The following is a 57,072-nucleotide window of genomic DNA, read 5'->3' as shown; positions in this document are numbered from 1 at the left end:
TGCCGTTCGAGACGATCCTCGAGGCGAACATCAAGGGCGTCTTCCACCTGTACGAAGGCGCCCGCCGTCACGGCGTGCGGCGCGTGGTGTTCGCGAGTTCGCATCACGTCGTCGGCATGCACAGGCAAGGCGAGATGATCGGCACCGACTGCGTGAAGCGCCCGGACACCTACTATGGCCTGTCGAAGTCGTACGGCGAGGAGTTGTCGCGCCTTTACTTCGATCGCTACGGCATCGAAACGGCGTGCGTGCGCATCGGCTCGTCGTTTCCCGAGCCGCTGGAGCGCCGCATGCTCGTCACCTGGCTCAGCTACCGCGACCTGATCGAGCTCGTGCGCTGCTGCCTCTTCGCGCCGCGGCTCGGACACACGATCGTCTACGGCGTGTCGGCCAACCGCGACAAGTGGTGGGACAACACGCTGGCCGCGCACCTCGAGTTCCATCCGCAGGACAGCTCCGAACCGTTTCGGGCCCGGGTGGAAGCCGCGCAGCCGCCGCTCGACGACGACGATCCCGCCCGCATCCACCAAGGCGGCGCGTTCGTGAAGATGGGCCCTTTCGAATCGGACTGAAGCGCCGATGCCTGCTGCCCCGCGCCCGCCGCCCGCCGCCCGCCGCCGAATTCGTTCTCGATGCGCGCGGACTTGCGCAAGAATCCAACCCACGAGTGAGGAGATGAGATGAATTCCAAGCAGACCTTCGCCGCTTTCTGCGCGCTTGCAACGGCCGCGTTCGCCTTCGCGGCACGCGCCACCGAATTCCGTTCGGCGGACACGCACAACGCCGACGACTATCCGACGGTGCTCGCGGTCAAGTACATGAGCACGCTGCTCGAGCAAAAGAGCGGCGGCAAGCACCACATCAAGGTCTTCAACAAGCAGGCGCTCGGCAGCGAGAAGGAAACCATCGACCAGGTGAAGATCGGCGCGCTCGACTTCACGCGCGTGAACGTGGGGCCGATGAACAACATCTGCCCGCTCACGCAGGTGCCCACGATGCCGTTTCTCTTCAACTCCATCGCGCACATGCGCAAAGTGCTCGACGGCCCGGTGGGCGACGAAATCCTGAAAAGCTGCGAGTCGGCCGGCTTCATCGGGCTTGCGTTCTACGACAGCGGCGCGCGCAGCATCTATGCGAAAAAGCCGATCCGCACGGTGGCCGACGCGAAGGGCCTCAAGATTCGCGTGCAGCAGTCCGACCTGTGGGTGGCGCTCGTGGGTGCCATGGGCGCGAACGCGACGCCGATGCCGTACGGCGAGGTGTACACGGCGCTCAAGACGGGGTTGATCGACGCGGCGGAGAACAACATTCCTTCGTTCGACACCGCCAAGCACGTCGAGGCCGTGAAGATCTATTCGAAGACGGAGCACTCGATGGCGCCCGAGATCCTCGTGATGAGCAAGATCGTGTGGGACAAGCTGCCGCCCAATGAGCAGGCGATGATCCGCGCGGCCGCGAAGGAATCGGTGCCGTACGAGCGGCAGAAGTGGGACGAGCAGGAGGCGAAGTCGCTCGCGAGCGTGAAGGCGCAGGGCGCTGAGATCGTCGAGGTGGACAAGAAGTCGTTTCAGGCGGTGATGGGGCCGGTGTACGAGAAGTTCATGACGACGCCGGAGATGAAGCGGCTCGTGAAGGCCGTGCAGGACACGAAGTGACGCGAGGCGCGTCCCAAGCCCGTCGTTCTGGCGAAAGCGAGGGCGCGGCGCCCCAAGCCCGTCGTTCTGACGAAAGCGAGGACGCGGCACCCCAACCCCGTCGTCCCCGCGGAAGCGGGGACCCAGTGTCTTCCCCGGAAAGCCTCTGGATTCCCGCTTTCGCGGGAATGACGAAAGTCTGTGCCTTCGTATCGAAAGCGAGCCTCATGCTCGCCGTCGTCCTGCTGATCGCCGTGATCCTGTGCGTTCAGTGGCAGGTCTTCGGCCGCTACGTGATGAACGACACGCCCACCTGGGCCGAGGCCCTGGCGCTCCTGCTCGTGCTCTTCGTCACTGCGTTCGGCCTGGCGGTCGGTGTGCGCGACGCGGGCCACATCGGGCTCGAATCGATGGTGGCGCTGCTGCCCGAGGCCTGGCAGCGCCGGATCGAACTCGCGATCCATGCGCTCGTCGCCCTCTTCGGCGGCCTCATGGTGTGGGGCGGCTGGGTGTGGGCGAGCGCGAAGTGGAACGAGAAGAAACCCATGCTTCCCGTGCCCGACGGCATCGACTACGTGCCCGTGATCATCGCGGGCTTGCTGATCGTCCTTTTCTCCGCCGAACATTTCATCGCCATCCTGCGCGGAGTCGACGTGGAGCCCGCATGGAACTGACCGTCCTCACGGTGAGCTTCACGCTGCTGCTGCTGATGGGCGTGCCGGTGGCGTTTTCCATCGGCTTGTCGTCGGTGGCGACCATCGTCGCCGCGGGCCTGCCGGTGGCCGTGGTGTTCCAGAAGATGGTGGGCGGCATGCAGGTCTTCAGCTTCCTCGCGATTCCGTTTTTCATCTTCGCGGGCGAGCTCATGCTCCACGGCGGCATCGCCGAGCGCATCGTGCGCTTCGCCAACAGCCTGGTCGGCCACGTGCGCGGCGGCCTCGGCATGAGCAACGTGCTCGGCTGCACGCTCTTCGGCGGCATCGTGGGCTCGCCCGTGGCGGACGTGTCGGCAATGGGCAGCGTGATGATTCCGCTCATGAAGAAGGAAGGCTACGACGCGGACTACGCGGTGAACGTCACGACGCACGCGGCGCTGGTCGGCGCGCTCATGCCGACGTCGCACAACCTGATCCTTTTCACGCTCGCCACGTCGGGGATCGCCTCGGTGAGCGCCTTCGGATTGATCCTCGCGGGCGTGGTGCCCGCATTCATCCTCACGGCGTGCAACCTGCTGGCCGCATGGTGGGTGGCGCGCAAGCGCGGCTATGCGACGCACGGCGCCTTTCCGGGGTGGCGAGCCGTGGCCGTCGCCTTCGCGGCATCGGTGCCCGGGCTGCTCGTGGTCGTGATCATTCTTGCGGGCATTCTGTCGGGCGCGTTCACGGCGACCGAGTCGGCATCCATCGCGGTCGCGTGGGCGATGCTGATCACGGTGTTCGTCTACCGGTCGCTCAGTTGGAACAACTTCATGAAGGCGTGCGCCAAGGCGTGCAAGACCACCGGGGTCGTGCTGCTGCTGATCGGCATCTCGGCCGCGTTCGGCTATTTCCTTGCGCTGTACGAAGTCCCGCAGCGCACGGGCGAGCTCATGAAGTCGGTGAGCAGCGAGCCCTGGGTGATCTTTCTCATGATCAACGTGCTGCTCTTTCTGCTCGGCACGTTTCTGGACATGGCACCCACGATCCTCATCTGCACGCCGATCTTCCTGCCGATCGCGCAGCAGTTCGGCATGGACCCGCTGCAGTTCGGCGTGGTGATGCTCATCAACTGCGCGCTGGGGCTCAATACGCCGCCCGTGGGCACCGTGCAGTTCGTGGGCTGCGCGATCGGGGAAGTGTCGGTGGGACAGGTGATGAAGACGATCGGGCCGTTCTATGGGGCGCTGGGGTTGTGCCTGGTGCTCGTGACGTATGTGCCGGGGTTTTCGCTGTGGTTGCCGCGTTGGGTGATGGCGAGGTAGACGGAGCGTTCGCGCCGGCCACGCGCCGCGCTTCACTTCCGCACGGAAAGGAATGGGTTCAAGACCTTCACGCCGAAGTCCTTGAAGTCCGTCACGTTTCGGGTGACCACGGTGAACTTGTGCACCTTGGCCGTGGCGGCAATCATCGCGTCCTCGTAGAGCGTGTTCGAAGCGCGGTGCATGAACCGCGCCCAGACCCTGAACGCGGCCGCGTCCATCGCGACCACGTTGAAGGAACCGGCGACGAGTTCCAGCCAACGCTCGAGCTCGGCGGCCTTTGCCTCGTCGTGCTCGCGAGTGAGTTCGATCCCCGCCTGGATCTCGCCGATCGTCACAGCCGAGATGTGCAGTTCCGTGTCCGAGGCGTCCCGCATCCACTGCAGCACCCCTCCATGCGGTTTCGGCTTGCGAAGCTCCGAAACCACGTTCGTGTCGAGCAGGTACATGGCGCTTACCGAAACGCTCGAGGCTTGCGCCTGCGGGCGCGCCCCCGCGCGGGCACAGGAATGTCGGCTCTCGCCGAGTCCGACAACAGCAATTCCTTGAGCGTGGGCCGGGCCGACGCCTGCATCCGGCGCCACTCGTCCGCGGGAACCAGAACCGCCGTCTCGGCGCCGCGCTTCGTCACCATCTGCGGGCCCTCGGCGAGGCATCTTTCCAGAAACTCGCTGAATCGGGCTTTGGCATCCTGTACTGCCCAAGATTGCATGGGGTTCGCCTCAACTGACTAGAATTCAGACCAGTCTACCATGGGTCATGCATGTCCGGCCGTTCGACCCGCTCGCGGGCTCGAACGCGCACCCCGCTCGGCGGCCCCGGCACGCGATGTACAGAGGTCTGGCCGTCTTGCTGGAACCGTTCCTCGACGGTGGTTACTACTCTCACGGTGCCCTGCGAGGTTTCGTCCGCCGACCGACGCACCAAGGCATGCCCACGCGCGGATCAACCTCCTGAGGAGGCTCGAGAAATGCCCGGACCGACCCGCCCTATCCCCGAAGCTGCCGGATATCGATCGCTTGCCGATGCAGCGGCGAACACGCCGCCGACGCAAGGCCTGCTGCGCAGAGCGACCGCATGGGTCCGTTCGGCCTTGCGTCGTTCGGGCGAACCCCGGCGGGACGGCAGTGCGCAGAACATGGATTCGCCGAAGCAAGACCTCCTGCACAGAGCCGTCGAACGGGTGCGTTCGGCCTTTCGCCGCTCGCAGCCGGGCGAAGGCACGCCGCTCACGCATTTGGCGACGTATCAGCACTACGACGCGATGTCGGCCGGCTCATCCGCCACGGCCGCGGACACACCCGCCACTGAAGGCGACGTGAAGACGCCAGCGGAACACACGGCCAGCCAACCGGAGGCCACGGAAGTTCATCGTGATCCCGCGGCCAGACCGGCGTCTGACGATCTCGCCCACCAGGCAAGCCTTGCCGGCGCTCGTCTGGAGAAAGCTCGACACTATGCCCGCACCGTCGGAAAGCCGACCGATGAGCACGAGGTGATGACGATGCAACTCTTGTGGGTCGAGACGTTGCGGCAGTACGTCGAGACGTACGGAAACTACAAGCATGCACTGGAGCGTCTGAGGAACGAGGCCATGGCGAGACACGACGCGAGAGCTTCCTTCGAAGATGGCGAAATGGACAATTGGACCCGCGTCCTCCATGGCGACCTTTCCGCGCGAAAGAACGCGGCAACAGAGATCGAACCCCGCTTGCTGGTCCTCGAAGGTCACATGCAGGCAGACTGGATCGAGATGACGGCAACGGCGAATGCCCTCGGGAGAGCAGGAATGAAGCCACCGTCCGCCCCGGGCCGCGTTCATTGGATGGAGATCTTCAAGACGGTGTTCCCGGACCCGAACGACGCTGTGTCGCGCGTCGGCGAAGTCTCGTCATGAAGTAGCCACTGCATGGCGGTCGTGGCATGCTCCGCACGATGAAGCTCATCGCCACGACCCTGCTCGCGCTCGCGGCCATCGCGATGCCGGCACACGCGGCCGACACACTTCGCGTGGGTTCCAAGCGATTTACCGAGTCGTACATCCTCGCCGAAGTGATCGCGCAGCAAGCCGCGCCCGCGCTCCCCGCGCCAGCAGAGGTGAAGCAAGGCCTCGGCAACACCGCCATCGTCTACGAGGCCCTCCACTCCGGCAGCATCGACCTCTACCCCGAATACGCGGGCACGATTTCGCTCGAGATCCTGAAGAACGCGAAGCCGATGTCGCTTTCGGAGATGAACCGCGCGCTCGCGCCGCTCGGGCTCGGCGCGGCCGTGCCGCTCGGCTTCAACGACGGCTACGCGCTTGCCATGCGCGAAGACGAGGCGAAGCGCCTGGGCATCCGCACGGTCGGCGACCTGGCTCGGCATCCCGAGCTGAAACTCGGCCTCTCCAACGAATTCATCGGCCGCGCCGACGGCTGGCCCGGCCTCGCGCGCGCGTATTCGCTGCCGCAGCAGCCGCGCGGGCTCGATCACGGGCTTGCCTACGACGCGATTGCGGCGAAACAGATCGACGTGATGGACATCTACACCACCGACGCGAAGATCGAGCACCTGCATCTGCTCTCCCTCGCGGACGACAGGAACTACTTCCCGCGCTACGACGCGCTGCTGCTGTACCGGCTCGACCTGCCGCAACGCTTCCCGGCGGCCTGGGCCGCGCTGCAGAAGCTTGGCGGGCGCATCGACGAGAAAGCCATGATCGCGATGAACGCGAAGGCCGAACTCGGCGGGCAGAAGTTCGATCGCATCGCGCACGACTTTCTCGCGTCGACCACGGCGGCCACCCTCGCGGCGCGGCCGTCGCTGTGGCAAAGGCTCGCGGGTGACGACTTCTGGCGGCTCACCGCCCAGCATCTCGCACTCGTCGCCGCATCGGTGACGGTCGCTGCGCTGATCGCGATTCCGCTGGGCGTGTGGAGCTTTCCGCACCGGCGCGCGCGCGCTTTCCTGCTCGGGGCCGCGGGTCTGCTGCAGACCGTGCCTTCGCTCGCGCTGCTCGCGATCCTCATCTCGCTGCTCGGTGCGATCGGTGTCGGACCGGCCCTGGTGGCGCTCACGCTCTATGCGGTGCTGCCGATCATGCGCAACTGCGTGACGGGGCTCGCGGAAGTGCCCGAAGGCCTGCGGCAAGCCGCGACCGCGCTCGGCATGACCGATTCGCAGCGGCTGCGCACGGTCGAATTGCCGCTCGCACTGCCGACCCTGCTCGCCGGGATTCGCATCGCGACGAGCATCGCGATCGGCACGGCGACGATCGCGGCCTTCGTCGGCGCGGGCGGCTATGGCGAGCGGATCGTGACGGGGCTTGCGCTGAACGACAGCGATTTGCTGCTGGCAGGCGCCATACCGGCGGCGGGTCTGGCGCTCGCAAGCGAACTGCTCTTCGAATGGGCCGAGCGCGTGTTGAGACGCGGCACGGGGAGCTCCGCATGAATGTTCCCACGCCTTCGCTCGTGTTCTTCGCCGATGCGCAAATCGAAGTCGGTGCGCCGCAGGAAGCGGGCCGGGGTCCGCACGGCGTACGGCGCCTGATTCCGATCCTCGCGGGTGAATTCCGCGGCAACGGCTGGCGAGCGCGCGTGCTGCCCGGCGGGGCGGATTTCCAGCTGCTGGTGAGCGACACCCTCGCCGAGCTCGATGCACGCTACATGCTCGAGACCGATGCGGGCGAGCGCATTTACGTCGTGAACCGTGCGGTGCGCGCGGCCGACCCGCAGGTGATGGCGCAGCTCGTCCGGGGGGTCGCCGTCGATCCTTCGCTCGTGTATTTCCGCTGCGCTCCGAGCTTCGAGACGGCGTCGAAGTCGCTCGCGTGGATCAACGAGCGGCTCTTCGTGGGCAGCGGCGTGCGCACGCCGGACCGGGTGTTGCTGAAGCTGTGCGAGGTCGCCTGAAACGGGCGAGGCGCCCTCAGCCGAGATCGAGCAGCCTCATCGCATTGCCTTTCAATATCCCCGGCATCACTTCCTCGCGAAACCCGGCTTCCCTGAAATCGCTCATCCACCGCTCCGGCGTGATGAGCGGATAGTCGCTGCCGAACAGCACGCGATCCTTCAGCAGCGTGTTCGCGTACTGCACGAGCTGCTTCGGGAAGTACTTCGGGCTCCACCCCGACAGGTCGATCCACACGTTCGGCTTGTGCGTGGCAACGGAAAGCGCCTCGTCCTGCCACGGAAAACTCGGATGCGCCATCACGATGCGCATGTCGGGCCAGTCGATCGCCACGTCGTCCAGATGCATCGGGTTGCTGTACTCGAGCCTCAGGCCGCCGCCGCAGCGCATCCCCGAGCCGATGCCGCTGTGGCCCGTGTGGAAGATCACGGGCAGCTTGTGCGCATCGATCACTTCGTAGATCGGCCACGCCATCCGGTCGTACGGATGGAAGCCCTGTACCGTCGGGTGGAACTTGAAGCCCTTCACGCCCTCCTTCTCGATCAGGCGCTCGGCCTCGCGCGCGCCCATCTTCCCCTTGTGCGGGTCGATGCTCGCAAAGCAGATCATCATGTCAGAGTTCTCGCGCGCGGCCTGCGCGATCTCCTCGTTCGGGATGCGGCGCCGCCCGAGGTTCGATTCGCTGTCGACCGTGAACATCACGAGTCCCACCTTGATCTTGCGGTAGTACTCGATCGTCTCGGCGATCGTCGGTCGCCGGCTCGAGCGGAAATACTTGTCCGCGGCCCGGTCGTATTCCTCGCCGTAGTTGTCGAAAGGATTCCAGCAGCTCACTTCGGCATGCGTGTGCACATCGATGGCGATCAGGTCTGCGGTGTTCATGGTCGGGGCGCCGGTCTACGGGTTTTCACTAGGCGGCGGGTTCTTGAATTGGTTATTGAATATAACAATAATCGACCCCCGATGCAAAAGCTTCCATGACAGATCAAGACCTGCGACTCGAGATCGACGGCCACGTGGCCGTGATCCGGCTTGCCCGCGCGGCCAAGCGCAACGCCCTCTCCGACGGGCTCATCCTCAGGCTGCGCGACACGTTCCAGCAGCTGCCGGTCACGGTGCGCGCCGCGGTCATCGACGGCGAGGGCGACCACTTCTGCGCGGGCCTCGATCTTTCCGAATTGAAGGAGCGCGATGCGGGCGCGGGCATGCATCACTCCCGCATGTGGCACGCGGCGCTGGAAGAAGTGCAGTACGGTCCCGTGCCGGTGATCGCGGCGCTCCATGGCGCCGTGGTCGGCGGCGGGCTGGAACTCGCGGCCGCCTGCCACATCCGCGTGGCCGACGAGACCGCGTTCTACGCGCTGCCCGAAGGATCGCGCGGCATTTTCGTGGGCGGCGGCGGCGCGGTGCGCATCCCGCGCCTCATCGGCGTCGCGCGCATGACGGACATGATGCTCACCGGCCGCGTTTACGACGCCGCGGAAGGCGAGAAAGCGGGCTTCGCCCAATACCTGGTGCCGCGGGGCGAGGCGTCCGCGAAGGCGATGGAGCTCGCCCGACGCATCGCGCAGAATGCGCCGCTCACCAACTACGCGCTGATGCACGCCCTGCCGCGCATCGCGGAGCAGCCGGCCGACCAGGGCTACCTCACCGAAGCGCTCATGTCCGCCATCGCGCAAAGCGCCCCCGAAGCGAAGGAACGCGTTCGCGCCTTCCTCGAAGGCCGGGCGGCCAAAGTCGAGAAGGGCAGCCCGAAGTGAGCGTCGCGCCGCGCTATCGGCCCATGCGCTTCGGCGTGACGCGCGCGCGCTGGCGCAATGCGCCGGACGGCGCCATTTATCTGCGGGCCGAGCAGGAACTCGAGCCCTACGCGCAGCGCATGACCGACCGGCTCGTCCATTGGGCGACGACCGAACCCGCTCGCGTGTTCATGGCACGGCGGATGCACACGGCGGACGGCTCGATGGGCGACTGGCGCAAGGTGACCTACGCAGAAGCGCTGGACGTAGCACGGCGCATCGCGCAGGCGCTGCTGGATCGCGGACTTTCCACCGAGCGGCCGGTGGCGATTCTTTCGGAAAACAGCCTCGAGCATGCCCTGCTCGCGCTCGGCTGCCTCTACGCTGGCGTGCCGCACTGCGCCGTTTCGCCCGCCTACTCCACCGTGAGCCGCGACTACGCGAAGTTGCGGCACGTCGTGGAAACGCTCACGCCCGGCCTCGTGTTCGCGGCCGACGAGGCGCGCTACGGCCAGGCGATCGCGGCCGCCGTCTCCGATGACGTCGAAGTCGTGTTCGCGAAAGACTTCGAAAGGCTTTCGGCCACGGCGCCCACGAGCGCGGTCGAAGCCGCGATGCAGGCCACCGGCCCCGATACGATCGCGAAGTTCCTCTTCACGTCCGGCTCGACTCGCCTGCCGAAGGCGGTGATCAACACCCACCGCATGTGGTGCGCCAACCAGCAGCAGATGCGGCAGTCGATGCCCGTGCTGGCGCAGGAGCCTCCGATCCTCGTCGACTGGCTGCCCTGGAATCACACCTTCGGCGGCAACCACAACGTGGGCCTCGTCCTCTACAACGGCGGCACGCTCTACATCGACGACGGCAAGCCCACGCCCGCGCTCATCGGCGAGACGCTGCGCAATCTGCGCGAGATCGCGCCCACGGTGTACTTCAACGTGCCCACCGGCTTCGAAGCCATCGCGCAAGCGATGCGAACGGACGCCGTGCTGCGCGGCCGGCTGCTGTCGCGCGTGCGCATGTTCTTCTATGCGGGCGCCTCGCTCGCGCAGCCCGTGTGGGACCTGCTGCACGATCTGGCCGAGGCGGAGGTCGGCGAACGCATCGTGATGGGCACGGGCCTGGGCATGACGGAGTCGTCGCCGTTCGCGATCTTCATCACCCATCCCGAGGTGAAGTCCGGCTACCTGGGCCTGCCCACGCCGGGCGTCGAGCTGAAGCTCGTCCCCGCGGCCGGCAAGACCGAGGTGCGCTACAGGGGGCCGAACGTCACGCCCGGCTACTGGCGCGCGCCGAAGGAGACGGCCGAGCATTTCGACGAGGAAGGATTCTTCCGCACGGGCGACGCCGTGCTGTGGATCGATCCGGCCGACCGCCACCAGGGCTTGAAGTTCGACGGACGCATCGCGGAGGATTTCAAGCTCGCCACCGGCACGTTCGTGAGCGTCGGGCCGCTGCGCGCGAAGATCATCGCGGCGGGCGCGCCTTATGTGCAGGATGCGGTGGTCACCGGAATCGACCGGCACGAAGTGGGTGCGCTCATCTTCCCGACAGCGAAGCTGCGCGAGCTCGCGGACATGCCCGCGGACGCGCCTTTGCGGGCCGTGGTCGAATCGGCGGGCGTGCAGGCGCATTTCCAGCGCGTGGTGGACGAACTGGCGCGGTCCGCGACCGGCAGCGCGAGCCGCATCGCGCTCTTGCACGTCATGGCCGAGCCGCCCTCGATCGACAAGGGTGAAGTGACGGACAAGGGCTCCATCAACCAGCGCGCGGTGCTTACGCACCGTGACGCACTGGTGAAAGCGCTGCATGAAGGCGCGCTGCCGTTCACGTTGAGGCCTCGATGAACCCGTCCACCCCGCTGGCCCGTCACCCCCCGTACCGAACCCGTACTGAACCGATTCACCACGGAGACACACCATGAAACTCGCTCGCTCCCTCCTCGCTGCCGCCGTCTCGCTCGCGGCCGCCGCATCGGCCTTCGCCGACGTCAACGTCGGTGTCGTGCTCTCCCTCACCGGTCCCGGCTCCGGCCTGGGCATTCCGATGCAAAAGCAGCTCGCCCTCTTTCCGAAGGAAATCGCCGGCGAGAAGGTGAACCTCATCGTGCTCGACGACGCCTCCGACCCGGGCAAGGGCGTGAGCGACACGCGCCGCCTCATCACCGAGGACAAGGTCGACCTCATCCTCGGTTCGTGCCTCACGCCGGTGGCCGCGGCGATGGCGCCCGTCACCGCCGAGAGCAAGGTGCTGCAAATCGCGGCTTCGCCGGTGGGCGTGCCGCCGGGCCAGGACCGCTGGCTGTTCCGCCTGCCGCAAGGCAACGACGTCATGGCGCACGCCATGTTCCAGCACATGAAGGCGCACGGCGTGAAGACGATCGGCTTTCTCGGCTACACCGACGCGTACGGCGAACTCTGGCTGAAGGCCGCCACCGCCGAGGCCGAGAAGAACGGCATGAAGATCGTCGCGGCCGAGCGCTTCGCTCGCACGGACACGAGCGTCACGCCGCAGGCGCTGAAGCTCACGGCCGCCAATCCGGATGCGATGCTGATCGTGGCATCGGGCTCCGGCGCCGCGATGCCCGAGAAAGGCATCGTGGAGCGCGGCTACAAGGGCAAGATCTACCAGACGCACGCGGCGGCGACCCCCGATCTCGTGCGCATCGGCGGCAAGGACGTCGAGGGTACCTACGTGGTGTCCGGCCCCGCGGTGGTCGCCGAACAGCTGCCCGACTCCCATCCGTCGAAGAAAGCCTCGATCGATTTCGTGACGAACTACGAAAAGGCCAACGGCCCCGGCACGCGCAACCAGTTCGCGGGGCACTCGTACGACTTCGCGATCGTGATGCAGAAGATCGTGCCGATCGCGAAGGCGAAAGCCAAGCCCGGCACGCCGGAATTCCGCGCGGCGCTGCGAGATGCGATGGAGACGATGGGGCGGACGGTCTTCTCGCACGGCGTGATGAACTGGACCGCGGAGGATCACTGGGGCTACACGAACGAGACGGGCGTGATGCTGAAGGTGGTGGACGGGAAGTTCGTGGTGGAGAAGTAGCCGACAGCCCCGAGCGCCCATTCATCCGCCCGCCGTCATCCCCGCGAAAGCGGGGACCCAGTGACTTTCGTCCGGAAGACTCTGGATCCCCGCTTTCGCGGGGATGACGGTCGAAAGCGGGGATGACGGGCGCGCCCCGAACCATGGACCTCTCCATCGCCGCCATCCTCGCGCTCGACGGCCTCACCAACGGCGCGGTGTACGCCCTCCTCGCGCTCGCCACGGTGCTGCTCTTCGCCGTCACGCGCGTGATCTTCATCCCGCAAGGCGAGTTCGTCGCCTTCGGCGCGCTCACGCTCGCCCTCCTGCAGACGGGCAAAGTGCCGGGCACCGTGTGGTTCCTGCTCGCCCTCGCCCTCCTCGCGGCGTTCGCCGACATCGCGCACGGCATGAAGCACCGGCAACCCGCCATGCGCATCGCCAAGAACGCGGCGCGCACATTGGCGATCCCCGCCATCGCCTCGGCCCTCGCGATCTGGCTGGCCCCGCGCAACCCGCCGATCTGGGCACAGGCGCTTCTCACCCTGGCGCTCGTCACGCCCTTCGGCGGGCTCATCTCCCGGCTGGCGTACGAATCCCTGGCCGATGCGTCGGTGCTAGTGCTCCTCATCGTCTCGGTCGGCGTCCACTTCGCGCTCGTCGGCCTCGGGCTTTTCTTCTTCGGCGCGGAGGGCTTTCGCAATCCGAGCTTCTGGGACACGCGTTTTTCCGCGGGCCCGCTTGCGCTCAACGGCCAGGCGCTCATCATCTTCATCGCCTCGCTCGCGCTCATCGTGCTGCTTTGGCTCTTCTTCGAGCGCACGCTCGCGGGCAAGGCACTGCGCGCCACGGCCGTGAACCGCACCGGCGCCCGGCTCATGGGCATCTCCACGAGCGGCGCGGGCCGGCTCGCTTTCACGATGGCCGCGTTCGTCGGCGCGCTGTCGGGGCTTCTGATCGGGCCCACCACGACGATCTTCTACGACAGCGGCTTTCTGATCGGGCTGAAGGGCTTCGTCGCCGCCGTGTTCGCGGGACTTTCCAGCTATCCGCTCGCGCTCGCGGGCGCGCTCGGCGTCGGGCTGCTGGAAAGCTTCGGCTCGTACTGGGCCAGCGCGTTCAAGGAAGTGATCGTGTTTTCCTCCATCCTGCCGGTGCTGCTCTGGCGGTCCCTGCGCGACCCGCAAAGCGAAGAGCATTGATGCGGCGGCTTCGCTCCCTCGCCTTTCCCGCCTTCGCGGCCGCGATGCTCGCGCTGCCGGCGCTTCCGGTGCCGGACTTCTGGATCACGCAGGCGATCTACATCGGCCTGCATTCGCTCGTGACGCTCGGGCTCGTGCTGCTCACGGGCGTCGCGGGGCTCACATCGTTCGGTCAGGCGGCATTCGTCGGCATCGGCGCGTACACGGCCGCTTTCGTGACCGTGAAACTGGCGGCGTCGCCCTGGCTCGCCTTGCCGGCGGGCATCGCGCTCGCCGTCGCGGCGGCGCTCGTGCTCGGCGCGATCACGCTGCGCATGTCGGGCCACTACCTGCCGCTCGCCACCATCGCATGGGGGCTCGCCCTCAACTACACGATGGCCAACATGGAGTGGCTCGGCAAGTACGACGGCATCCTGGGGGTGCCCACGCTGCGGGTCTTCGGGCTGGACCTCGGCACCGGCCGCGGGCTGCACGTGCTCGTGTGGAGCATCGCGCTCGCGGCCGCGTGGGGTGCGATGAACCTGCTCGATTCGCGGCCGGGCCGCGCGATCCGCTCGCTCAGGAACGGCGCGACGATGGCCGAGGCGATGGGCATCTCCACCTTGCGCTACAAGGTCGTGGTGTTCGTGATGGCCGCGGTGCTCGCGGCGATCTCGGGCTGGCTCTTCGCGTTTTTCCAGCGCACCGTGAATCCCACGCCGTTTTCGCTCGGCAAGGGCATCGAATATCTCTTCATGGCCGTGCTGGGCGGCGTGGGTCATGTGTGGGGCGCCTTTCTCGGCGCGGGCGTCGTGAAGCTCGTGGAAGACCAGTTGCAGGTGCTGCTGCCGAAGCTGCTGGGCGCCGGCGGCAGCTTCGAGCCGATCGTGTTCGGCATCGTGCTCGTGGCCGTGCTGAAGTACGCGCCCGAAGGCCTGTGGACGTTCGCGGTTCACAAGCTTCCGCCGGTCGAGCGCAAGCGCGACTGGGGCGATGCGGCGCCCCTGGACAGTCGCTCGAAGCCGGCCCATGGCGAGCCGCTGCTGCAGGTGCAGGCCCTGCGCAAGACCTTCGGCGGCCTCGTCGCCGTGAACGACGTGAGCTTTTCGATCCATGCCGGCGACATCGTGGGCCTCATCGGCCCGAACGGCGCGGGCAAGTCCACGACGTTCAACCTCGTGACGGGCGTGCTTTCGCTCACCTCGGGCGAGGTGCGCTGGCGCGGCCGGGCGATCGGCGGGCTGCCGTCGCGGCACATCGCGCGCCTCGGCATCTCGCGCACTTTCCAGCACGTGAAGATGATCCCGGACATGACGGTGCTCGAGAACGTGGCTCTGGGCGGCTACCTGCGCGGCCGCGCGGGCTCCGTGCGCGCGATGCTGCGCCTGGACCGCGAGGAGGAAAAGCGCCTCTTCGCCGACGCCGAGCGGCAGCTCGAGCGCATCGGCATGGCCGGCCGGATGCATGAGCTCGCGGGCAACCTCGCGCTCGGCTCGCAGCGGCTGATGGAGATCGCGCGCGCGCTCGCCACCGACCCCGCGCTGCTGCTGCTCGATGAGCCAGCGGCGGGTCTGCGCCACAAGGAGAAGCAGGCGCTCGGCGATGTGCTGCGCCAGTTGAAACGCGAAGGCATGAGCCTGCTGCTCGTCGAGCACGACATGGAATTCGTGATGGGTCTTGCCGAGCGCATCGTGGTGATGGAGTTCGGCACGAAGCTGATGGAGGGCACGCCCGCGCAAGTGCAGGCAAGCCCGGCGGTGCGCGCGGCGTACCTGGGAACGGAGCATTGATGTGAACGCTCGTGCCGCAGCGAAAGAGAATCGAGCCTTGGCAATCCCCGCGAAGGCGGGGATCCGAGGCTTTTCCACGCCCTGGATTCCCGCCTTCGCGGGAATGACGGATTCGGGAATGACGGATTCGACTGCTGCCTTCGCCGCGATGACGGATTCGACTCCTGCCTTCGCCGCGATCACGGATTCGACTCCCGCCTTCGCAAGAATGACGGATTCGCTTCACTCGTCGCCCGGTTGCTGAAATGGCATTGCTGCAGGTCACCGATCTCCACGCCGGCTACGGCCGCGCGGAAGTGCTGACGGGCGTGAGCTTTCAGCTCGCGAAGGGCCAGGTCGTCACCGTGATCGGCCCCAACGGCGCGGGCAAATCCACCACGCTCAACGCGCTCGTGGGCGCACTGCCTTGCCGCGGACGCCTCGTCTTCGACGGCGCGGACCTCGCCGAAGCGACGCTCGAAGAACGCGTGATGCTCGGGCTCGCACTCGTGCCCGAGAAGCGCGAACTCTTCGGCACGATGCCGGTGGAGGACAACCTCGTGCTCGGCGGCTTCCGGCCCATGAAGCTGCGAATCCCGAAGTGGCGCGATGGCCTCGAGCGCGTCTACGAACTCTTCCCGCGCCTGAAGGAGCGTCGCGCGCAGCTCGCGGGCACGCTCTCGGGCGGCGAGCGCCAGATGCTCGCGCTGGGCCGCGCCCTCATGTCGCAGCCGAAGCTTCTGATGCTGGACGAGCCGAGCCTCGGCCTCGCGCCGCTCGTCGTGCGCGAAATCTTCCACATCATCGAACGCCTGCGCGCCGAGGGCGTGTCGATTCTGCTGGTCGAGCAGAACGCGCGCGCCGCGCTCGAAGTGGCCGACTACGGCTACGTGCTCGAAACCGGCGAGCTGAGCCTGCAAGGGACGGCACGCGAACTGGCGAACGACCCGCGCGTGGTCGAGACCTACCTCGGTGCCGCGCGCGGCGCCGCATCCGAGTGAACCCAGTGCGGAAGAAAGCCGAAGTCCCGCTGCCTGCCGTCGACCAGGTCGACTGCAGCTTCCTCGAGACGCTGCTCGGCTATCACGCGCGCCGCGCGTCGCTCGCCGTGATCGAGGTGTTTCTCGAACGCATGGCGCCGTATGGATTGCGGCCGGTGGATTTTTCCGTGCTTTCGCTCATCTCGCACAACCCGGGCATCACGTCCCGGCAGCTCTGCGGCACGCTCGGGATTCTCCCGCCCAATCTCGTGGGCATGGTGAATTCGCTCGAAAAGCGCGAGCTCGTCGCGCGCAAGCCCCATCCGCGGGATGGCCGCGCGATGGGCTTGCACCTGACGGCGGCCGGACGAAAGCTGATCCACGACGCGGAGGCGACCGCGGCGGAGCTGGAATCCGAAGTGGCGGCGCGGCTCACGGCGAACGAACAGAAGACGCTCCTGAGGCTACTGAAGAAAGTCTATCGGCCGCAATGAACGGGCCGACCGCATCGGCCGAAGCGCCAACCGAAGAGCACCCCACCGACCCTGCGCCTGCAGCTATTGTTTCCGTAGCGTCTTCGGCTACACTGCCTCTCCCGGACGCGCCATGCGCCGGGCGAGGAGAAAGATGGCATCGAAGGAGAACGCGGCAGTCAACCAGCTCCTCGGGCTGCTGGAATCGCGTTACGCCATCCGTGTGCTCTGGGCTCTGCGCGACGGGCATGCGCAGACCTTCCGCCTGCTGCAAGACAGCGTGGGCGGCATCACGCCCAACACGCTCAACACCCGCCTGAAGGAGCTGCGGGAAGCGCAGCTCGTGACGCACGGCAGCGACGGCTACGTCGTCACGTCCGTCGGGCAGGATCTCCTCAAGCGCATCGCCGACTTGCAGGCTTTCGCGCCGAAATGGATCGCGCTGCAGGCGCGCAAGCCCAGGCAGAATTCGACGAGTTGAACGACAGGACACTTCACATGATCACCACCTCTTCCGGCCTCCAGTACGAAGACGAGCTCATCGGCAGCGGCCCGGAGGCGAAAGCCGGCAAGGACGTGCGCGTGCACTACACGGGCTGGCTGCACGAGAACGGCGTGCAGGGCCGCAAGTTCGATTCGAGCCGCGACCGCAGCGACCCTTTCGAGTTCTCGCTGGGCTCGGGGATGGTGATCAAGGGCTGGGACGAAGGCGTGCAGGGGATGAAAGTCGGCGGCAAGCGCACCCTCCTGATTCCGCCGCAGCTCGGCTACGGCGCGAGAGGAGCAGGTGGCGTGATTCCGCCGAACGCGACGTTGAAGTTCGACGTGGAGTTGCTGGAAGTGGCCTGAAGGCCGCGGCGAGCGAACGCAGACCGCCGGCAACGCCCGTCTACATTTGCTGAAAGAGGTGCATGAAGCTGCGGCTCACGGCCAGACGCTCCGCGCGCCCGTGCAACTGCAATTCGCCCGCATCGCCCACGTGCGTCATGTGCGACACGCGCGCGAGGTTCACGATGCATGACCGGTGCACCTGCGCGAAGCGCTGAGGGTCGAGCGAATCGGCCATCTCCTTGATCGTCTTGCGGATGAGCGCCTCGCCGCCTTCCCATACCACCAGCGTGTACTTGTTGTCCGACTTGAGATAGACGACCTGCTCCACCGGGATCAGCCGCACGGAATTGCCGGCCGACGCCTTGATCCACTGCAGCTTCGGCTGTTCGGGCTGCATGCGTTCGCGCCAGTGTTCGGCCAGCGCGTCGAGCGTCGCCAGCAGCTTCTGCGGCGGCGGCTGCGATGACTGCGCTGATGACTGCGCGGATGACCGCGCGTTCGCCTGCAGGCGGCGCTTGAGCCGCTCCACGGTTTCCGCGAGACGGTCGGCCTCCAGCGGCTTCAGCACGTAGTCCACCGCGCCGCGTTCGAACGCCTGGATCGCATACCGGTCGAACGCCGTGACGAACACCACTTCGGCGCGCTCGCCGATCGTGCGCGCCACCTCGATGCCGTTCACGCCCGGCATGTGCACGTCCAGAAACGCGATGCGCGGCCGGTGGGCTTCGAACAGTTCGATGGCTTCGGTGCCGTTGCGCGCCTGCGCGGCCACGGCGAGTTCGGGCCAGAGCCGCGCAAGCAGTGTTGCGAGCCGCTCGCGCAGGAGCGGTTCGTCTTCGGCGATGAGGGCGGTCGGGCTCGTCGGCATGACGAGCTCAATGTGCCACGGGCAGCCGCAGGTCGCAACGCACGCCGTGCGGCACCGCTTCGCTCATCTCGAGCCGCGCGCCTTCGCCGAAGAAGGCGCGCAGTCGCGCCCGCAGGTTGTTGAGGCCAGTGCCCTCGCCCACGGTCTCGGCGATGCCCACGCCGGTGTCGGCCACCCACACATCGACTTCGGCGCCGTCGCGCCGCGCGCCGACTTCGACCGTGCCGCCTTCCACGCCTGGATCGATGCCGTGGCGGATCGCGTTTTCCACGAGCGTGAGAAGCGCAAGGGGCGGAAACGCCATCTCGCGCAGCGCGGGCTCGACGTCCAGGCGGAAGGAGAGCCGGTCGGGCATGCGCATCTGCATGAGCTGGAGGTAGGCCGCGACGAGTTTCTCTTCGTCGCCGAGCGTCGCATGGTCCTGCTGCAGCTGCGGCACGGCGACGCGCAGATACGCGATGAGCGCGCGAAAGAGCGGCACCGCGCGCGGCGAGCCGCTTTCCACGAGCTCCTGCACGTTGGCGAGCGTGTTGAGCAGGAAGTGCGGCTGGATCTGCGCCGTCATGAGATGCAGGCGCGCATCGGCGGCCTGCCGCTCGAGCTGCTCGCGCTCCAGGGCGAACCGCAGGGCCTGGTTGCGTGCCGCGGCGTCGCGCTGGCGCAGCAGCGCCCCGAGCGCGAGCAGCACGCCGATGATCGCGGCCACCACCGTCACGAGCACGTAGCCGCGCACGTGCGGCGGCGACTGCGCGAAGCGCGAGAAGTCGCCGCCCGCGGTGAGCATCTGCACGACGAGCGGCCCGATCGGCGCGGCCAGCACGATCGCGACGACCTGCGCGACCCAGCGCGGCACGAGCGTCTGGTCCCAGCCGCCCGCGGCAGTGAACGCGGCGAGCAGGACGATGCCGACGAAGGACGTCTCGCCGAGCAGCTCGATGTACGTGTTGTGCGCGACGGGCATGAGCAGGAGCGCCACGAGCGCCGCCGTGGCCATCACCCACGCGATGCGGCGCCAGCCCGGCAGCAGTCGGCGTCGGGAGTGCGGGCCGATGGTCTGGAGTTCTGCTGCCGGGTGGGCCACGGGTGGGACAATAGGCCCGGCCGGTCAGCGGTGCAACGGGGGTGCGACGAATCGCCCGATGCGAGGGATGAGCTGCGGTTGCATGCGACGGGTCGCGCGACGCATCAGTGTTCGCTGGATCCTGCGCGAATGACCACTGGCTCCTCTCCCCGATCATGTGGGCTGGGCAGGCCCGGGCCAACGGGATTCTCGCCCGCGACCCCTGCCACCTCCTGCTCCTCTGTGCAATCGACGACCTGGATCGAGATGCTCACCAGCTCCGTCGGCAAGGTAAGGGGGGCGCAATTGGGGCGGCGGGTGCGGGTTTCGGGATTGTCTCTCCGATCGGACTTTCCGCCCGGTTCAACCGGCACGGGCGTGGTCGATGACCGCTGCGCAACGTGCAGACGCACGAGTTCTTCGGCCGTTGCAGCGACTTGCGGATCGACTTGCGGATCGACTTGCCGGTCGTCTGCCGATTGACGGCTTCGATCCCGTTTGCGACTTGCGATGCAGCAGCACGCGACAGCGCCCGCGCTTACCACGGCGAACGCTCCGCCGACTGCCGCGGCCACGGGCACGCGTCCTTGTCCGTCAACGACTTGCGCGGCCGCGTGAGCCTCCCCGGCAGTGCAGTCGTCACGAACGACAACGTATTCGACACCCGGGACGAGCTTTTTGAATACGTTGAGCCGGGCATCCTGGAAATCGCAGGGATGGATGCCGTCGTTCCAATACAAGACGTCGTTTTCGAACGTCCAGACGGTCACCGTCGTCTGCGAACTGTTCCCGTGGTCATCCTCGCAGGGCACGTCCCTCAGGCCACTGACGACGGATCCGAGGCGATAGGGCTCGGCAAAGTCCGGCTTGCAGCCCGGGTCATTGCAGAAATCATCGGGGGTCCGGAAGTAAGTGATCGGGCCTTGGTCGGTGACGAACCGATGCCCGTTGTAGGCACATCCGGCCCGCGAGCCCGTCTCCAGGGGGAGAAACGCGCCCTGCGCATCCTGTGCGGATGGGTCCGGCCGCGCAAGCTCCAGCAATCGCCGGTCCGGCTGAGGAGGCTGCGTTTCTTCCCATGCCGCCGCGAGTCCTGCGGCAACGGAAACAGCAACGCGAATGAACGACGACGATGATGACACGTGATTCTCCAGTACCGTAAAGCGGGTCTGTCACATCCCGCGCCTCCAGGTTCCGATACAAGAGTCTTGTCCTCGGCCAATACTTCCCGCATTGCCGAGTCCCATCGGGCGGCAGGTTCGACGCGCCGCGATCCGAGCCGTTCGTCTAGGTCCCCGAGCCCTTGCGCGCCGTCACCTCGATCTCGATCTTCATGCGCGGATCGGCCAGGCCCGCCGAAATCATCATCGCGGCCGGCCGCACCTCGCCGAACCAGCGCTTGAGCACCGGCCAGCACGCCGGGAAATCCCCGCCGTTCGGCAGCACGTAGACCACGCGCACCACGTCGGCCATCGCAGCGCCCGCCTGCTTCAGCGCGGCGTCGATGTTGCGCAGGCACTGCTCGCACTGCTCGGCCACGTCGTCGGCGATGCGCATCGTGGCGTAGTCGAAGCCGGTCGTGCCGGAGACGAACACCCAGTCGCCGTCCACGACGGCGCGGGAATAGCCGATCTCGCCCTCGAAGCTGGAACCGGAACTGATCAATTGCCTTGCCATGCGCCATCCCTCCATTCGATGGGGTGGGACTTTACACGCGAGGGCGGGCGCTTCCGATCGGCGAGAATCACACGTTTTATTTTTCGGGCCGCCTCCGGCCCGATCTTGAAACAGCGCGCCCCGCCCCAAGCTGCTGCGCGACCTCGTAGTGCATCGACCCACAACACCATGTCCGACAATTTCCAGACCGACGCGGCCGTGCCGGCGCCCGACGAGGCAGCCAACCAGCCGCACCCCCCGGCCAGCACCCCGGCGAGCCCCCAGCCCAACCCCTCGGAGATGCCCCCCGCGGGCGACGATCCGGCGACGATCCAGGCCGAGCTGGCCGCCCTGCGAGCGAAGAACGTCGAGCTCTCCGACCAGTACCTGCGCGCGCAAGCCGACATGCAGAACACCCGCCGCCGCGCGGAGGAAGAAGCCGCCAAGGCGCGCAAGTTCGCCATCGAAAGCTTCGCCGAGAGCCTCCTGCCCGTGTGCGACAGCCTCGAGGCGGGCCTCGCCCACGAGAACGCCACGCCCGAGCAGATCCGTGAAGGCGCCGAAGCCACGCTGCGCCAGCTGAGGAGCGCGCTGGAGCGCAACCGCGTGACGGCGATCGATCCTTCGGCCGGCTCGAAGTTCGACCCGCACCAGCACCAGGCGATCTCGATGGTGCCGGCCGAGCAGGAGCCCGGGACGGTCGTGAGCGTCCTGCAAAAGGGCTATACGATCGCCGACCGCGTGCTGCGCCCGGCCCTCGTCACGGTCGCGCAGGCGCGTTAGCCTTGCCGAAGAGCCGCTTGAAAAGTACCCAGCTTATCCACAACTAGCGAACAACGTATCGACGGCCTGGCGAACAGGTCATCCACAGGAGAAAACAGCATGTCAAAGATCATCGGCATCGACCTCGGCACGACCAACTCGTGCGTTGCCATCATGGAGGGCAACAACGTCAAGGTGATCGAGAATTCCGAGGGCGCGCGCACGACGCCTTCGATCGTCGCCTATCAGGAAGACGGCGAGATCCTCGTCGGCGCGTCCGCCAAGCGGCAGGCCGTGACCAATCCGAAGCACACCTTCTACGCGATCAAGCGCCTCATCGGCCGCAAGTTCACCGAAAAGGAAGTGCAGAAGGACATCGACCTCATGCCCTACAAGATCGTGGCCGCGGACAACGGCGACGCATGGGTCGAGGAGCGCGGCAAGAAGCTCGCGCCGCCGCAGGTGAGCGCCGAAGTCCTGCGCAAAATGAAGAAGACGGCCGAGGACTACCTCGGCGAGCCCGTGACCGAAGCGGTGATCACGGTGCCCGCGTACTTCAACGACTCGCAGCGGCAGGCCACCAAGGACGCCGGGCGCATCGCCGGCCTCGAAGTGAAGCGCATCATCAACGAGCCCACGGCCGCGGCGCTCGCCTTCGGCCTGGACAAGCACACCAAGGGCGACCGCAAGATCGCCGTCTATGACCTGGGCGGCGGCACGTTCGACATCTCGATCATCGAGATCGCCGACGTCGAAGGCGAAAAGCAGTTCGAAGTGCTCTCCACGAACGGCGACACGTTCCTGGGCGGCGAGGACTTCGACCAGCGCATCATCGACTACATCGTCACCGAGTTCAAGAAGGAGCAAGGCGTCGATCTGAAGAACGACGTGCTCGCGCTGCAGCGCCTGAAGGAAGCGGCCGAGAAGGCGAAGATCGAACTGTCCAACAGCACGCAGACCGACATCAACCTGCCCTACGTGACGGCTGACGCGACCGGTCCCAAGCACCTGAACATCAAGCTCACGCGCGCCAAGCTCGAAGCGCTGGTGGACGAGCTGATCGAACGCACGATCGAGCCTTGCAAGATCGCGATCAGGGACGCGGGCGTGTCCGTGAGCGACATCCAGGACGTGATCCTCGTGGGCGGCATGACGCGCATGCCCAAGGTGCAGGACAAGGTGAAGGAGTTCTTCGGCAAGGAGCCGCGCAAGGACGTGAACCCCGACGAGGCCGTGGCCGTCGGCGCCGCGATCCAGGGCCAGGTGCTCGGCGGCGAGCGCAAGGACGTCCTGCTGCTCGACGTGACGCCTCTCTCGCTGGGCATCGAAACGCTGGGCGGCGTGATGACCAAGATGATCAAGAAGAACACCACGATCCCGACCAAGTTCGCGCAGACGTTCTCCACCGCGGACGACAACCAGCCGGCCGTGACGATCAAGGTGTTCCAGGGCGAGCGCGACATGGCCACGGGCAACAAGCTGCTCGGGGAATTCAACCTCGAGGGCATCCCGCCCGCGCCGCGCGGGCTGCCGCAGATCGAAGTGACGTTCGACATCGACGCCAACGGCATCCTGCACGTGTCGGCCAAGGACAAGGGCACGGGCAAGGAGAACAAGATCACCATCAAGGCGAATTCGGGCCTGTCGGAGGCCGAGATCGAGAAGATGGTGAAGGACGCCGAGCTGAACGCCGCCGAGGACAAGAAGAAGCTCGAGCTCGTGCAGGCCCGCAACCAGGGCGAGGCGCTCGTGCACTCGGTGCGCAGGAGCTTGACGGAATACGGCGACAAGATCGACGCGGCCGAGAAGGACAAGATCGAAGCCGCGGCCCGCGACCTGGAAGAGACCCTCAAGTCCGAGGACAAGGACGCGATCGAGGCGAAGACCACCGCGCTCATGTCGGCGAGCCAGAAGCTCGGCGAGAAGATGTACGAAGGCATGCAGGCCGAAGCGGCGGCGTCCGGCGCCGCGCCGGGCGCGGGCGGCGGCGGCGCGCAGGCCGAGGCGAAGCCGGCGAACGACGACAACGTCGTGGATGCCGAAGTGAAGGAAGTGAAGAAGGGCTGAAGGCACACGTTCACCGCAGAGGCGCAGAGGACGCAGAGGGCCGCAGAGAATTGAATGGATTCCCTCTGCGGCCCTTGGCGCTCTCTGCGCTCTCTGCGCCTTTGCGCCTCTGCGGTGAAGATCAGCTGTCGAACACCACCTTATGGCCACCAGCAAAAGAGACTATTACGAAGTCCTCGGCGTCCCCAAGAACGCCTCGGAGGACGAGATCAAGAAGGCTTATCGCAAGCTCGCGATGAAGCATCACCCTGACCGCAACCAGGGGGATGCGGCCAAGGACGCCGAAGCGAGGTTCAAGGAAGCGAAGGAAGCGTACGAGATGCTCTCCGACGCCGAGAAGCGCGCGGCCTACGACCAGTTCGGGCATGCGGGCGTGGACCCGAGCATGCGCGGCGGCGCGGGTCCCGGTGCGGAAGGCTTCGGCGGCTTCGCGGAAGCCTTCGGCGACATCTTCGGCGACATCTTCGGCCAGGCCGGCGCGGGCGGCGCGCGCCGCGGCGGTGGTGGCCGCCACGTCTATCGCGGCGCGGACCTCTCGTATGCGATGGAAGTCACGCTCGAGGAAGCCGCCAAGGGCAAGGACGCGCAGATTCGCATCCCGTCATGGAGCGAATGCGAGACCTGCCACGGCACCGGCGCGAAGCCGGGCACGCAGGCGAAGACCTGCAACACGTGTCACGGCCAGGGCGTGGTGCAGATGCGCCAGGGCTTTTTCAGCGTGCAGCAGACCTGCCCGCATTGCCGCGGTTCGGGCAAGATCATTCCCGACCCCTGCACCACCTGCCACGGCCAGGGCAAGGTGAAGAAGCAGCGCACGCTCGAAGTGAAGATTCCGGCGGGCATCGACGACGGCATGCGCATCCGCAGCGCCGGCAACGGCGAGCCGGGCACCAACGGCGGCCCGCCGGGTGACCTCTACATCGAGATTCGCCTGAAGAAGCACGCGATCTTCGAGCGCGACGGCGACGATCTGCATTGCGTGGTGCCGGTCGGCATCACGCGGGCGGCGCTCGGCGGCGAAATCGAGGTGCCCACGCTCGACGGCAAGGCCGCCATCGACATTCCGGAAGGCACGCAGGCGGGCAAGCAGTTCCGCATTCGCGGCAAGGGCGTGAAGGGCGTGCGTTCGAGCTACCCGGGCGACCTCTATTGCCACATCGTCGTGGAGACGCCGGTGAAGCTCACCGAGCACCAGAGAAAGCTCCTGAAGGAGCTCGACGAGTCACTGAAGAAAGGTGGCGCGAAGCATTCGCCGCAGGAGGAATCCTGGGCGGACAAGCTGAAAGGGTTCTTCACGGCCTGAGGCCGCCGCGAGCGGCCGCTGGATGGCCGCGGCCCGGTCAGCTCGGCGTGCCGAAGCGTTGCGGATCGTAGAACTTCGTGCCCCGGAACGTGAGCTTGACGTTGCCCCGCAGTGCCTGCTGCGATGCCAGGGAGGGCAGGAATCCGACCCACTTGCCCTTGAGCGTGCCCCAGAGCAGCGGACACAACAGCCTGAGCGGCTTGGTCCAGTCGACGACGTGGCGCCCGCCCCTGAACCTGACGACGGTTCTCAGGTTCCACAGGTTGCCCTTGAATCCCGAGAGATAGCCGACCTGGATGCCCCTCAGCGTGAGCTCCATGCTGAGCGTCTCCAGGTAGTTGCCGGCCGAGACCGAGCACCCTTGCAGTTTCAGCACGCCCACGCTTCTGAGCCCCTTGCTGTGCAGCAGCTCGGCAAGGGCCGCCGGGTCGAAGGCCTTCACCTCGCCGGACCCTTGCATCGGCTGCCCCGCCACGTACTGGCTGTTTCCGTGGCACTGGATGTCCAGCCGGTCGCCGAGCCCGACGCCTGACAGCGACTGCTCCTGCAAGGGCAGGCCGGGCGCATTGCCGCGCAAGCGGCTGCCCAGGTGGAAGACATGCTCGTCGGGGATGTCGTACTGAATCTGGTGGACCTTGCTCGCGGCGCGGATGCGCTTGTCGGTCTGGTCCATGCAGATGAGGAAGCGATTGCGCCGGGTCCACTTGTGCTTCGTGTTCTCGTCCGGCGGATGCCCAGTGCCTTCGCCTTGCATGCCGCTCGCCAGCAGCCAGCGGCGGTCCTCCCAGCGCACGAAGTCGCCCGATGCCCGCGTGGCCACCGCAAGCAGCCCCGGCAGCCGCGCGAAAGCCGTCAACAGCTGCGTGCCCAGGTGCCTGGGCAGCGTGTCCAGTTCGGGCAGGATGATTCTCTCGATCTCCCGGGCCGGCTCCTGTTCCAGTCTCCATTCCTTGAGGGCGAGCAGCACGTCCACGTGGGTGAGCAGGCCAAGCACCGCAATCGGAGCGCTGCTGAGATCGACGTCCCCCCCCGGCGACGCGGACACCGCATCCACCAGGCGCTGGACCAGGTCAGCCGCATCGGCGGACGTGTTGCTTTGGCCGAGGGCAGCCACGACGGCGGCTGTCAGGTCTTCACGCGCCAGCGTCGGGCCTGCACGAGCGCGAAGATCGCCCAGGGCCCTGCCACCGGAGGCTGTCTCCTGAACGTAGACATCACCGCTTGTTCCGCGAATCGGACCCGGCATGAGCGAGACCCCCCTTCTCTCCAGGCGCTTGCATCGAAGTGTGTGACGGAATGGCGCTGCTTGCTCCATAGACGAAGGTATGGGGTGGCTGCCGCAGCGGCCGGTCCGACTGCCCGGCCGCTTCAGGCGTACTCGAGCCCGTGCTGCATCAGATCGGACAGGCCGATGCGCTCGGCATTGAACGACGTCTCGGATGCGAACACGCCGAATCCGGCGGCCGTGAACTGCCCGCCGTCGATCAGGCCCGCGAGCGTAGCCTCGATGCCCGCATTCGGCGCGAAGCCGATCACGTTCGCGAAGACGAGGTCCACCACCTGCGTGCTCGTCGCGTTGGCGCCCAGCACGACGTTCAGCGCGATCTGCATCAGCGATTCGGCGGAGAAGCCGGCATCCACCGCGTGCAGCACGACGCCCGCCAGCGCCACGTTGTGCACGGCCGCCGGACCGAGCACCGCGCCCAGGAGCTTCGCGGCGGTGCCCGCGTTGCCGTCCAGATCGAGCGCGAGGTTGCCGTTGCCGAAAGCGAGCCGCTCGACGTTCGCGAGCGTGTCGGCTCCGTCGGCGGCGCCCGCCACCTGCCAGCCATCGCCGACGGCCGTCACGGTGTAGTCGGCGCGCGCGCCGCCGTAGCGCGCGACGTCGATGCCGCCGCCGCCTTCGAGCGTGTCGTCGCCCGCGCCGCCCATCAGTTCGTTCGCGCCGTCGTTGCCCTCGATCGAGTTCGCGAGCGCATTGCCCGTGCCGGAGAGGCTCGCGTCGCCCGCGGCGAGCTGCAGGTTCTCGATGAAGTTGCCGAGCGTGTAGTCGATGCTCGCGATCACGCGGTCGATGCCGTTGCCGATGTTCACCTGCCCGATCGCGCCTTGCGGGGCCGACGCGAGCGCATCGGGTTCCTGCACGACGTCGCCCGCACTGTCGACGACATACGTGTCGTTGCCGGTGCCGCCGAGGAGGAAGTCGTTGCCCGTCCCGCCGTCGAGGAAGTCGTCGCCCTCGTCGCCCGAAAGCCGGTCGTTGCCCCCATCGCCGTAGAGCGCGTCGTCGCCGCCCGCGCCCGACACCGTGTCGTCGCCCTCGAGGGCATGGATGAGATCGCTCGCCGAGCTGCCCACGATCGTTTCGGGCGCGCTCGTTCCCTCCTGCGCCTCGAAGGCAAACACGCGATCGTCGAACTGCAGCATCTCGACGTTGGAAAGCCGGTCGGTGCCGTCGGGGCCGCTCACGACCAACTGCTGATGCGCTTCGTCGAACGTGATCGAGTAGCTCGCGAAAGAGCCGCCGAAGACGGCCGTGTCGGTGCCGTTGCCGCCGTCGATCGTGTCGTTGCCCGGGCCGCCCGTGAGCGTGTCGTTGCCGTCGCCGCCCACGATGCTGTCGTCGCCGCCGCGCGCGTCGATGGCGTTCGCGCCGCCGGAGCCCACGATCGTGTCGTTGAAGCTGAACGAACCGTACGCGTTCTCGATGTTCGCGAGCGAATCGTTGCCGTCGGCGCCGCTCGCGGTGCCGAGGTCGAGGCGCACCGTCACGCCGCCCGTGGCGTTGCGATAGTCCGCGGCGTCGTTGCCCGCGCCGCCGTCGAGCGTGTCGTTGCCCTGGTTGCCGCGCAGGATGTTGTCGCCGGCATCGCCCGTGAGCACGTCGCCGAAGTCGCTGCCGCGCAGCCGCTCGATGCTCACGAGCGTGTCGGTGCCGTCGGCGCCGCTCGACGTGCCCGTGGCGAGGCTCGCGGTCACGGCACCGGTCGCGGCGGCGTAGTCGGCCCAGTCGTTGCCCGCGCCGCCATCGATCGTGTCGTTGCCCGCATTGCCGCGCAGCACGTCGGTGCCGGCGCTGCCGGTCAGCGTGTCGGCATACGGCGAGCCCATCACCGCTTCGAAGTTCACGAGCGTGTCGTTGCCCTCCGCGCCGCTCGCAAGCCCGGTGGCGAGGTTCACGCCGACCGCGCCGCCCGCCGTCGAATAGCTCACCCAGTCGTAGCCGAGGAGCGTGTCGTTGGCGCCGCCGTCGAGGACATCGTTGCCGGCGCCGCCGTAGACCGTGTCCTGCCCCGCGCCCGCCGTGATGGTGTCGTTGCCGTCGCGCCCCTGCAGGTCGTTGTCGTTCGCGTCGGCCGCGATCGAATCCGCGAACTCCGAGCCGCGGATGTGCTCGATGCCCGTGAAGACGTCGTCGCCCCCGCCGCCGCTCGCCGTGCCGGCGTTCATGTCCACCGTCTCGCCGCTGGACGCATCGCTGAAGCTCAGGCGGTCGTTGCCCGTTGCGCCGTCGATCGTGTCGTTGCCGTCGCGCGGCTCGAAGTAGTTGTCCTGTCCGTCGCCCACGAGCGAATCGCCGAAGGCGCTGCCGAGGATGCCCTGGAAGTGGCTCAGCACGTCGTTGCCGTCCGCGCCCGATGCCAGGCCCGCGGCGAGATTCACCGTCACGCCGCCACTCGCGAACCGGTAGTCCACGTGATTGAAACCCGCGTCGTTCGCCGAGCCGCCCGAGAGCGTGTCGTTGCCCGCGTTGCCGCGAATGATCTCGCGCACGTCGCGGTCGGTGCCGGTGATCACGTCGCCGAAGGGCGAGCCGTTCACCTGCTCGATGTCGATCAGCACGTCGCTGCCCCAGCCGGTGGCCGTGCCCGCCGTCCCCGTGGCGCCGAGCGCGACGGTCACGCCGCCGGTCGCGTCGCTGTAGTCCGCGATGTCGTATTCGGCGTTGGCGTCGGCCGTGTTCCCGGGATCCAGCTGCGAGCCGCCGTCGAGCGTGTCGTTGCCCGTGTTGCCATGCAGCGTGTCCTGCCCCGCGCCGCCGAAGAGGCTGTCGTTGCCGTTGCGGCCTTCCAGGTTGTTCGGGCCGTCGTCGCCCGCGATCGTGTCGTTCAGGTCCGAGCCGCGCACGTATTCGATGTTCGAAAGCGTGTCGATGCCGCCCATGCCGTCGTTCGCGATGCCGGTGCCGAGGTTCACGTTCACGCCGCCGGTGGAGGTCTGGTAGTTCGCGCGGTCCGTTCCGCCCTTGCCGTCGATCGTGTCGTTGCCGCCCAGGCCTTCGAACGACTCGAAGTCGCCCGAGTCGCTGCCGGTGAGCGTGTCGCCGAACTGCGAGCCGCGCACCTCCTCGATGTCGATGAGCGTGTCGATGCCGCCGAAGCCGTCGTGGCCCATGCCCGGGCTCGTGCCGCCCAGCGTCACGTTCACGGCCGCGGGACTCTGGTTGTAGAAGACGCGGTCGAAGCCGGCGCCGCCGTCGATGGTGTCGTTGCCCGCGTAGCCCTGGAAGCCTTCGAAGCCGTCCGTCGCGCCCGTGCCGTTCAGGGGATTGCCGCCGGTGAGCGTGTCGTCGTCCTGCGAGCCGTTCACGATCTGGATGCCGTCGAAGGTGTCGGTGTCGCCCCAGCCGTCGACGGCCGTGCCCGTGACGAGATTCACGTTCACGCCGTGGATGATGTGGCCCGCCGCGTCGAAGCCGTCATCCAGGTACGTGAGCGAGTTGAAGCCGGCGCCGCCGTGGATCGTGTCGTTGCCGCTGCCGGGGGTGAAGCCGTCGTCGGAGATGCCGCCGGTCATCGAATCGTCGCCCGCGCGCCCGAAGGCCCCGCCGCCGGCCGTGTTGGAAAGGATGAGGACGTCGTCGTGGTCGGAGCCCTGCGCGAGCTCGATCGAATTCAGCGTGTCGTTGCCGATGTCCGCGCCGCTCGCGGTCTGCGCGAGAAGGTTGACCGTGACGCCGTGAGCCGATTCCCAGTAGGCCACGCCGTCGGTGCCGGACCCGCCCGAGACGCTGTCGTTGCCGCCCGCCGGGTTGAACCAGTTGTTGTTGCCGTCGCCCACGATCGTGTCGTTGAAGGCCGAGCCCTGCACCGCTTCGATGGAGACGAGCGTGTCGATGCAGCCGAAGCCGTCGGTCGCCGTGCCGCCCGCGAGGTTGACGCTCACCCCCGCGGGGTCGTTGATCCAGCTCGCGTAGTCCGCGAAGGCCTGCCCGCCCCCGTTCAGGGTATCGGGGCCGTTGTCGCCGTAAAGCCAGTCGTCGCCGCTGCCGCCGTTCTCGCTGTCGTTGCCGTTGCCGCCGAAAAGGTTGTCGTTGCCGTTGCCGCCGACAAGCGTGTCGTTGCCGTCGCTGCCGAAGAGCGTGTCGTTGCCGTCGGCGCCGTCGATCGAGTCGTTGCCCGCCAGGCCGTCGATCGTGTCGTCGCCCGAGGTGCCGAGAAGAATGTCGTTGCCTGTGGTCGCTGCCATGCGTGCTACTCCTTGCGATGACGTGCAGAGGTGACTTCGCGGGGCGTTTTGCGTTACCCTCTCCCGCGATCATCTGCGCAGCTTAACGCTCGGAGGGCGGGAAGACGAATGAAGAAGGGGCTGTCCGCGCTCGGGACCGTCGCCGCCGCCGCCACCGCCCTCGCCATGGCGCTCGGCCCGGTGGCAAGCCTCGCCGCCGCGCCCGGCGCGGAGGTCGTCATGGTCACCGGCCGCGGCGAGCGGCGCGAGACGGACCAGACCGTCTGGGTCAATGCGGCGGTGAACGACAGGATCGCGCCCGGCGGGTCGGTGCGCACGCTCGCCAACAGCCAGATGGGCGTGCTCATGTCCGACCGCACGCAGATCCGCCTGAACCAGAACAGCCAGCTTCAGATCAAGTCCCTCGCGGAGGCCACGCAATGGTCGGAAACGGCCGTGCGCCTGAACGCCGGCCGCGCGTGGAGCCAGGCGCGGCCGCAGGCACCCCCGCCCGGCGCGGGCGACGGCACGAAGCCCGCCAACGCGCTGCGCATGGAAACGCCGACGACCACCATCGGCATCCGCGGGACGGACTGGGAAGTCGAAGTCGATCCGGCCTCCGGCACGACGCGCATCGCCGTGCTCTCGGGCACCGTCGACGTCGGCAATGAATTCGGCGCGATCGTGCTGGGCCCAGGCGATGCAGCGGTCGCCGAGCCGGGCCAGGCGCCGCGCAAGTTCCAGCTCGTCGATCCGGCAAGCCGCGTCCAATGGGTGTCGTCGTGGAAGCCGCAGCCCAGGCGCTGGGCCGGCACGGATGCGGCGCGGCTTGCGCAAGCGGTGGCACTCGTCGAAGCGGGCGAGTTCACGCAGGCGCAGGCGCTGCTCGGAAATGCACGGGGCGGCGACACGGCCGCCGCGAGAATGCTCGCGGACCTCCTGATGTACCAGGGCGAAGTCGCTCGCGCGCGCGAGCTCCTCGCCCCGCATGCGAGCGAGGGCAGCGGCGACCCGCTGGCGGTCGCCCTGCTTGCGAACGCGCTCGCGCGCGAGGACCGCGTGGAGGACGCTAAGGCGCTTGTCGGAAAGGCGCTGGCCGAGCATCCGGGCCATCTCGAACTGCTCACGACCGCAGGCGACCTCGCGGTGCTGCAGGGCGATGCCGCGCGGGCGCGCGCGGCCTACCTCGGTGCGCTCGCGGTCGATCCGCGCAGCGTCGATGCGTGGTATGGGCTCGGGCTCGTCGCGTCCGAACGCGAACGCGTGGCCGAAGCGCGGCGCTCGCTCGGCGAGGTGCTGAAGCTCGATCCCGCGGAAGGCCGCGCGCTCGCCGAACTCGCGGCCACCGAGAGCTTCGCAGGCGACCTCGCGCACGCGCGCGAACTGCTGCGGCAAGTCCTCGCGAAGGAGCCTTCCAACTATCAGGCGCTCACGGCCCTGGGCATCGTGCACCTGAAGAGCGGCCGCCCGCGGGAAGCGCTGGAACAGTTCATGAAGGCCGGCGTGATCGAGCCGCGCCACGCGCGCGCGTGGCTCTATTCCGGCGTCGCGTTCTATCAGCAGGGCGAGACGGATCGTGCGCTGCAGGCATTCGCGCATGCGGCTCGGCTCGATCCGCACGACCCGGTGCCCTACGTCATGCGCGGCCTCGCCGAAAGCGACGCGCTCGATCCCGGCGCGGCCATCGCCTCCGCGCGCGAAGCGCAGCTGCGCCTGCCCTACCTCAAGTCGCTCAACCCGGTGGCGAGCAACCAGAAAGGCAGCGGCAATCTCGGCAGCGCGCTTGCGGGCTTCGGCCTGGAGGAATGGGCCGACGACTACGCGGCGCGCGCGAATTCGCCCTACTGGGGCGCGAGCCACCTCTTCCTCGCCGACCGCTTCACCGGCGAATTCAATCGCAACTCCGAACTGTTCAAGGGCTACCTCACCGAGCCGACGGCCTTCGGCGCGTCCAACCGGCGCAATTCGCTCGTGACGGCACCGGGGCACTACGGCCGAGTGGAAGCGGTGGCGGACCGCACGAGCTGGGACCAGCTCGCCGGCATCGCGAGCGTCAACGGCATGAGCGTGGAACCCGTTCCGGTCGCCTACTTCGCGAGCGCCGACTTCCCACGCGCGCAATCGCGCGACGACGCGAGCAGCGCGCATGCGCACAACCTCACCTTCGGGCTCGGCGTGAAGCCGACGTGGCAGCTCGGACTCTTCGCCTTTGCGACCGACACGGATTTGCGAGGCGACCTTCGCACGACCGAACTGCCGTCGGATCGCTTTGCCCAGCGCGAACAGCGCGCCGACGCCGGACTGAACTTCAGGTTCCAGCCGGACAACCAGCTCTGGATCAAGGTGGGCAGCGGACGGCAGGACAACAGCGTCGCAGGCGCACTCGCGTCGGCGGACCTCGCGCAGTCGCTCAACACGCTCTTCCACACGAGCGTGTTCACGCCGAACGGCACGCTCGATGCGTTCCAGTCGACCGTTCGACAAGACGACGTGCAGCTTCGCCATGCGTTCACCGCAGGCGACGTGCTCTGGAGCTGGGGCGCCGAATACTCGCGCCAGCGCAACGACGGGCGGCTCACGACCACGTTCACGCCCGCCGTCGTGGACACGGGGCAGCAGCTCGCGCTGCGCTCCATCGATGCGTATGTGTCGGCGATCTTTCAGCCGCGCGGTGGCCTGCAGGCGCAACTCGATGTGTTCGCGCAGCAGGCGCGCGGCCATCGCCTCGACACCGACACCCTTTCACTGCAGGTCGCGCCGCCGAGCAGCTTTTCCCTCGGGAACACGGTGGGCGATCGAGACAGTCACGAGATCAACCCCCGCGCCGGCGTGAGCTGGGAGATCGCGCCGCTTCAGACGCTGCGTGCCGTGCTGCAACGTTGGCGGCGGCCCGCATCCGTCTCCACGCTCGCGCCGGTGGAGACGCTCGGCATCGCGATCAACGACCGAATCGTGGCCGCGGGCGGACTCTACGAACGCGCGCGAGTGCAGTTCGACGGCGAGTTCGGCGAGCACACCTTCATTCGCGCGTTCGGCGATCACGAGCGCGTGGACAACGGCCTCGCAGGGCGCACCACGGCGATCTCCGACTTCGAGCTCACGCAGTTGCAGAACCTGCGCGCGCGCCCCGACGTGTTCCAGGCCAAGCCCGATCTCGAGCAGACGCCGCAGTACATGGCAGGGCGCATCGACACGCTGGGCCTGTCGATGAACCGGCTGCTCGGTCGCGAATCCTCTCTCGCGGCCCGCTACCTGAATCGCGACGCCGTGCAGACCGGCGCGCTCGCGGGCCGCATGATTCCCTACGTGCCGCGCCACTTCCTGCAGCTCGACAACCAATGGGCCTTCGGTGGGCAGTGGCTCTTGGGCGCGAGCGCGACGTGGCGGTCGCTGCGCTATCGCGACGACCGCAACCTGGACCCGATTCACGCGGGATGGGCTTTCGCGTTCACCGCGTACTGGGAAAGCCTCGACCGCCATTCCATCGTCGAGGCGATCCTGGGCAACCTCGCCGCGCACAAGAACGCGGTGAACGACCGCGACGCGCACATCACGCTGCGCTACGCGTACCGGTTCTGAGCCTCACCGGAGCGCCTCACTGCATCGCCGCGCGCGCCGCCTCGATGAAGGGCTCGACGAACGGGCTGTCCAGATCGAGCCGGCGGCACACCGCCACCTCGAACCCTTCGGCCACGCCGGCGAGCCTGCGAAAGACGAGCCCCGGCGGCGCTCCGATGGCCGCGCACACCGGCACCAGCGCATAGCCCTCGCCCGCGAGCACGAGCGCGAGCGCGGCGTGCACCGTCTCCACGCGCTCCACCACCTGCATCGTCACCTGATGGCGCCTGAGGAGTCCCGCGACCATCGATCGGTCGGCCTCTTCCTTCAGTATCGGCAGCGCGATCAGGCGCTCGCCCTGCAGCCGCTGCATCGGAACGGCCGCGAGACGCGCGAGCGGCGCGCGCGAGGGCATCGCGAGCCGCAGCGGCTGCATCCCCACCACGGTGCTCGCGACGTCCGCGCGCCGCAGCGGCGGCATGCACAGGCCCACCGCGACGTGGTGATCGACGATCTGCGCTTCGTACGTCGCCGCACTCATTTCGACGAACTGCAGTTCCACTTCCGGCAGCGTGCTTCGCAGTTGCGGCACGAGCCGCGGCAGCACCGCATAGCCCAGCGAAAACATGTAGCCCACGCTCAGCCGGCCGCGCCGGCCCGCGCCCACCGCGCGCGCCGCTTCGACGCCATCGCTCGCGAGGGCCAGTGCTTCGCGGGCGCGCGCGAAGAGCGCGGCGCCCGCGTCGGTCAGGCGCATGCCCGTGGATTCGCGCAGGAAAAGCGGCGTGCCCACCTGCGCTTCGAGGTTGCGAATCTGCACCGAAAGCGGCGGCTGCGCCATGTGCAGCCTTTCGGCGGCCTTGCCCACACCGCGGGCCTCGGCGACGGCGACGAAGTAACGCAAGCTCCTCAGGTCCATGCCCATACGATCCCGGTATGCGCGGATTGTGAACGAGTATTGGACCCGCGGCCACGCGGGTGGCACGCTTCGCACCGAGCTGGCCGATGCGGCCCGCGCCGACGAACGAGGTGTGCGAGGAATGTCCGAGGAACTGTGCTTCTGGCCGGCCGTGCGGCTTCGCGAGGCGATCGCGCGGCGCGAGGTCTCGCCCGTCGAAGTGACGCGAGCGGTGCTGCAACGCGCGAGCCGCCTGCAGCCGAAGCTCAACTGCTTCATCACGCTTTGCCCGGAAGAGGCGATGCGCGACGCCGCCGCAGCGGAACGCGCCGTCATGCGCGGCGAGGCCACGGGCCTGCTGCACGGCATCCCCTACGCATGCAAGGACCTGGTCGACACGAAGGGCGTGAGAACGACGTTCGGCTCGCTCCTCTACGAAGACAACGTGCCCACCCAGGACGCCGTGGTGATCGAGCGGCTGCGCCGCCACGGCGCGATCCTGATCGGCAAGACGACGACTTCGGAGTTCGGCTCCAAGTGCCTCACGGACGCGCCGCTTTTCGGACGCACGCGCAACGCCTGGGACGCCACGCGCACGAGCGGCGGCTCCAGCGGCGGCGCCGCCGTGGCGGTGGCGAGCGGGCTCGCGCCGATCGGCGTCGCGACCGACGGCGGCGGCTCGACCCGCATCCCCGCCGCATGCAATGGCGTCGTGGGCCTGAAACAGTCGATCGGGCTCGTGCCGCATTCGCAGGCCGAGGACGTGATCGGCAACCTCACCTACGTGACGCCGATCTCGCGCGTCGTGGCCGACACGGCGCTCATGCTGCAGGCGATGGCCGGCGAGGACGCGTGCGACCCATGGTCGGCCGGCGCGCGCGCGGAAGACTATCTCGCGGCGGCGCAATCCGCGCGAAGCCTGCAGGGCAAGCGCATCCTCTTTGCGACCGTGCCGCCGGGGCGGCCCATCGCGTCCGACGTCGCGTCGTCTTTCGCCTCGTCGATGGAACTGCTGCAGTCGCTCGGCGCCGAGCTCGCCGAGATGCCCGCGTCGGACTTCGACATCGAGCCGCTTTGGCGCGTCGTGAACCACACGGTTTGGAAGGCCCGCTTCGGGCGGATGGCGGAAGAACACGGCGACCGCATGAGTCCCTCGTTCCTGCAGCAGCTCGAACTCGCGCGCGACTACACCGCCGTCGACTACCAGCAGGCGAACTTCGCCCGCACGCAACTCTTTCGCCACGTGCAGAACCTGCTCGGCGACAGCGATTTCATCGCGGTGCCCACGCTCATGCGCACGGCGCTTCCGATCGGACAGGACCTGTTCGGCCGGCTCGACATCGACGGGCAGCTGCACGACGAAGTCCGCTCGAACTGGTTTCCCTGGACCATGCCGTTCAACCTGACGGGCCATCCCGCCATCACCCTTGCATGCGGCATGGGCCGCGACGGCCTTCCGGTCGGGCTGCAGCTGGTGGGGCGGCTGCGCCGGGAAACGGATCTTCTCGCCGCCGCGGCGGCATTCGAGGCCGCGCGGGGCCTTGCCGCCCGCTGGCCGGACGTGGAAGCGCAGACATGACGCGTATTCGAAGGAGAGTTCGATGACCAAGGCAAACCGCAAGATCTCCCCCGGCTCGCGGCGCCGGGCCGTGGCGTGGACCGCCGCACTGCTGGCATCCGCATGCCTGATGCCGGCCGCCCCCGCGATCGCGGGAACGTATCCCGATCGTGCCGTGACGATCGTCTCCGCGTTCCCGCCGGGCGGCATCGTGGACGTGATCGCGCGGCGGCTCGCGCAGCGCCTCGGGGAACAGTTCAAGCAGAACTTCATCGTCGACAACCGCACCGGCGCGGCCGGCAGCATCGGGTATTCGGCCGTCGCGCGCAGCGCGCCGGACGGCTACACGCTGGTGGTCGCGAGCGGGCCGACCACGATGGCGCCGCCCGGCTCCGCGATCCCATCGTTCCAGCCGCAGACCGCCTTCAGCGCCATCGGCATGATCGGCACGATTCCGCAGGCGATCATCGTGGCGAACACCCTGCCCGTGCGGACGCTGCCCGATCTCGTGGCCTACGCGCGCTCGCATCCGGGCCAGGTGAACTACGGCTCCGCGGGCGCGGGGACGACGCCGTTTTTCACGATGGAACTGCTGAACGCGCAGCAGAAGGTCAAGCTCACGCACGTGCCCTATCGCGGCCAGCCCGAGGTGATGACCGATCTCATCCGCGGCGACATCGGCGTCACCGCGATGACGGTGCCGCTCGTCGTGCAGCCGGTGCAGGCCGGGCGGATCCGCGCGCTCGCCGTGACCTCGTCCGCCCGCCTGGCATCGCTGCCCGACGTGCCGACGGTGACCGAGCAAGGCATGCCCGGCCTCGCGATTTCCAACTGGTTCGCGCTCATGGGGCCGGCCGGCATGCCCCCCGACGTCATCTCCGCGCTCTCGGCCGCGTTGTCGCAGGCGCTCGCGGCGCCCGACGTCCGCGCGAGCCTGGGCGAACTGGGCCTGGTGATCCAGCCTTCGCCGCCGGCGGAGACGCTCGCCTTCGTGCAGGCCGATCTCGCGCGCTGGATCGCGATGTCGCAGTCGCTCGGCGCCGAGCCGAATCACAGCAAGGAAGCCAAGAAATGAATTCCGACGGCGCGCGGCTGGCCGCGCCTCACGCACCCGAGGGCATGGACGAGGCCGAATGGCGGCTGCGCTGCGAGCTCGCGGCTTGCTACCAGCTCACCGATCTCTACGGGATGTCGGACCTCGCTTCGACGCACATCTCCGTGGCGTTGCCGGGCGATGCGCATCACTTCCTCGTGAATCCCCTGGGCGTGTTCTTCGACGAGATGACCGCATCGGCGCTGCTGAAGGTCGACCTGGAAGGCCGCGTCGTCGAAGGCGATGCGTCGCACCTGAATCCCGCGGGCTTCGTGATCCATAGCGCGATTCACATGGCGCAGACGGACCTCGTGTGCGTCATGCACAGCCACACGCGCGCGAACAACGCGATCGCGATGCAGGCCGCGGGGCTGCGCCCGCTCAGCCAGAAGGCTTGCGTGATGATGGACTTCCTCGGTTATCACGACTACGAAGGCGCGGCCCTCGACGAGGACGAGCGCGAGCGGCTCGTGCGCGATCTCGGCCCCGAGGGCCGCGTGCTGATCCTGCGCAACCACGGCGCGCTCACGGTCGGGCGCACGGTCGGCGAAGCCTTCTGCTGGATGCTGCGGCTGGAGACGGCGTGCCGGTTCCAGATCGACGGGCAGTCGGGCGGGGTGGCGCTGCATGAACTGTCCGACGCGACGATCGCGCACACGCGGGCGCAAGGCCGCAGGATGCTCGGGCCGGGCGGGTTCATGGAGGTGGGCCGGCTGGAGTGGCCGGGGTTGCTGAGGAAGCTGGAACGCGAACGCGGGACGGCGTACCGGACTTGAGGCGGCGGGCAGTCGGCTCGGGCGCGATGGGCGCGCCGGACGATGCCCTCACCCCGGTCCTCTCCCGGAGGGAGAGGGAGAGGGAGAAACAGCCCGCGTCTGCTAAAGAATCGAAAACGAGATCGACTTCGCTACCGCATCGCGGATGTGCTGGATGCGTTCGCGGTTCAGGCGTTCCGCTGCTTCGCCGTCGTGACGCGCCACCGCGTCGAGCAGCGCTTCATGTTCGCGGATCGCGGCTTCCATGCGGCCCGGCAGCATCGCCGTGCGGCTGCCCGCGAGCCTGAGGCGGTTTTCGATCGCGAGGACGAACTCCGCGAGCGTCGCGCTGCGGCAGCATTCGACCAGCACTCGCCGAAACGCGAGCGCATGATCGAGATAGCCCGCGACGTCGCCCTTCTTCGCGCTCGCGCCGAGCTGCTGCAGCGACTTCTTGAGCCGCTGCAGATGCGCGGCGTCCATGTTCACCGCGGCCAGGCGCGCGACGAGGCCTTCGAGCACCTCGCGGATGTCGAGCAGCTCGATCACCTCCTCCGGGCTCAGCCGCGTCACGGTCACGCCGACGAAGGGCGTGCGGCTCACGAGCCGCTCCACCTCGAGCTGGCGGATCGCTTCGCGCACCGGCGTGCGGCTCACTTCGAATTCGGCCGCGAGATCCTGCTCGGTGAGCTTCGCGCCCGGCTTCAATTCGCCGCGCAGGATCGCCGAGCGAATGCGCTCGCACACCTGTTCGGCCGAGAGCGATTGCGGCTCGCGCTTGCCCGATGCGCTGGATTTCGCGGACGTCATCCGGTCTTTATACAGGACGAGCGCCCTCAATCGAGCGTCGCGCCGGAGCTCTTGATCACCGCGGCCCAGCGTTCGACTTCGCGCCGCACGAACGCCTTGAATTCCGACGCCGACGCGGGGCGCGGCCGCCCGCCGAGTGCGACGATGCGCTGCGAGAAATCGCGCGAACGCACGATCTTCGAAAGCTCCTCGCTCGTCTTGTCGACGACGGCCTGCGGCGTGCCGGCGGGCGCGAACAGGCCCACCCACGGCACCAGATCGAAGTCGCCCACGGTCTCGGCCACGGTCGGGATCGAAGGCAGCGCGGAAATGCGATCGCCCGAACTCACGGCGATCGGACGCACCCGGCCCCCGGCGAGGAAGGGTTGCGCGGCCGCATAGGCATCGAACGACACCTGCACCTGCCCCGCCGCGAGGTCGGTGAGCGACTTGGCCGAGCCTTGATACGGCACGTGCGTCATCGCGATGCCGGTGCGCCGCATGAGCTCCGACATCGCCAGGTGCGACACGGAGCCGTTGCCGGGCGACGAGTAGTTCACGGTGCCCGGATGGGCCTTCACGTAGGCGACGAGTTCCGCAAGCGAATGGATCGGCAGCGCGCTTCCCACCATCAGCACGAGCGGCGCGTCGTAGATGAGGCCGATCGGCTCGAAGTCCTTCACGCTGTCGTAGCGCACGTTGCGATAGAGAAACGGATTGCCCGCGACGGCGGCCGAAGCCGATAGCGTCATGATGCTGCCGTCGGCGGGCATGCGCGAGACGGCGGCCAGCGCGAGACTGCCGGACTGCCCCGGCATGTTCTCCACGATGAGCGTGCGGCCGATGGCCGGACCCAGCCGATCGGCCAGGAGCCGCGCCACGGTGTCCACGGATTGACCGGGCGGATAGCCCACGATCAGCTTGCCCGCGTCCTTCTGCGCGAACGCGGCCGTGCAGGTGAGCAGCAGCGCGATGAAGCCGCTTCGCAATGTGCGGCGGAGGTTTTGCATGAATGTGTCTCCTAATTGTTCGATGCGCCGAGCATCTGGATGATCGAAGAGAAGTCGAGGCGGCCGCGCCCGGCCGCGCAATGCATCGCGTAGACCGAGGCCGCTGCCGCGCCGAGCAGCGCCGTCGAGCGGCTCGCGACGGCCGCCTCTTCGGCCAGGCGCAGGTCCTTCAGCATCAGCTCGGAGGCAAAGCCGCCTTCGTAGCCGCGATTGGCGGGCGACGCCGGCACGAGGCCCGGTTCGGGCGCGTAGCTCGTGAGCGCCCAGCACTGCCCCGAGGAGGTCGATGCGATCTCGAAGAATTTCTTCGCATCGAGGCCCAGCCGCTTCGCGAGCACCAGCGCTTCGGACACGGCGAGCATCGAGATGCCGGCGAGCATGTTGTTGCAGATCTTGGCGGCCTGCCCCGCGCCCGCCGCGCCCGCGTGGACGATGTTCCTTCCCATGGCGCGAAGAAGGTCCTGCGCGCGCGCGAACGCGGCGTCGGCCCCGCCCACCATGAAGGTGAGCGTGCCCGCGGCCGCGCCTCCCACCCCGCCCGACACCGGCGCATCCAGCGTGTCGAGGCCCCTCGACTGCATCGCCCGGTGCAACGCCGCGCAGGACGCGACGTCGATCGTCGAGCAATCGATCACGAGCGTGCCGGGTGCGAACGCGAGCCCGCTTCCCGTGAGCACGTCCAGCACGTGCCGTCCGCTCGGCAGCATCGTGATCACGGCTTCGGCGCCTTCGACCGCGCGCGCGACGGAGTCACGCGGCGCGAGTCCCGCTTCGCGCGCGCGCGCCATGGAATTCGCGCTCACGTCGAACGCGCGCACGTCGTGCCCCGCGTCCTTCAACCGGCATGCCATGGGAAAGCCCATGTTGCCGAGTCCGATGAAACCGATGACGGCCATGTCTGTCTCCTTGTTGCGCCCGCGCGGGGCTCATGTCATGTTGAGGATCACTGTCTTCTTGTGCGTGAAGTGATCGAGCATCGCCTCGAGCGAGGCCTCGCGGCCGAGGCCCGACTGCTTCACGCCGCCGTAGGAAAGGCCGGGCTGCACGACGATGTTCTGGTTCACCTGCACGAAGCCGGCGTTCAGCCGCCGCGTCGCGTCGAGCGCGGTCTTCAGCTCGCGCGTCCAGATCGTCGCGGCCAGCCCGTAGTCGCTGTCGTTCGCCATCGCCAGCGCCTCTTCGTACGTGGAAAACGCGATGACGCAGGTGACGGGGCCGAAGATCTCCTCGCGCGCGAGCCGCGAGCCGTTGGCAAGCCCCGTGAAGATGACGGGCCGCACGAAGAGCCCGTCGCGCAGCGCCTCGTCCGCAGGAAGCTGCGAGCACTCGTGCGCCCGCGCCTCGGGGTCGGCGCGGCCGGTCTCGATGTAGCCGAGGACGCGCTCGAGCTGCCCGCGCGAAATGATGGTGCCGATGTCGGTCGCTTCGTCGAGCGGATCGCCCATCTTCATCGCGTCCACGCGCGCCTTCAGCCGGCTCACGAACTCGTCGTGGATGCTGCGATGCACGTAGATGCGGCTTGCCGCGGTGCAGCTCTGGCCCTGGCGGGTGAAACGCATGCCGCTCACCGCGCCGGCGACCGCGCGGTCGAGATCGGCGTCGTCCATCACGATCATCGGGCTCTTGCCGCCCAGCTCCAGCGTGACGGGGATCAGCTTCTGCCCCGCGGTGCGCGCGACGATGCGGCCCGTTTCCACCGAGCCCGTGAACGTCACCTTGCCGACGCCGGGGTGCGCCACGAGCGGCGCGCCGCAGTCGGGGCCATAGCCCGACACGATGTTCAGCACACCGGGCGGAAGCTTGCGGTTCAGGATCTCGCACACGCGCAGCACCGCGAGCGGCGCTTCTTCCGCGGACTTCACGACGACCGTGTTGCCCGCCACGAGCGCGGGTGCGATCTTCAGCGCCATGAGCATCATGGGCGCGTTCCACGGAATGATCACGCCCACGACGCCGATCGGCTCGCGCTGCGTGAAGCTCAGCATGTCCGGATGGAAGGGCACCGTCTCGCCCTTCAGCTCCGAGCCGAGGCCGCCGTAGAACTGCAGCGCGTCGGCGACGACCGACGCTTCGACGCGGCTTTCCGTGCGCAGCGCCTTGCCGGTTTCGAGCGCGACGAGGCGGCCCAGTTCCTCCACGTGGTCGGCGAGCAGGCGCGAGCAGTCGGCCAGGAGCGTGCCGCGCTTGCGCGCCGGCATCGCGGCCCACGCGGCCTGCGCTCCCATCGCAGCGGCAACGGCATCGTCCACGTCGGACGCGTCGCTGTGCGGCGCGTGGCCGATCTCGCGGCCGGTCGCGGGGTTCACGACGGGGAAGGTGCGCCCGCAGCGAGCAGGCTTCAGCTCCCCTGCCACGAGGTTGCAGCCGCTGATCGCGCGGGCGAGGCGGTGCGGATCGGTGTCGGGTGTCATGAGGTCGGTCATCGCAATTCCTTTCACTTGGCGGCGGTCTCGAGAGGCGGCCAGCGCTTCTTCACCTTGATCACGCGTGCGCTGCCGCGGCGAACGAACCGGCGCGTGTCGTCGGTGCTCGCCTGGTAGTCCCACACGGGCTGGATGCCGTCGGGCAGCGAGTTGATGAACTTGCGGCGCGCCTGGCTCGCGAGGACTTCCCGCGTGATCGCCTCCGGATCCCATCGCGAGAGCACGCGGGCCTTCAGCGCTTCGAGCACGCGCGGCTCGCGCCGGGAAATGTCCGTGAGCTCGTTCGGATCGTCCTGCATGTCGAAGAGCAGGTCGGGGTGGCCGTGCGTGTACACGTACTTGTACCGGCCGCTTCTGAGCATGCAGCACGGGCCCGTCACGCCCTCTGCCGTGTACTCGACGAAAGCTTCGCCCTCGCCCTCGCCGTTGCCGCTGCCGTTGCCGCCGCGGTCGCCGGTGGCGACGAAGGGCACGAGGCTGCGGCCATCGACCGGCTCCACCCATGCGGGCGGCGCTGCGTCGGTCGCGTAGTCCACCAGCGTGGGCAGCAGGTCCACGTGCGACACGGGCTGCGCGATGCGGCGCGGCTTGCGCACGCGCGGATCGAACACGATGAGCGGCACCTTCGCCGACCAGTCGAAGAAGACGCGCTTGAACCACATGCCGCGTTCGCCCAGCATGTCGCCGTGGTCGGAGGTGAAGACGACGATCGTGTCGTCGTCGAAGCCCGCGCGCTCGAGCGTTTCGAGCAGGCGCCCGACCTTGTCGTCGATGTAGCTCACCATCGCGTAGTAGGCGTGCCTCGCCCGGCGAATCTGCTCGTCCGTCGCGCCCGCCTTGTCGAGGCCGTGGGAGTACTGCACCCATTGGCTCAGCTTGTCGCGCTCGGCCATCGGCATGTCGCCCACGAGCGGCAGGTTGATGTCCTCGGGCGAATAGCGCTCGAGGTATTCGGGCGGAATGTGGTACGGCGGATGCGGATGCGTGAAGGACGCGCAGAGAAAGAACGGCCGCCGGTCGTCGTCGCGCGCGAGGTCGTAGAGGCGCTGGATCGTCCTGGCCTCGACCTCCTCGTCGTAGTCGAGCTGCAGGCTCCTGAAGCACGAGCCGCTTTCGTCCACCGTGCTCAGGTTGTGGCCCGGCGAATAGAAGCTGAACTCGCCTTCCTTCCAGTCCGCGACCCAGCCGAAGTCGGCGGGATAGATGTCGGTCGTGAGCCGCTCCTCGAAGCCGTGCTTCTGGTCGGGCCCCACGAAATGCATCTTGCCCGCGAGGATGGTGCGGTAGCCCGCCTTCGCGAGGTAGTAGGGCAGCGTCGGCGTGGCGGCCTGGAACTCGCACGCGTTGTCGAACGCGCCGATGCGCGTGGCGAACTGGCCCGCGAGCAGCGAGAACCGCGCCGGGGCGCACAGCGGGAAGTTGCAGTACGCGTTGTCGAACACGGTGGAGCGCGCCGCGAGCGCCTGCAAATGAGGCGCCCGCACGGCGGTGTTGCCGTGCATGGGCAGCACGGGCGCCGACAGCTGGTCGGCCATGACGAAGAGGATGTTGGGCTGGCGCATAAGTCTCCTGATAGGTCTCCTGATGGGGCTCCTGATGGGGCTCCTGATTTGCACAACGGTTGCATTTCCGTTGTATGCAATATAGACTGGCCGGACCGATCTGACAAGTGGAGAAAACATGAGCGAGACAGCTTCCCTGCCGCTTTCGGGCGTGCGCGTCCTCGATCTCACCCGTGCGCTGGCGGGACCGTTCTGCACGATGATCCTCGGCGACCTGGGCGCCGACGTCGTGAAGGTCGAGCCGAGCGGGGGCGACATGATTCGCGAGTGGGGCCCGTTCGACCGCGGCACGAGCGCCTACTTCCTGAGCGCCAACCGGAACAAGCGCGGCGTCGCGGTGAACTTCCGCGACGCGAGGGGCCTCGAGCTTCTGCGCGGGCTCGCGCGCGATTGCGACGTCGTCGTCGAGAACTTCCGCCCCGGCGCGATGGAGGCCATGGGGCTCGGCTACGAGGCGCTCGCGGCCGCGAATCCGCGGCTCATCTATGCGAGCGTCACGGGCTTCGGCAGCACGGGGCCCGCGGGCGAGCGGCCGGGCTTCGATCAGATCGCGCAGGGTTACTCGGGCCTGATGAGCGTGACCGGAAGCCCCGAAACGGGACCGGTGCGCGTCGGCGTCGCCATCGGCGACCAGGCCGCGGGCATGTGGTGCGCGATCGGCGTGCTCGCCGCGCTGGCCGAGCGCGGCAGCGGCGGGCGCGGGCGGCGCGTGGAAACGTCGCTGCTCGCCGGGCTCGTCGCGCTCATGAGCGTGCAGGCGCAGCGCTACCTGAGTCTCGGCGAAGTGCCGGGGCTCGCCGGCAACACGCACCCGGTCATCTCGCCCTATGGCGCATTCGAGACCGCCGACGGACTGCTGAACATCGCGCCCGCCACGTCGCAGATGTGGAAGCGCGTGTGCGCCGTGCTCGACCTGCAGCACATCGCGGACGATCCGCGCTACGCGACCAACGCGCAGCGCATCGAGCGGCGACAGGAACTGAAGTCGGCGATCGAAGCGCGCCTGAAGCAGCGTACCCGCGCCGAGTGGACCGAGCTTCTGCTCGCAGCCGACGTCCCCGCCGGGCCGATCAACAACCTCGCCGACGTCTTCGCGGACGGGCAGGTGATCCATTCGCGGCTGGTCGAGGAAGTCGAGCACGCGGAACTCGGCACCCTGCGCCAGGTCGGCAGCCCGATCACGCTCGACGGACGCACGGGCGAGTCGATCCGCAGCGCGCCGCCCGTGCTCGGCGAGCATACGTACGAGGTGCTCCAGGACTTCGGATACGCCCGGGGCGATCTCGACCGGCTCGCGCGGGAAGGCGTCATCTCGCAGCATTCGCGGAGAATGGCCGCATGACTTCCGGCCACGCACCCCATCTCGAGATCGCGGAGCACGCCGCGACGATCACGCTGCGCCGGCCCGGCCAGCACAACCGCATCGACCCGGACGATCCCGCGGCGATCATGGATCACATCGCGACGATCCGCGCGACGCCGTCCGTGCGCCTGCTCGTCCTCACGGCCGAAGGCGAACGCACTTTCTGTTCCGGGTACACGCTCGGGCAGATCGGCACGCGCCTGGACCGCTCGCTCGAGGACATGCTCGATGCGATCGAGTCGCTCGAGATTCCGACGCTGTGCGCATTGAACGGCAGCGCGTATGGCGGCGGCACGGACCTCGCGCTCGCCTGCGACTTTCGCATCGGTGTGCGCGGCTGCAGGCTCTTCATGCCGGCCGCGCGATTCGGCCTGCACTACTACCCCGGCGGCCTCAGGCGCTTCGTCACGCGGCTCGGCTGTTCGGCCGCCAAGAAGATCTTTCTCACCGGCATGACGCTCGAAAGCGAAGAGTTGCTCCGCACGGGCTTTCTCACCGAACTGGTCGAGCGTGAAGCGCTGCTCACGCGTGTCGCCGAGTACCGCGACAGCATCGCGCTGTGCGAGGCGCAGGCGGTGCGCTCGATGAAGGCGCACATCAACGCGATCTCCGCCGGCGAATGGGACGAAGCTTCGGGCCGCGCGGCCTATGAGGCGTCGCTGCGCTCCAGGGAAACGGAAAGAAGGCTCGCGGAACTCGCGGCCAGGTAGCGCACGCCGTTCACTCCAGCGCCGTCGCCGCGTCCCAGTCGAGTGCGAGCGACAGCGTGAGGAGCTTCGCGATGCGCGCGAGAAATACCCGGGCCACCGTGTCGTCCGGCGCGATCGCCTGCACGCGCACCCACGCGCGTTCGGCGGCTTCCCAGTCGGCCGCCACGTAAGCCTTCCACGCTTCGTCGGTTGCCGCGGCCAGCTTCGCGTCGGCGCAGGGCGTGAACACGTCCACCGCCACCGTCTTGCCCTTCACGCGGATGCGATCGACCTGCCTCAGGCGCACCGCGCCCGACAGGGCCGCCGCCGTGCTCGCGGACAGCAGGATGCGCGTGCCGTAGTGCTTGTTCGCGCCTTCGAGCCGCGAAGCGAGGTTCACCGTGTCGCCGAGCGCCGTGTAGTCGAAGCGCAGGTCCGATCCCATGTTGCCGACGATGGCCGGCCCTGAATGCACCCCCACGCGCATCGAGAGCTTCTCGACGCCCAGCGCCCGGAAGCGCGGCTGCAGCTTGTCCATCGCTTCCTGCATCTCGATCGCGGCCTGCACCGCGTGCAGCGCGTGCTTCGGGTCATCGAGCGGCGCGTTCCAGAACGCCATCGCCGCATCGCCCACGTATTTGTCCACCGTGCCGCCGTGCTTCATGATCACGCCGGTCACTTCGTTCAGGTAAGTGTTGACGAGTTCCGCGACCGCTTCGGGAGCGAGCTTTTCCGACACGGTGGTGAAGCCCGCGAGATCGGTGAAGAGCACCGTGAGCTCGCGACGCTCGCCTCCGAGCTTCAGACTCTCCGGACTGGAGATGATCCGGTTCACCACATCGCTCGACACGTACTTGCTGAAGGCCGACCGGATCTGCGTCGCGCGGCGCTTTTCGGTGAGATACGAGCCCGTGCCCGTCGCGAGGTAGCCCGCCAGCAGCGCGGCCAGCGGCGTGCCGGCGTACTGCCATTGCCCGTGATCCTTGAAGAGCCACACCGTGACCGCCGAGAGCGCCGCGCCGAGCACGAGCATCGCCGCGCCGCTTCGCAGCGGCTGCCAGTAGAGCAGCGCCGGGATCGCGAGGAGCACCGCCAGTGTCATCACCATCGCGTTGCGCCCGAAGCTCGCAGGCACGATCGTCTGGCCCATGAGCGCGTTCTCGAGGATCGTCGCCTGCACCTCGACGCCCGGCGTGAGCTGGTTCGACTCGAGGAGGAACGGCGTGGCGAGCAGGTCGCCTCCCGTGCCTGTGGCCTCGAGCGAAGCGCGAACGTCCTTGCCGACGAGCACGATCTGGTCTGCGAAGAAGTCCTTCGGGATCGCGGGGTCGCCGTTCAACACCTGGTAGTACGACACGTAGGGAAACGTGCGCGCCGGCCCGAGATGGCGGATCAGTGCGCCGGGCGGCACATAAGGATCGGGCACGAGCCCCGGCCGCGCCTTCAGGAGAGCGCGCACCGTCTGGCGCCAGAAGGCCTCCGCATCCCGCGGCATCGCGCGGATCACGGCGTCCTGGTCCAGGTCCACCGTCGTGAGGCCCGAGAGCGCGCCCGCTTCCGTGAACGGCTGCACCGGGTCGACTCGGAGGAACTCGCGCATCGACGCCGTCTCGTGGAACGCGTAGTCCGAGGCGAGCACGACGTTGCCCGCGCGGCGAATGGCTTCGGCCATGGCCTGGTCTTCGGCCGGCGCGCTCGTTTCAGGAAACAGCAGGTCGAACGCGATCACGCCCGCGCCCGCCGCGTGCAGACGATCGAGCAGTTTCGCGTGCATGTCGCGCGGCCAGGGCCAGCGCTTGCCGAGTTGCGTGAAAGACGCCTCGTCGATGCCGACGATGGTGATGGGCAGCGACGACTTGCCCGGCGCGGTCGCGACCGTCATCAGGTCGAAGAGCTTCAGTTCGACCAGCGTCCACGGCCTGAGGAACATGAGCGCGAAGCCGAGCGCCCAGGCGAAGAGGCCGCACGCCGCTGCCAGCTTCACCGCCTGCATGCCCGGACGTGCCTGGATCAGCATGCGTGCGAGGATAAGAGAAGTGCCTCAAAAGAGCGAGCCCTGCCCGTGCATGGCGGGCGGGCGGAACTGCGTTTCGTCCAGCTCCACGCGCACCTGGTTGAACCCGAGGCGCTCCACCGTCTTGCGAAAGCGCTGCGCGAAGAGCTCGGCCCAGATGCCCGAGCCTTTCATGCGCGTGGCGAAGTCGCTGTCGTAGTCCTTGCCGCCGCGCAGGTCGCGCACGCGACCCATCACGCGGGCCGCGCGTTGCGGGTAGTGCAGTTCGAGCCACTGCCTGAAAAGCGGCGCCACTTCCCAGGGCAGGCGCAGCATGTGATAGAAGGCGCTGCGCGCGCCGGCCTCCCACGCGGCTTCCATCACCTGCTCCATGTCTTCGGTGAGGAAGGGAATCTGCGGCGCGAGGCTCACGCCGCAGGGCACGCCGTGTTCCGCGAGCGTCCTCAGCACGCGCAGCCTTCGATGCGGCGCCGCCGCGCGCGGTTCGAGCCGCCGCGCGAGCACGGGGTCGAGCGTCGTGATCGTCACGTAGACCGCCGCGAGATGCTTCGCCGCCATCGGCGCGATGAGGTCGAGGTCGCGTTCGACACCGCTCGATTTGGTGACGAGGCTGAACGCGTGATTCGTCTCGTGCATCAGCTCGATCACCGAGCGCGTGAGGCGCAGTTCGCGTTCGACGGGCTGGTAGCAGTCGGTCGCCGTGCCGATGGCGATCAGCTTCGGCTGGTAGCCGCGCCGCGCGAGTTCGCCGCGCAGCAGCGGGCCGATGTTGCGCTTGGCGATGATCTTCGTTTCGAAGTCGAGGCCCGGCGAGAGGTTGAGGTAGCTGTGGGTGGGGCGGGCATAGCAGTAGACACAACCATGCTCGCATCCACGGTAGGGATTGATCGAACGTTCGAAGTAGACGTCGGGCGATTCGTTCGACGTGACGATGCTCTTCGCGTCTTCCCACGTGACTTCGGTCGGTGGCGCATCGTGCCGTTCGGCGGCTTCGATCTGCAGCGTATCCCAGCCGTCGTCGAACGCGGCGCGCGAGTCGCTCGAGAACCGATGCGGCATCCGATCGGCCGCGCCGCGGCCCTTGATCGCCTGCAGCGGAATGCGAGTCTGCGTCATGTGCGATCGCTACTGGTCATGCGTACAGTATCTCGCTTCAGGCATTGCGCTGCAAGGCCCGTGAAGTCCCGATGGTCCTGGTAGAACTAAAGCGCAGCAGAAAAGCCCCTAAGGCCGCGCGCCATTTTCCGTACGGGCCGAAATGAGCCGGATGGTCTCATCACAGCACCCCAGCGAAAGGCACGCATGAACAGCACCACCGCAGATTCGTCAGTCCGCAGGCACCGCATCCTCGCCGTGGACGACACGCCGGACAACCTGTTCCTGATCCAGGCGCTGCTCGAAGACAGGTACGAGGTCGTCACGGCCGAGGACGGCGCCCACGCGCTCGACGAGGCCGCGGGCGAAGCCCCGCCCGACCTGATCCTTCTGGACATCATGATGCCCGGCATGGACGGCTACGAAGTCCTGCGGCGCCTGCGCGCGAGCCCCGCCACATCGGAGATTCCGGTCATCTTCCTCACCGCGCTCGCGAGCATCGAGGAGGAGCAGTTCGGCCTCGATCTCGGCGCCGTGGACTACATCACCAAGCCGATCAGCCCGCCCGTGCTCCTCGCGCGCGTCAACACGCACCTGGAACGCAGCATCAACGCGCGCCACCTGCGGTCGCTTTCCGAAAAGCTCGGGCGCTACCTCGCGCCGCAGGTGGTGCAGTCGCTCTTCGACGGCTCGCGCGAGGCGCAGCTGCACACGCAGAGAAAGCCCCTCACCGTCTTTTTCTCCGACATCAAGGACTTCACCGCCTCCACGACGCGCTGGCAGCCGGAGGAAATCACGTTCCTGCTGAACAGCTACTTCTCCGAGATGTCCAAGATCGTCGCCGAGCACGGCGGCACGCTCGACAAGTTCATCGGCGACGCGATGGTCGTCTTCTTCGGCGACCCGTCCACCCGCGGCGTGAAGGAAGACGCGCTGCAGTGCGTGCGCATGGCAGTCGCGATGCAGCGCCGCATGGCGGAGCTGCAAAGCCTCTGGCGCCAGATGGGTTCGGACAAATGCTTCGAGATCCGCTGCGGCATCAACACCGGCATCTGCGACGTCGGCAACTTCGGCAGCGACTACCGCATGGACTACACCATCATCGGCGCCGAAGTGAACAAGGCGGCGCGCCTGGAACAGGCCGCGGAGCCCGGCGGCATCCTGATCTCGCGCGAGACCTGGGTGCTCGTGCGCGAGGAATTCGCCGCCGACCAGCTCGCCCCGGTGGCGCTCAAGGGCTTCCCGGAACCGGTGGACGCCTTCGTGCTGCGCGACGACCTGCACGTGGAAGAAGGCGCGCGCAAGGTGTTCCAGTGGGACAGGCTCGGCATGCGCGTGCTGGTCGACCTCGACCGGCTGCCGGCGGCCGAGCGCGACCTCGTGGCGGCCCACGCCGCCGAATCGCGCGCGAAGGACCACGCGAGCCGCGTCCACTGAAGCACAGCAAGGGAGTCTCAGCGAACATGGACGTCGATCTCATCGAACTCGAACTCGAATCGCAGCCGGCCGAGATGCTGATCGGCGAGGCCGAGGTGCTGCGCGTGCAGCTGCGCGAGGCACTGGCCGAGAATTCCAGGCTGCGCGTCTCCGTGAGGCGCCTTTCGGCGTGCGTGGACGCGCCGCCGAAGATCGCGGAAGACCGCAAGGCGGCGTTCAACCAGCTCGTGCTGGAAACGAGCGGGCCGATGCTCTGGATCGATCGGGCGACCGGCTGCGTCGCCTTTGCCAACCGGGCCGCGTGCGACCACCTGGGCTATGCGCGCGAGGAGCTCGTGGGGCTGCCCATGAACGACTTCGATCGCCACTTCTGCGAGGAAGCCGTGGCGCCGCTCGTGGCCGAATGGCTTCGCACCGGCTTGCCGGTGGCTTTCCAGAGCGGATTCAAGCGCAAGACGGGCGAGATGCGCTACGCGAAGGTGATGGGCAGCATGGCCGACGACGGCGACCGCGAGCTCTTCATCCTCTCCTACCAGGACACGACCGAGCAGTTGCTCGCGGCCAACGAGAGCCGCCGGCATCAGGCGCTGCTCGCGGCGGTGGTGAACTCCATTCCGGACGTCATCAGCTACAAGGACGCCGAGGGCTGCTACCTCGGCTGCAACGAAGCGTTCACGAAGCTGAGCGGCGTGAGCGCCGCGGACGTGGTCGGCAAGCGCCTGGCCGAGGTGTGCAGCCCGGAGCTGGCCGGCAACGTCGAGGCGATCGACCGCCAGGTGATCGACACGATGGAGCGCGTGCGCAGCGAGGAGTGGGTCACCTACCCGGACGGAACGATGGCGCTCCTCGACTCCCTGCGCAGCCCCTTGCGCGACCACCAGGGGCGCGTGATGGGCATCCTGGCCGTGGGGCGCAACGTGACCCAGCGCAAGCTTCAGCAAGAAGAGCTCGAACGCGCGCGCGACGTCGCTCAGGAAGCGACGCGCATGAAGTCGGACTTTCTCGCCAACATGAGCCACGAGATCCGCACGCCGATGAATGCCATCATCGGCCTGTCGCACCTCGCGCTGAAGGGCGAGCTGCCCGCGCGGCAGCGCGACTACATCCAGAAGGTGCACGCCTCGGGCCAGCACCTGCTCGGCATCATCAACGACATCCTCGACTTCTCCAAGGTCGAGGCCGGCAAGCTCGCGATCGAGGAGGAGGCCTTCAACCTCGACAGGCTCATCGCGCAAGTCGGCGCGACGATGGCGGACAAGGCCGCGGCCAAGGGCCTCGAGCTCGACTTCCAGGTGGCCGACGACGTGCCGCGGCGGCTCGTCGGCGACTCGCTTCGCATCCGCCAGGTGCTCATCAACTACGTGAACAACGCCGTGAAATACACGGAAAAAGGCAGCGTCGTCGTGGCGGTGCGCGCGGGCGCCGCGGACGACGACGAAGTGATGCTGCGCTTCTCGGTGACGGACACCGGCATCGGCCTCACCGAGCAGCAGCAGCAGCGGCTCTTCCAGAGCTTCTCGCAGGCGGACTCCTCCACCACGCGCCGCTACGGCGGCACGGGCCTCGGACTCGCGATCTGCAAGAAGCTCGCCGAACTGATGGGAGGCGACGTGAGCGTGGAAAGCACACCCGGCCGGGGCAGCACGTTTCGCTTCAGCGTGCCCGTGCGCCTGGCCGACGAAGGCGCGCGCGATTCGCAGCCGCCCCTGCCGGATGCGCCGCGCTCGGCGCCGCGCGGTGCGCGCGTGCTGCTCGTGGAGGACAACGACATCAACCAGAGCGTCGGCCGCGAGCTGCTGAAGGACGCGGGCATCGACTGCGAGATCGCGTCCAACGGCCAGGAGGCGCTCGACATGCTGCGCTCGGGCGGCTACGACCTCGTCCTCATGGATATGCAGATGCCCGTGATGGACGGCCTCACGGCGACGCAGGAGCTGCGCAAGCTCCCCTCGTGCGCGAAGTTGCCGGTGGTCGCGATGACGGCCAATGCGCTGCTGCGCGACCGCGAACGGTGCCTCGCGGCCGGCATGGACGACTTCGTCGCCAAGCCGATCGAGCCGAACGAGCTGCAGCGCGTGCTCGCGAAGTGGCTCGCGCTCGGGCGGCCGGCCGTGAAGGCGCCCCTCGTGGATGCCGACGGCCTGCCCGTGGTGGAAGGTCTCGACACGGCGTCCAGCCTGCGCCGGATGATGGGAAAGAAGGCGCTCTATCTCGCGATGCTGCGCCGCTGGGTGGACGGCCAGCGCGACTGCTCGCGGCAGCTGCGCGCCGCGCTCGCCGCGCGGGACGACCTGCTGGCGGAGCGCATCGCTCACACGGCCAAGGGCCTGGCCGCCAACATCGGCGCGGTCGAGCTCACGGCGCGCGCGGCGCGGCTGGAAGCGGCGCTGCGGGAACACACGCCGATGCCGGCGCTCGAAGCGCTGATCGAGCCGTTCGAAGCGGAGTTGTCGCGCATGATCGGAGCGATCTCGGCGGCGCTGCCGCAGTAGCCGCAACCGGGCGGCGCCCGGCCGCTGACGGCAGGCGGACTCGTGGAACAATGGCGCCTCATCCGCACAGAGGACTCCATGGACGCGCCCACCCTGACGCCGGCATCCCGCTCCTATCCACTCGCGTCCGAGCAGGACGGCGCCGCGCCGCCGCAAGCTGCCGTGATTCACGTTCGAGGCGAGCGGCGCGGCGCCGAGGTGGCCGCCACCCCCGAGCCCCGGCGCACGCCCGTCGAGGCCGCGTGCGACCGTCACGCGGTCACGATCCGGCAGGGTCGCCACGTGGGCTGCTACAGCGCCTACCTGATCGTGGAGTGCGAGGTCCCGCTCGGCTCGCCGGGGGGCCGCGCGCTCGTCGACGGGCCCGCCCTCGCGGACAAGGCCAGGTCGGCGCAGGACATCGACCAGATCAGCCTGGCGCTGAGACGCACGGGCATCCACTTCCACCGGCGCAACCACTTCGCGTTCCGCAGCCTGGACCCGAACCACCGCTTCTACGTCCGCGAGGACTGAGCCGCCGCCATGCGCGCGCGGCGCGGCGCGCCGTGCCACAATCTCCCGAGAGATGGCCGACACCCTGCTCCTGTCACGCCTGCAGTTCGCGGCGAACATGAGCTTTCACATCCTGTTTCCCTCCATCTCCATCGCGCTCGCGTGGATCCTGCTCTTCTTTCGCGTGCGGCACCTGCGCGCGCAGGGCACGCCCGAAGCGTCCGAGTGGGAACACGCGTGGTACTTCTGGACCAAGGTATTCGCCCTCACCTTCGCGCTCGGCGTGGTGTCGGGCATCACGATGAGCTTTCAGTTCGGCACCAACTGGCCGGGCTTCATGGAACACGCGGGCAACATCGCGGGGCCGCTTCTCGGCTACGAGGTGCTCACCGCGTTCTTCCTGGAAGCGAGCTTTCTCGCGATCATGCTCTTCGGGCGGCAGCGCGTGTCGGCGCGCACGCATCTGGTGGCGACCTTCCTCGTTGCGCTCGGCACCACGCTCTCGGCGTTCTGGATTCTCGCGCTCGACTCGTGGATGCAGACGCCCGCCGCCTACACGATCGTCGACGGCCGCTTCCACGCGACGAGCTGGTGGGGCGTGATCTTCAATCCCTCGTTTCCCTACCGCTTCGTGCACAAGCTCCTCGCTTCGACGCTCACCGCGGCCTTCCTCGTCGCGGGCCTGAGCGCGTGGCAGGTGCTGAAGGGCACGGCCAACGGCGGCACGCGCCGCGCGCTGCGCGCGGGCGTCGTCACCGCCGCCGTCGCGATCCCGCTGCAGATTCTGGCGGGCGACATGCACGGGCTGAACACGCTGCACCACCAGCCCGCGAAGATCGCGGCGCTGGAAGCGATCTGGCAGACCGAGCGCGGCGTGCCGCTCACGCTCATCGGCTGGCCCGACGAGGAAGCCGGCACGACGCGCTTCGCGCTGCGCCTGCCGAAAGCCGGCAGCCTCATCCTCGCGCATGACGCCGATGCCGAGATCCAGGGCCTCGACAGATTCGCGGGCGCGCACCCGCCCGTCGCGCCGGTGTTCTTCGCCTTTCGCGCGATGGTCGGCATGGGATTGCTCATGCTGCTGGTGTCCTGGTGGTCGGCGTGGCACATGCGCGGCGGCCGCGCGTTGCCACGCCGCGTGCTGCACACGCTCGCGGCGATGACGTTCTCGGGCTGGGTCGCGACGCTCGCGGGCTGGTACGTGACGGAAATCGGCCGCCAGCCCTTCGTCGTCTACGGGCTGCTGCGGACGGCGGACGTCGTGGCGCGGCATCCGCCCGCGATGGTGGCCGCGACGCTCGCGGCGTACCTCGCGCTCTATGTCATGCTGCTGCTCTCGTACGTGGGCGTGCTCAAGTACATGGCCGAACATCCGGGCGAGCCCGCGCCTGTGCAGCCCCTTCCCGTCGATTCCGCCGCCGTTGCACGCGGAACGTGAACATGGACCTGCCGACCGCACTGCCGCTCGTCTTCATGGCCGTGATGGGACTCGCGCTGCTTGCCTACGTCATCCTCGACGGCTACGACCTGGGCGTCGGACTCCTGCTGCCCCTTGCGACCGACGCCGAGAAAGACGTGATGGTGGCGAGCATCGGCCCGTTCTGGGATGCGAACGAGACCTGGCTCGTGCTCGGCATCGGCGTGCTGCTCATCGCCTTTCCGCTCGCGCACGGCGTGGTGCTGAGCGCGCTCTACCTGCCGGTGGCCATCATGCTCATCGGGCTCGTGCTGCGCGGCGTGGCGTTCGACTTTCGCGTGAAGGCGCGCGACGAGCACAAGGCGGCGTGGAACCGCCTTTTCTCCGTGGGCTCGGCCGCGGCGGCGATAGCGCAGGGCTGGATGCTCGGCAGTTACCTCACCGGCTTCGAGCTCGGCGCCTGGCAGCTCGCGTTCGATGCCTTCATCGCCCTCACGCTCCCGACCGCGTACGCGATGCTCGGCGCGGGCTGGCTCATCATCAAGACGTCCGACGAGCTGCAGGCGAAGGCGGTGCGCTGGGCCCGCAAAGTCCTCTGGCCGATGGGCGCGGCGCTCGCGGGCATCTCGATCGCGACGCCGCTCGTGAGCCGCACGGTGTTCGACAAGTGGTTCGTGCTGCCTCAATTCTTCGCGCTGCTGCCGATTCCGGTCGCCTCGGCCGTCGCCTTCATGGTCGGGTGGCACGTGATCGCCGAGCCGCGCATCGTGCGCGCGGGCTACGGCTGGGTCGTGTTCGCGAGCACGGTCGCGGTCTTCATCCTTGCCTTCTTCGGTCTTGCGTACAGCCTCTACCCGTTCATCGTGATCGACCGCATGACGATCTGGCAGGCGGCGAGCGCGACCGAATCGCTCGTCTTCATCCTGATCGGCGTGGCCATCACGCTGCCGATGACGATCGGCTACACCGTCTTCATGTACCGCGTGTTCCGCGGCAAGGCGACCGCGCTCAGCTACTGAAAGCCCCGCGTCGGCGCGCGACCTACATGCGCGCCGGAATCGCTTTCTTCGCCGCGGGAGCGCGTCCTACGCAGGGGCTGCTGTCGGGCAAGCACGATGGACTCACAGCCGCCTTGCGCGGCATGGCAGTGAAAGGAGTCCTTCATCATGATTCGCAATTCCTCATTCAGGATGCGCGCGCTCGCGCCCTGGTCGGTCGCGCTGTGCGCGCCGTTGGTGCTGAGCGCGGCGCTCGCGGCCGACCCGGCGACGCCGCTCGACGTGCGCGGCACCGTCACCGGCACCGGGGCGGCCGGCATTTCGGGCTCGGGCGCGACGGGTAGCGGCAGCGTCGGCGCCACGGGCAGCGGCTCGGTGGGCAGCGTCGGTGCATCGGGCAGCGGCAGTGTCGGCGGCAGCGTGTCCGCGGGAGACACGGGCAGCGGCAGCGTCGGCGGCAGCGTGGGTGGAAGCGTCGGCGGCAGTGCCGGGGCAAGCGCTGGTGGTAGCGCCAGTGGTGGCGCTGGTGGTAGCGCCAGTGGCAGTGCCGGTGGCAGCGTCGGTGCGAGCGCGGGCGGCAGTGTCGGCGGCAGCGCAAGTGGCAGTGCCGGGGGCAGTGTCGGCGGCAGCGCAAGCGGCAGTGCCAGCGGAAGCGCAAGCGGCAGTGTCGGCGGCAGCGCGAGTGGCGGTGCGGGCGGCGTAGGCGGCAGCGCGAGCGGCAGCGTCGGCGCAGGCGCGAGCGGCAGCGCGGGCGCCGGAGGAAGCGGCGCG

Annotated in this window: 48 protein-coding genes (1 of these 48 only partly in view); 31 read left to right on the top strand and 17 right to left on the bottom strand. The window is 68.0% G+C overall.

All coding sequences use genetic code 11. The annotated features are described in order from the left end of the window. From VHA82_RS17890 to VHA82_RS17875, 4 genes are all read left to right on the top strand, one after another. Positions 1-572: the 3' portion of an NAD(P)-dependent oxidoreductase gene (locus tag VHA82_RS17890; protein WP_325546252.1), read on the top strand. It extends 277 nt beyond the left edge of the window; only the last 572 of its 849 coding nucleotides appear in the window; its start codon lies off the left edge, out of view; it ends in the stop codon at positions 570-572. A gap of 108 nt (positions 573-680) precedes the next feature. Further along, positions 681-1,655, top strand: a complete 975-nt coding sequence (locus tag VHA82_RS17885; protein ID WP_325546250.1) for a TRAP transporter substrate-binding protein — start codon at positions 681-683, stop codon at positions 1,653-1,655. Positions 1,656-1,861: 206 nt separating this feature from the next. After that, entirely contained in the window at positions 1,862-2,308 is a 447-nt protein-coding gene (locus VHA82_RS17880) for a TRAP transporter small permease (RefSeq protein WP_325546248.1), read from the top strand. Next, on the top strand, positions 2,299-3,594 hold the full coding sequence (locus tag VHA82_RS17875) for a TRAP transporter large permease (protein ID WP_325546246.1): 1,296 nt from the start codon (positions 2,299-2,301) through the stop codon (positions 3,592-3,594). The genes VHA82_RS17880 and VHA82_RS17875 overlap by 10 nt, the downstream gene beginning before the upstream one ends. Before the next feature lie 32 nt (positions 3,595-3,626). On the opposite strand, the gene VHA82_RS17870 is transcribed toward VHA82_RS17875, so the two are convergent. Both VHA82_RS17870 and VHA82_RS17865 read right to left on the bottom strand, forming a co-directional pair. Continuing rightward, positions 3,627-4,040: a type II toxin-antitoxin system VapC family toxin gene (locus tag VHA82_RS17870; protein WP_325546244.1), complete on the bottom strand. Its 414-nt coding sequence runs from the start codon at positions 4,038-4,040 to the stop codon at positions 3,627-3,629. 5 nt (positions 4,041-4,045) lie between these two features. Beyond that, positions 4,046-4,303 carry a type II toxin-antitoxin system Phd/YefM family antitoxin gene (locus tag VHA82_RS17865; RefSeq protein ID WP_325546242.1) on the bottom strand — a complete coding sequence of 86 codons (258 nt, stop codon included), beginning with the start codon at positions 4,301-4,303 and terminating at the stop codon, positions 4,046-4,048. Positions 4,304-4,561: 258 nt separating this feature from the next. Between VHA82_RS17865 and VHA82_RS17860 the strand changes: the two genes are divergently transcribed. From VHA82_RS17860 to VHA82_RS17850, 3 genes are read left to right on the top strand one after another with little or no spacing between them, the layout of a single operon-like run. Further along, complete coding sequence (locus tag VHA82_RS17860) at positions 4,562-5,488, top strand: hypothetical protein (protein WP_325546240.1); 927 nt, start codon at positions 4,562-4,564, stop codon at positions 5,486-5,488. A gap of 26 nt (positions 5,489-5,514) precedes the next feature. Further along, complete coding sequence (locus tag VHA82_RS17855; RefSeq protein WP_325546239.1) at positions 5,515-7,026, top strand: glycine betaine ABC transporter substrate-binding protein; 1,512 nt, start codon at positions 5,515-5,517, stop codon at positions 7,024-7,026. Beyond that, entirely contained in the window at positions 7,023-7,487 is a 465-nt protein-coding gene (locus VHA82_RS17850) for a DUF3237 domain-containing protein (RefSeq protein WP_325546238.1), read from the top strand. The genes VHA82_RS17855 and VHA82_RS17850 overlap by 4 nt, the downstream gene beginning before the upstream one ends. Positions 7,488-7,503: 16 nt before the next feature. On the opposite strand, the gene VHA82_RS17845 is transcribed toward VHA82_RS17850, so the two are convergent. Then, entirely contained in the window at positions 7,504-8,367 is an 864-nt protein-coding gene (locus tag VHA82_RS17845) for an amidohydrolase family protein (RefSeq protein WP_325546237.1), read from the bottom strand. A gap of 95 nt (positions 8,368-8,462) precedes the next feature. Between VHA82_RS17845 and VHA82_RS17840 the strand changes: the two genes are divergently transcribed. The 9 genes from VHA82_RS17840 (at position 8,463) to VHA82_RS17800 (ending at position 17,512) form a co-directional block, all read left to right on the top strand. Then, entirely contained in the window at positions 8,463-9,245 is a 783-nt protein-coding gene (locus VHA82_RS17840; RefSeq protein WP_325546235.1) for a crotonase/enoyl-CoA hydratase family protein, read from the top strand. Between the two features lie 23 nt (positions 9,246-9,268). Beyond that, on the top strand, positions 9,269-11,071 hold the full coding sequence (locus tag VHA82_RS17835) for a feruloyl-CoA synthase (protein ID WP_325546274.1): 1,803 nt from the start codon (positions 9,269-9,271) through the stop codon (positions 11,069-11,071). 73 nt (positions 11,072-11,144) lie between these two features. Beyond that, a complete protein-coding gene (locus tag VHA82_RS17830; protein ID WP_325546233.1) occupies positions 11,145-12,281 on the top strand; it encodes an ABC transporter substrate-binding protein in 1,137 nt (378 codons plus the stop codon). Positions 12,282-12,424: 143 nt separating this feature from the next. After that, positions 12,425-13,462: a branched-chain amino acid ABC transporter permease gene (locus VHA82_RS17825; protein WP_325546231.1), complete on the top strand. Its 1,038-nt coding sequence runs from the start codon at positions 12,425-12,427 to the stop codon at positions 13,460-13,462. Further along, positions 13,462-15,231 carry a branched-chain amino acid ABC transporter ATP-binding protein/permease gene (locus VHA82_RS17820; protein ID WP_325546229.1) on the top strand — a complete coding sequence of 590 codons (1,770 nt, stop codon included), beginning with the start codon at positions 13,462-13,464 and terminating at the stop codon, positions 15,229-15,231. Before VHA82_RS17825 ends, VHA82_RS17820 begins: the two co-directional genes overlap by 1 nt. Positions 15,232-15,476: 245 nt before the next feature. After that, on the top strand, positions 15,477-16,211 hold the full coding sequence (locus VHA82_RS17815) for an ABC transporter ATP-binding protein (protein ID WP_325546227.1): 735 nt from the start codon (positions 15,477-15,479) through the stop codon (positions 16,209-16,211). Positions 16,212-16,216: 5 nt separating this feature from the next. Then, a complete protein-coding gene (locus VHA82_RS17810; protein WP_325546226.1) occupies positions 16,217-16,684 on the top strand; it encodes a MarR family transcriptional regulator in 468 nt (155 codons plus the stop codon). A 133-nt stretch (positions 16,685-16,817) separates the two neighbouring features. Beyond that, the gene (locus VHA82_RS17805; protein WP_325546224.1) at positions 16,818-17,144 is read left to right on the top strand and encodes a winged helix-turn-helix transcriptional regulator; all 327 of its coding nucleotides are present in this window, start codon (positions 16,818-16,820) and stop codon (positions 17,142-17,144) included. A gap of 17 nt (positions 17,145-17,161) precedes the next feature. Further along, positions 17,162-17,512: an FKBP-type peptidyl-prolyl cis-trans isomerase gene (locus VHA82_RS17800; protein WP_325546222.1), complete on the top strand. Its 351-nt coding sequence runs from the start codon at positions 17,162-17,164 to the stop codon at positions 17,510-17,512. Positions 17,513-17,552: 40 nt separating this feature from the next. Here VHA82_RS17800 and VHA82_RS17795 read toward each other — a convergent pair whose 3' ends face one another. The 4 genes from VHA82_RS17795 to VHA82_RS17780 form a co-directional block, all read right to left on the bottom strand. Then, positions 17,553-18,362, bottom strand: a complete 810-nt coding sequence (locus VHA82_RS17795) for a LytTR family DNA-binding domain-containing protein (protein WP_325546220.1) — start codon at positions 18,360-18,362, stop codon at positions 17,553-17,555. Between the two features lie 7 nt (positions 18,363-18,369). After that, positions 18,370-19,443, bottom strand: coding sequence for a sensor histidine kinase (locus VHA82_RS17790; RefSeq protein ID WP_325546218.1), 1,074 nt, complete (start codon positions 19,441-19,443; stop codon positions 18,370-18,372). Between the two features lie 104 nt (positions 19,444-19,547). After that, positions 19,548-20,564: a hypothetical protein gene (locus VHA82_RS17785; RefSeq protein WP_325546216.1), complete on the bottom strand. Its 1,017-nt coding sequence runs from the start codon at positions 20,562-20,564 to the stop codon at positions 19,548-19,550. Between the two features lie 145 nt (positions 20,565-20,709). Beyond that, positions 20,710-21,099: a RidA family protein gene (locus VHA82_RS17780; RefSeq protein WP_325546214.1), complete on the bottom strand. Its 390-nt coding sequence runs from the start codon at positions 21,097-21,099 to the stop codon at positions 20,710-20,712. A gap of 168 nt (positions 21,100-21,267) precedes the next feature. Between VHA82_RS17780 and grpE the strand changes: the two genes are divergently transcribed. The 3 genes from grpE to dnaJ all read left to right on the top strand — a co-directional run bounded on the left by grpE (position 21,268) and on the right by dnaJ (position 25,210). After that, positions 21,268-21,861 (top strand): nucleotide exchange factor GrpE, encoded by a 594-nt coding sequence (gene grpE, locus VHA82_RS17775; RefSeq protein ID WP_325546211.1) that lies wholly within the window; start codon positions 21,268-21,270, stop codon positions 21,859-21,861. 99 nt (positions 21,862-21,960) lie between these two features. After that, the gene (gene dnaK, locus VHA82_RS17770) at positions 21,961-23,907 is read left to right on the top strand and encodes a molecular chaperone DnaK (protein ID WP_325546209.1); all 1,947 of its coding nucleotides are present in this window, start codon (positions 21,961-21,963) and stop codon (positions 23,905-23,907) included. Positions 23,908-24,049: 142 nt separating this feature from the next. Beyond that, entirely contained in the window at positions 24,050-25,210 is a 1,161-nt protein-coding gene (gene dnaJ / locus VHA82_RS17765; protein WP_325546207.1) for a molecular chaperone DnaJ, read from the top strand. A gap of 37 nt (positions 25,211-25,247) precedes the next feature. On the opposite strand, the gene VHA82_RS17760 is transcribed toward dnaJ, so the two are convergent. Then, positions 25,248-26,324 carry a hypothetical protein gene (locus VHA82_RS17760; RefSeq protein ID WP_325546205.1) on the bottom strand — a complete coding sequence of 359 codons (1,077 nt, stop codon included), beginning with the start codon at positions 26,322-26,324 and terminating at the stop codon, positions 25,248-25,250. Positions 26,325-26,578: 254 nt separating this feature from the next. After that, complete coding sequence (locus VHA82_RS17755; RefSeq protein WP_325546203.1) at positions 26,579-30,679, bottom strand: hypothetical protein; 4,101 nt, start codon at positions 30,677-30,679, stop codon at positions 26,579-26,581. Between the two features lie 108 nt (positions 30,680-30,787). On the opposite strand from VHA82_RS17755, the gene VHA82_RS17750 reads away from it, so the two are divergent. Next, positions 30,788-34,237 carry a tetratricopeptide repeat protein gene (locus VHA82_RS17750; protein ID WP_325546201.1) on the top strand — a complete coding sequence of 1,150 codons (3,450 nt, stop codon included), beginning with the start codon at positions 30,788-30,790 and terminating at the stop codon, positions 34,235-34,237. 16 nt (positions 34,238-34,253) lie between these two features. Here VHA82_RS17750 and VHA82_RS17745 read toward each other — a convergent pair whose 3' ends face one another. After that, on the bottom strand, positions 34,254-35,135 hold the full coding sequence (locus VHA82_RS17745) for a LysR family transcriptional regulator (protein ID WP_325546199.1): 882 nt from the start codon (positions 35,133-35,135) through the stop codon (positions 34,254-34,256). Between the two features lie 121 nt (positions 35,136-35,256). Between VHA82_RS17745 and VHA82_RS17740 the strand changes: the two genes are divergently transcribed. Genes VHA82_RS17740 through VHA82_RS17730 form a run of 3 tightly spaced genes read left to right on the top strand, consistent with a single transcriptional unit; the run spans position 35,257 to position 38,541 of the window. Then, positions 35,257-36,693: an amidase gene (locus VHA82_RS17740; RefSeq protein WP_325546197.1), complete on the top strand. Its 1,437-nt coding sequence runs from the start codon at positions 35,257-35,259 to the stop codon at positions 36,691-36,693. A 22-nt stretch (positions 36,694-36,715) separates the two neighbouring features. Further along, the gene (locus VHA82_RS17735; RefSeq protein WP_325546195.1) at positions 36,716-37,747 is read left to right on the top strand and encodes a tripartite tricarboxylate transporter substrate binding protein; all 1,032 of its coding nucleotides are present in this window, start codon (positions 36,716-36,718) and stop codon (positions 37,745-37,747) included. Further along, complete coding sequence (locus tag VHA82_RS17730; protein WP_325546193.1) at positions 37,744-38,541, top strand: class II aldolase/adducin family protein; 798 nt, start codon at positions 37,744-37,746, stop codon at positions 38,539-38,541. Before VHA82_RS17735 ends, VHA82_RS17730 begins: the two co-directional genes overlap by 4 nt. A 102-nt stretch (positions 38,542-38,643) precedes the next feature. Here the strand turns inward: VHA82_RS17730 and VHA82_RS17725 are convergent, their stop codons facing one another. The 5 genes from VHA82_RS17725 to betC are packed head-to-tail and all read right to left on the bottom strand — an operon-like array spanning position 38,644 to position 44,304. Next, positions 38,644-39,330: a GntR family transcriptional regulator gene (locus VHA82_RS17725; RefSeq protein ID WP_325546191.1), complete on the bottom strand. Its 687-nt coding sequence runs from the start codon at positions 39,328-39,330 to the stop codon at positions 38,644-38,646. A gap of 26 nt (positions 39,331-39,356) precedes the next feature. Continuing rightward, positions 39,357-40,319 carry a tripartite tricarboxylate transporter substrate binding protein gene (locus VHA82_RS17720; protein WP_325546189.1) on the bottom strand — a complete coding sequence of 321 codons (963 nt, stop codon included), beginning with the start codon at positions 40,317-40,319 and terminating at the stop codon, positions 39,357-39,359. Between the two features lie 11 nt (positions 40,320-40,330). Then, the gene (mmsB, locus tag VHA82_RS17715; RefSeq protein ID WP_325546187.1) at positions 40,331-41,215 is read right to left on the bottom strand and encodes a 3-hydroxyisobutyrate dehydrogenase; all 885 of its coding nucleotides are present in this window, start codon (positions 41,213-41,215) and stop codon (positions 40,331-40,333) included. Positions 41,216-41,245: 30 nt separating this feature from the next. After that, the gene (locus VHA82_RS17710; protein ID WP_325546185.1) at positions 41,246-42,742 is read right to left on the bottom strand and encodes an aldehyde dehydrogenase family protein; all 1,497 of its coding nucleotides are present in this window, start codon (positions 42,740-42,742) and stop codon (positions 41,246-41,248) included. A gap of 11 nt (positions 42,743-42,753) precedes the next feature. Next, complete coding sequence (betC, locus tag VHA82_RS17705) at positions 42,754-44,304, bottom strand: choline-sulfatase (RefSeq protein WP_325546183.1); 1,551 nt, start codon at positions 44,302-44,304, stop codon at positions 42,754-42,756. 118 nt (positions 44,305-44,422) lie between these two features. Here betC and VHA82_RS17700 point away from each other — a divergent pair, with 118 nt between their 5' ends. Next, on the top strand, positions 44,423-45,646 hold the full coding sequence (locus VHA82_RS17700; protein ID WP_325546180.1) for a CoA transferase: 1,224 nt from the start codon (positions 44,423-44,425) through the stop codon (positions 45,644-45,646). Continuing rightward, positions 45,643-46,377, top strand: coding sequence for an enoyl-CoA hydratase/isomerase family protein (locus VHA82_RS17695; RefSeq protein ID WP_325546178.1), 735 nt, complete (start codon positions 45,643-45,645; stop codon positions 46,375-46,377). The genes VHA82_RS17700 and VHA82_RS17695 overlap by 4 nt, the downstream gene beginning before the upstream one ends. A gap of 10 nt (positions 46,378-46,387) precedes the next feature. On the opposite strand, the gene VHA82_RS17690 is transcribed toward VHA82_RS17695, so the two are convergent. Both VHA82_RS17690 and VHA82_RS17685 read right to left on the bottom strand, forming a co-directional pair. Next, entirely contained in the window at positions 46,388-48,373 is a 1,986-nt protein-coding gene (locus tag VHA82_RS17690; RefSeq protein WP_325546176.1) for an adenylate/guanylate cyclase domain-containing protein, read from the bottom strand. Between the two features lie 24 nt (positions 48,374-48,397). Beyond that, positions 48,398-49,486 carry a PA0069 family radical SAM protein gene (locus VHA82_RS17685; protein WP_325546174.1) on the bottom strand — a complete coding sequence of 363 codons (1,089 nt, stop codon included), beginning with the start codon at positions 49,484-49,486 and terminating at the stop codon, positions 48,398-48,400. A gap of 186 nt (positions 49,487-49,672) precedes the next feature. Here VHA82_RS17685 and VHA82_RS17680 point away from each other — a divergent pair, with 186 nt between their 5' ends. The 6 genes from VHA82_RS17680 to VHA82_RS17655 form a co-directional block, all read left to right on the top strand. Then, the gene (locus VHA82_RS17680) at positions 49,673-50,902 is read left to right on the top strand and encodes an adenylate/guanylate cyclase domain-containing protein (RefSeq protein ID WP_325546172.1); all 1,230 of its coding nucleotides are present in this window, start codon (positions 49,673-49,675) and stop codon (positions 50,900-50,902) included. A 26-nt stretch (positions 50,903-50,928) separates the two neighbouring features. Continuing rightward, a complete protein-coding gene (locus VHA82_RS17675; RefSeq protein ID WP_325546170.1) occupies positions 50,929-53,394 on the top strand; it encodes a PAS domain-containing hybrid sensor histidine kinase/response regulator in 2,466 nt (821 codons plus the stop codon). Positions 53,395-53,472: 78 nt separating this feature from the next. After that, positions 53,473-53,907: a hypothetical protein gene (locus tag VHA82_RS17670; protein WP_325546168.1), complete on the top strand. Its 435-nt coding sequence runs from the start codon at positions 53,473-53,475 to the stop codon at positions 53,905-53,907. A 52-nt stretch (positions 53,908-53,959) separates the two neighbouring features. Further along, entirely contained in the window at positions 53,960-55,324 is a 1,365-nt protein-coding gene (locus VHA82_RS17665) for a cytochrome ubiquinol oxidase subunit I (protein WP_325546166.1), read from the top strand. A 2-nt stretch (positions 55,325-55,326) separates the two neighbouring features. Further along, complete coding sequence (locus VHA82_RS17660; RefSeq protein ID WP_325546164.1) at positions 55,327-56,322, top strand: cytochrome d ubiquinol oxidase subunit II; 996 nt, start codon at positions 55,327-55,329, stop codon at positions 56,320-56,322. A 147-nt stretch (positions 56,323-56,469) separates the two neighbouring features. Continuing rightward, positions 56,470-57,072 (top strand): hypothetical protein (locus VHA82_RS17655; RefSeq protein ID WP_325546162.1); only part of this gene is annotated, 603 nt, incomplete at its 3' end.

The organism is Ramlibacter sp. (genome assembly GCF_035548915.1).
GTDB lineage: Bacteria > Pseudomonadota > Gammaproteobacteria > Burkholderiales > Burkholderiaceae_C > Ramlibacter.
Note: the sequence above shows the minus strand (reverse complement) of the source record. Positions and strands in the feature narration are given on the sequence as shown.

Coding starts and splice junctions, on each gene's coding strand:
- VHA82_RS17885 (WP_325546250.1), top strand. CDS start 681: ATGAATTCCAAGCAGACCTTCGCCGCTTTCTGCGCGCTTGCAACGGCC.
- VHA82_RS17875 (WP_325546246.1), top strand. CDS start 2,299: ATGGAACTGACCGTCCTCACGGTGAGCTTCACGCTGCTGCTGCTGATG.
- VHA82_RS17755 (WP_325546203.1), bottom strand. CDS start 30,679: ATGGCAGCGACCACAGGCAACGACATTCTTCTCGGCACCTCGGGCGAC.
- VHA82_RS17665 (WP_325546166.1), top strand. CDS start 53,960: ATGGCCGACACCCTGCTCCTGTCACGCCTGCAGTTCGCGGCGAACATG.
- VHA82_RS17735 (WP_325546195.1), top strand. CDS start 36,716: ATGACCAAGGCAAACCGCAAGATCTCCCCCGGCTCGCGGCGCCGGGCC.
- VHA82_RS17730 (WP_325546193.1), top strand. CDS start 37,744: ATGAATTCCGACGGCGCGCGGCTGGCCGCGCCTCACGCACCCGAGGGC.
- grpE (WP_325546211.1), top strand. CDS start 21,268: ATGTCCGACAATTTCCAGACCGACGCGGCCGTGCCGGCGCCCGACGAG.
- VHA82_RS17780 (WP_325546214.1), bottom strand. CDS start 21,099: ATGGCAAGGCAATTGATCAGTTCCGGTTCCAGCTTCGAGGGCGAGATC.
- VHA82_RS17795 (WP_325546220.1), bottom strand. CDS start 18,362: ATGCCGACGAGCCCGACCGCCCTCATCGCCGAAGACGAACCGCTCCTG.
- VHA82_RS17685 (WP_325546174.1), bottom strand. CDS start 49,486: ATGACGCAGACTCGCATTCCGCTGCAGGCGATCAAGGGCCGCGGCGCG.
- dnaJ (WP_325546207.1), top strand. CDS start 24,050: ATGGCCACCAGCAAAAGAGACTATTACGAAGTCCTCGGCGTCCCCAAG.
- VHA82_RS17805 (WP_325546224.1), top strand. CDS start 16,818: ATGGCATCGAAGGAGAACGCGGCAGTCAACCAGCTCCTCGGGCTGCTG.
- VHA82_RS17745 (WP_325546199.1), bottom strand. CDS start 35,135: ATGGACCTGAGGAGCTTGCGTTACTTCGTCGCCGTCGCCGAGGCCCGC.
- VHA82_RS17700 (WP_325546180.1), top strand. CDS start 44,423: ATGAGCGAGACAGCTTCCCTGCCGCTTTCGGGCGTGCGCGTCCTCGAT.
- VHA82_RS17660 (WP_325546164.1), top strand. CDS start 55,327: ATGGACCTGCCGACCGCACTGCCGCTCGTCTTCATGGCCGTGATGGGA.
- VHA82_RS17680 (WP_325546172.1), top strand. CDS start 49,673: ATGAACAGCACCACCGCAGATTCGTCAGTCCGCAGGCACCGCATCCTC.
- VHA82_RS17690 (WP_325546176.1), bottom strand. CDS start 48,373: ATGCTGATCCAGGCACGTCCGGGCATGCAGGCGGTGAAGCTGGCAGCG.
- VHA82_RS17800 (WP_325546222.1), top strand. CDS start 17,162: ATGATCACCACCTCTTCCGGCCTCCAGTACGAAGACGAGCTCATCGGC.
- VHA82_RS17845 (WP_325546237.1), bottom strand. CDS start 8,367: ATGAACACCGCAGACCTGATCGCCATCGATGTGCACACGCATGCCGAA.
- VHA82_RS17825 (WP_325546231.1), top strand. CDS start 12,425: ATGGACCTCTCCATCGCCGCCATCCTCGCGCTCGACGGCCTCACCAAC.
- mmsB (WP_325546187.1), bottom strand. CDS start 41,215: ATGGCCGTCATCGGTTTCATCGGACTCGGCAACATGGGCTTTCCCATG.
- VHA82_RS17740 (WP_325546197.1), top strand. CDS start 35,257: ATGTCCGAGGAACTGTGCTTCTGGCCGGCCGTGCGGCTTCGCGAGGCG.
- VHA82_RS17880 (WP_325546248.1), top strand. CDS start 1,862: ATGCTCGCCGTCGTCCTGCTGATCGCCGTGATCCTGTGCGTTCAGTGG.
- VHA82_RS17835 (WP_325546274.1), top strand. CDS start 9,269: ATGCGCTTCGGCGTGACGCGCGCGCGCTGGCGCAATGCGCCGGACGGC.
- VHA82_RS17750 (WP_325546201.1), top strand. CDS start 30,788: ATGAAGAAGGGGCTGTCCGCGCTCGGGACCGTCGCCGCCGCCGCCACC.
- VHA82_RS17820 (WP_325546229.1), top strand. CDS start 13,462: ATGCGGCGGCTTCGCTCCCTCGCCTTTCCCGCCTTCGCGGCCGCGATG.
- VHA82_RS17815 (WP_325546227.1), top strand. CDS start 15,477: ATGGCATTGCTGCAGGTCACCGATCTCCACGCCGGCTACGGCCGCGCG.
- VHA82_RS17840 (WP_325546235.1), top strand. CDS start 8,463: ATGACAGATCAAGACCTGCGACTCGAGATCGACGGCCACGTGGCCGTG.
- VHA82_RS17710 (WP_325546185.1), bottom strand. CDS start 42,742: ATGACCGACCTCATGACACCCGACACCGATCCGCACCGCCTCGCCCGC.
- VHA82_RS17860 (WP_325546240.1), top strand. CDS start 4,562: ATGCCCGGACCGACCCGCCCTATCCCCGAAGCTGCCGGATATCGATCG.
- VHA82_RS17695 (WP_325546178.1), top strand. CDS start 45,643: ATGACTTCCGGCCACGCACCCCATCTCGAGATCGCGGAGCACGCCGCG.
- betC (WP_325546183.1), bottom strand. CDS start 44,304: ATGCGCCAGCCCAACATCCTCTTCGTCATGGCCGACCAGCTGTCGGCG.
- VHA82_RS17675 (WP_325546170.1), top strand. CDS start 50,929: ATGGACGTCGATCTCATCGAACTCGAACTCGAATCGCAGCCGGCCGAG.
- VHA82_RS17720 (WP_325546189.1), bottom strand. CDS start 40,319: ATGCAAAACCTCCGCCGCACATTGCGAAGCGGCTTCATCGCGCTGCTG.
- VHA82_RS17850 (WP_325546238.1), top strand. CDS start 7,023: ATGAATGTTCCCACGCCTTCGCTCGTGTTCTTCGCCGATGCGCAAATC.
- VHA82_RS17725 (WP_325546191.1), bottom strand. CDS start 39,330: ATGACGTCCGCGAAATCCAGCGCATCGGGCAAGCGCGAGCCGCAATCG.
- VHA82_RS17865 (WP_325546242.1), bottom strand. CDS start 4,303: ATGCAATCTTGGGCAGTACAGGATGCCAAAGCCCGATTCAGCGAGTTT.
- VHA82_RS17855 (WP_325546239.1), top strand. CDS start 5,515: ATGCTCCGCACGATGAAGCTCATCGCCACGACCCTGCTCGCGCTCGCG.
- VHA82_RS17830 (WP_325546233.1), top strand. CDS start 11,145: ATGAAACTCGCTCGCTCCCTCCTCGCTGCCGCCGTCTCGCTCGCGGCC.
- VHA82_RS17870 (WP_325546244.1), bottom strand. CDS start 4,040: ATGTACCTGCTCGACACGAACGTGGTTTCGGAGCTTCGCAAGCCGAAA.
- VHA82_RS17670 (WP_325546168.1), top strand. CDS start 53,473: ATGGACGCGCCCACCCTGACGCCGGCATCCCGCTCCTATCCACTCGCG.
- dnaK (WP_325546209.1), top strand. CDS start 21,961: ATGTCAAAGATCATCGGCATCGACCTCGGCACGACCAACTCGTGCGTT.